At 57.5% G+C, this 55,075-nt stretch carries 62 protein-coding genes (2 of these 62 running past the window's edge); 34 read left to right on the top strand and 28 right to left on the bottom strand.

From position 1 onward, the window contains the following. The 5 genes in view from tusC to HBN79_RS08195 are tightly spaced (at most 45 nt apart) and all read left to right on the top strand, a layout consistent with a single transcriptional unit that may run on beyond the window. On the top strand, positions 1-343 hold the 3' portion of the coding sequence (gene tusC, locus HBN79_RS08215) for a sulfurtransferase complex subunit TusC (protein ID WP_095002024.1). The gene continues 20 nt to the left of window position 1, outside the view; only the last 343 of its 363 coding nucleotides appear in the window; its start codon lies off the left edge, out of view; the stop codon is at positions 341-343. Next, positions 343-630 carry a sulfurtransferase complex subunit TusB gene (gene tusB / locus HBN79_RS08210; protein WP_095002025.1) on the top strand — a complete coding sequence of 96 codons (288 nt, stop codon included), beginning with the start codon at positions 343-345 and terminating at the stop codon, positions 628-630. Before tusC ends, tusB begins: the two co-directional genes overlap by 1 nt. Then, positions 627-962, top strand: coding sequence for a TusE/DsrC/DsvC family sulfur relay protein (locus tag HBN79_RS08205; RefSeq protein WP_095002026.1), 336 nt, complete (start codon positions 627-629; stop codon positions 960-962). Before tusB ends, HBN79_RS08205 begins: the two co-directional genes overlap by 4 nt. Further along, positions 959-1,960, top strand: coding sequence for a glycosyl transferase family protein (locus HBN79_RS08200; protein ID WP_169916535.1), 1,002 nt, complete (start codon positions 959-961; stop codon positions 1,958-1,960). Before HBN79_RS08205 ends, HBN79_RS08200 begins: the two co-directional genes overlap by 4 nt. A gap of 45 nt (positions 1,961-2,005) precedes the next feature. Further along, a complete protein-coding gene (locus HBN79_RS08195) occupies positions 2,006-2,233 on the top strand; it encodes a YheU family protein (RefSeq protein WP_095002028.1) in 228 nt (75 codons plus the stop codon). On the opposite strand, the gene csrA is transcribed toward HBN79_RS08195, so the two are convergent. Together csrA and HBN79_RS08185 are read right to left on the bottom strand one after the other, a co-directional pair. Next, the gene (gene csrA / locus HBN79_RS08190) at positions 2,230-2,433 is read right to left on the bottom strand and encodes a carbon storage regulator CsrA (RefSeq protein WP_095019562.1); all 204 of its coding nucleotides are present in this window, start codon (positions 2,431-2,433) and stop codon (positions 2,230-2,232) included. The genes HBN79_RS08195 and csrA overlap by 4 nt on opposite strands. Before the next feature lie 135 nt (positions 2,434-2,568). Further along, positions 2,569-2,901: a YnfA family protein gene (locus HBN79_RS08185; protein ID WP_095002030.1), complete on the bottom strand. Its 333-nt coding sequence runs from the start codon at positions 2,899-2,901 to the stop codon at positions 2,569-2,571. A 201-nt stretch (positions 2,902-3,102) separates the two neighbouring features. Between HBN79_RS08185 and HBN79_RS08180 the strand changes: the two genes are divergently transcribed. Continuing rightward, positions 3,103-3,261 (top strand): DUF3309 family protein, encoded by a 159-nt coding sequence (locus HBN79_RS08180; protein ID WP_095002031.1) that lies wholly within the window; start codon positions 3,103-3,105, stop codon positions 3,259-3,261. Between the two features lie 48 nt (positions 3,262-3,309). Here the strand turns inward: HBN79_RS08180 and HBN79_RS08175 are convergent, their stop codons facing one another. The 5 genes from HBN79_RS08175 to HBN79_RS08155 all read right to left on the bottom strand — a co-directional run bounded on the left by HBN79_RS08175 (position 3,310) and on the right by HBN79_RS08155 (position 8,229). Beyond that, positions 3,310-5,388, bottom strand: a complete 2,079-nt coding sequence (locus HBN79_RS08175; protein WP_095019563.1) for an LTA synthase family protein — start codon at positions 5,386-5,388, stop codon at positions 3,310-3,312. A gap of 353 nt (positions 5,389-5,741) precedes the next feature. Beyond that, positions 5,742-6,617 (bottom strand): polyamine aminopropyltransferase, encoded by an 876-nt coding sequence (gene speE / locus HBN79_RS08170; protein WP_095002033.1) that lies wholly within the window; start codon positions 6,615-6,617, stop codon positions 5,742-5,744. A gap of 203 nt (positions 6,618-6,820) precedes the next feature. After that, the gene (locus HBN79_RS08165; protein ID WP_016781476.1) at positions 6,821-7,012 is read right to left on the bottom strand and encodes a PLD nuclease N-terminal domain-containing protein; all 192 of its coding nucleotides are present in this window, start codon (positions 7,010-7,012) and stop codon (positions 6,821-6,823) included. Between the two features lie 84 nt (positions 7,013-7,096). Beyond that, positions 7,097-7,627 (bottom strand): hypothetical protein, encoded by a 531-nt coding sequence (locus tag HBN79_RS08160; protein ID WP_095019565.1) that lies wholly within the window; start codon positions 7,625-7,627, stop codon positions 7,097-7,099. Positions 7,628-7,695: 68 nt separating this feature from the next. After that, positions 7,696-8,229, bottom strand: a complete 534-nt coding sequence (locus tag HBN79_RS08155; protein WP_095002035.1) for an ankyrin repeat domain-containing protein — start codon at positions 8,227-8,229, stop codon at positions 7,696-7,698. 292 nt (positions 8,230-8,521) lie between these two features. On the opposite strand from HBN79_RS08155, the gene HBN79_RS08150 reads away from it, so the two are divergent. After that, positions 8,522-8,800 (top strand): DUF3509 domain-containing protein, encoded by a 279-nt coding sequence (locus tag HBN79_RS08150; RefSeq protein ID WP_169916534.1) that lies wholly within the window; start codon positions 8,522-8,524, stop codon positions 8,798-8,800. An 83-nt stretch (positions 8,801-8,883) separates the two neighbouring features. Here HBN79_RS08150 and mtnC read toward each other — a convergent pair whose 3' ends face one another. From mtnC to aroC, 5 genes are all read right to left on the bottom strand, one after another. After that, positions 8,884-9,567, bottom strand: a complete 684-nt coding sequence (mtnC, locus tag HBN79_RS08145; protein ID WP_169916533.1) for an acireductone synthase — start codon at positions 9,565-9,567, stop codon at positions 8,884-8,886. Positions 9,568-9,576: 9 nt separating this feature from the next. After that, a complete protein-coding gene (locus tag HBN79_RS08140; RefSeq protein ID WP_095002038.1) occupies positions 9,577-10,122 on the bottom strand; it encodes an acireductone dioxygenase in 546 nt (181 codons plus the stop codon). Positions 10,123-10,222: 100 nt separating this feature from the next. Next, positions 10,223-10,843 carry a methylthioribulose 1-phosphate dehydratase gene (locus HBN79_RS08135; protein ID WP_095027152.1) on the bottom strand — a complete coding sequence of 207 codons (621 nt, stop codon included), beginning with the start codon at positions 10,841-10,843 and terminating at the stop codon, positions 10,223-10,225. Continuing rightward, a complete protein-coding gene (locus HBN79_RS08130; RefSeq protein ID WP_095039358.1) occupies positions 10,840-11,988 on the bottom strand; it encodes an MFS transporter in 1,149 nt (382 codons plus the stop codon). Before HBN79_RS08130 ends, HBN79_RS08135 begins: the two co-directional genes overlap by 4 nt. A 34-nt stretch (positions 11,989-12,022) precedes the next feature. Continuing rightward, a complete protein-coding gene (gene aroC, locus HBN79_RS08125; protein ID WP_095019567.1) occupies positions 12,023-13,114 on the bottom strand; it encodes a chorismate synthase in 1,092 nt (363 codons plus the stop codon). Positions 13,115-13,306: 192 nt separating this feature from the next. Here aroC and HBN79_RS08120 point away from each other — a divergent pair, with 192 nt between their 5' ends. Further along, entirely contained in the window at positions 13,307-14,311 is a 1,005-nt protein-coding gene (locus tag HBN79_RS08120) for an alpha/beta fold hydrolase (RefSeq protein ID WP_095002042.1), read from the top strand. Between the two features lie 53 nt (positions 14,312-14,364). Then, positions 14,365-15,156 carry a hypothetical protein gene (locus HBN79_RS08115; protein ID WP_095021343.1) on the top strand — a complete coding sequence of 264 codons (792 nt, stop codon included), beginning with the start codon at positions 14,365-14,367 and terminating at the stop codon, positions 15,154-15,156. A gap of 33 nt (positions 15,157-15,189) precedes the next feature. Here HBN79_RS08115 and HBN79_RS08110 read toward each other — a convergent pair whose 3' ends face one another. Together HBN79_RS08110 and prmB are read right to left on the bottom strand one after the other, a co-directional pair. Further along, positions 15,190-17,070, bottom strand: coding sequence for a glycoside hydrolase family 3 protein (locus tag HBN79_RS08110; RefSeq protein WP_095032290.1), 1,881 nt, complete (start codon positions 17,068-17,070; stop codon positions 15,190-15,192). Positions 17,071-17,237: 167 nt separating this feature from the next. Continuing rightward, positions 17,238-18,146, bottom strand: a complete 909-nt coding sequence (prmB, locus tag HBN79_RS08105; protein ID WP_095021341.1) for a 50S ribosomal protein L3 N(5)-glutamine methyltransferase — start codon at positions 18,144-18,146, stop codon at positions 17,238-17,240. A gap of 272 nt (positions 18,147-18,418) precedes the next feature. On the opposite strand from prmB, the gene HBN79_RS08100 reads away from it, so the two are divergent. From HBN79_RS08100 to HBN79_RS08080, 5 genes are all read left to right on the top strand, one after another. After that, positions 18,419-19,009, top strand: a complete 591-nt coding sequence (locus tag HBN79_RS08100) for a cysteine hydrolase family protein (protein WP_095002045.1) — start codon at positions 18,419-18,421, stop codon at positions 19,007-19,009. Positions 19,010-19,155: 146 nt separating this feature from the next. After that, positions 19,156-19,476 carry a hypothetical protein gene (locus tag HBN79_RS08095; RefSeq protein WP_095002046.1) on the top strand — a complete coding sequence of 107 codons (321 nt, stop codon included), beginning with the start codon at positions 19,156-19,158 and terminating at the stop codon, positions 19,474-19,476. Positions 19,477-19,539: 63 nt separating this feature from the next. Beyond that, positions 19,540-20,097 (top strand): Smr/MutS family protein, encoded by a 558-nt coding sequence (locus HBN79_RS08090; RefSeq protein WP_095002047.1) that lies wholly within the window; start codon positions 19,540-19,542, stop codon positions 20,095-20,097. Positions 20,098-20,174: 77 nt separating this feature from the next. Continuing rightward, positions 20,175-20,720, top strand: a complete 546-nt coding sequence (gene folE / locus HBN79_RS08085) for a GTP cyclohydrolase I FolE (RefSeq protein ID WP_003442011.1) — start codon at positions 20,175-20,177, stop codon at positions 20,718-20,720. A 101-nt stretch (positions 20,721-20,821) separates the two neighbouring features. Beyond that, the gene (locus HBN79_RS08080) at positions 20,822-21,193 is read left to right on the top strand and encodes a glutathione S-transferase N-terminal domain-containing protein (RefSeq protein WP_095002048.1); all 372 of its coding nucleotides are present in this window, start codon (positions 20,822-20,824) and stop codon (positions 21,191-21,193) included. A gap of 169 nt (positions 21,194-21,362) precedes the next feature. Here HBN79_RS08080 and HBN79_RS08075 read toward each other — a convergent pair whose 3' ends face one another. Further along, the gene (locus tag HBN79_RS08075; RefSeq protein ID WP_169916532.1) at positions 21,363-21,965 is read right to left on the bottom strand and encodes a glutathione S-transferase family protein; all 603 of its coding nucleotides are present in this window, start codon (positions 21,963-21,965) and stop codon (positions 21,363-21,365) included. Positions 21,966-21,975: 10 nt separating this feature from the next. After that, positions 21,976-23,142, bottom strand: coding sequence for a PLP-dependent aminotransferase family protein (locus HBN79_RS08070; RefSeq protein WP_095019571.1), 1,167 nt, complete (start codon positions 23,140-23,142; stop codon positions 21,976-21,978). Between the two features lie 82 nt (positions 23,143-23,224). On the opposite strand from HBN79_RS08070, the gene HBN79_RS08065 reads away from it, so the two are divergent. The 3 genes from HBN79_RS08065 to HBN79_RS08055 all read left to right on the top strand — a co-directional run bounded on the left by HBN79_RS08065 (position 23,225) and on the right by HBN79_RS08055 (position 25,989). Further along, positions 23,225-23,665, top strand: a complete 441-nt coding sequence (locus HBN79_RS08065; RefSeq protein WP_095002051.1) for a MarR family transcriptional regulator — start codon at positions 23,225-23,227, stop codon at positions 23,663-23,665. 308 nt (positions 23,666-23,973) lie between these two features. Continuing rightward, positions 23,974-25,302 carry an NCS2 family permease gene (locus HBN79_RS08060; RefSeq protein ID WP_346010139.1) on the top strand — a complete coding sequence of 443 codons (1,329 nt, stop codon included), beginning with the start codon at positions 23,974-23,976 and terminating at the stop codon, positions 25,300-25,302. 60 nt (positions 25,303-25,362) lie between these two features. Continuing rightward, positions 25,363-25,989: a LysE family translocator gene (locus HBN79_RS08055; RefSeq protein ID WP_095019573.1), complete on the top strand. Its 627-nt coding sequence runs from the start codon at positions 25,363-25,365 to the stop codon at positions 25,987-25,989. A gap of 236 nt (positions 25,990-26,225) precedes the next feature. On the opposite strand, the gene uraH is transcribed toward HBN79_RS08055, so the two are convergent. Further along, the gene (uraH, locus tag HBN79_RS08050; protein WP_095002054.1) at positions 26,226-26,579 is read right to left on the bottom strand and encodes a hydroxyisourate hydrolase; all 354 of its coding nucleotides are present in this window, start codon (positions 26,577-26,579) and stop codon (positions 26,226-26,228) included. A gap of 373 nt (positions 26,580-26,952) precedes the next feature. On the opposite strand from uraH, the gene puuE reads away from it, so the two are divergent. The 8 genes from puuE (at position 26,953) to HBN79_RS08010 (ending at position 34,947) form a co-directional block, all read left to right on the top strand. After that, positions 26,953-27,882: an allantoinase PuuE gene (gene puuE, locus HBN79_RS08045; protein WP_095002055.1), complete on the top strand. Its 930-nt coding sequence runs from the start codon at positions 26,953-26,955 to the stop codon at positions 27,880-27,882. Beyond that, positions 27,879-28,394, top strand: coding sequence for a 2-oxo-4-hydroxy-4-carboxy-5-ureidoimidazoline decarboxylase (uraD, locus tag HBN79_RS08040; protein ID WP_016781499.1), 516 nt, complete (start codon positions 27,879-27,881; stop codon positions 28,392-28,394). The genes puuE and uraD overlap by 4 nt, the downstream gene beginning before the upstream one ends. Before the next feature lie 61 nt (positions 28,395-28,455). Further along, positions 28,456-29,451, top strand: a complete 996-nt coding sequence (alc, locus tag HBN79_RS08035; protein ID WP_086797829.1) for an allantoicase — start codon at positions 28,456-28,458, stop codon at positions 29,449-29,451. A gap of 121 nt (positions 29,452-29,572) precedes the next feature. Further along, positions 29,573-30,076 carry an ureidoglycolate lyase gene (locus HBN79_RS08030; protein ID WP_016781501.1) on the top strand — a complete coding sequence of 168 codons (504 nt, stop codon included), beginning with the start codon at positions 29,573-29,575 and terminating at the stop codon, positions 30,074-30,076. Positions 30,077-30,124: 48 nt separating this feature from the next. Then, positions 30,125-31,414 carry a urate hydroxylase PuuD gene (locus tag HBN79_RS08025; RefSeq protein WP_095002056.1) on the top strand — a complete coding sequence of 430 codons (1,290 nt, stop codon included), beginning with the start codon at positions 30,125-30,127 and terminating at the stop codon, positions 31,412-31,414. Between the two features lie 84 nt (positions 31,415-31,498). After that, the gene (locus tag HBN79_RS08020) at positions 31,499-32,863 is read left to right on the top strand and encodes a nucleobase:cation symporter-2 family protein (RefSeq protein WP_095002057.1); all 1,365 of its coding nucleotides are present in this window, start codon (positions 31,499-31,501) and stop codon (positions 32,861-32,863) included. A 152-nt stretch (positions 32,864-33,015) separates the two neighbouring features. Further along, a complete protein-coding gene (locus tag HBN79_RS08015; protein WP_095002058.1) occupies positions 33,016-33,801 on the top strand; it encodes an outer membrane protein OmpK in 786 nt (261 codons plus the stop codon). A 360-nt stretch (positions 33,802-34,161) separates the two neighbouring features. Beyond that, on the top strand, positions 34,162-34,947 hold the full coding sequence (locus HBN79_RS08010) for an outer membrane protein OmpK (protein WP_138738217.1): 786 nt from the start codon (positions 34,162-34,164) through the stop codon (positions 34,945-34,947). A gap of 19 nt (positions 34,948-34,966) precedes the next feature. On the opposite strand, the gene HBN79_RS08005 is transcribed toward HBN79_RS08010, so the two are convergent. Continuing rightward, positions 34,967-35,569, bottom strand: a complete 603-nt coding sequence (locus HBN79_RS08005; protein ID WP_169916530.1) for a TetR/AcrR family transcriptional regulator — start codon at positions 35,567-35,569, stop codon at positions 34,967-34,969. A gap of 180 nt (positions 35,570-35,749) precedes the next feature. Between HBN79_RS08005 and HBN79_RS08000 the strand changes: the two genes are divergently transcribed. Then, positions 35,750-36,952: an MFS transporter gene (locus HBN79_RS08000; RefSeq protein ID WP_095019576.1), complete on the top strand. Its 1,203-nt coding sequence runs from the start codon at positions 35,750-35,752 to the stop codon at positions 36,950-36,952. Here the strand turns inward: HBN79_RS08000 and HBN79_RS07995 are convergent. Continuing rightward, entirely contained in the window at positions 36,949-37,890 is a 942-nt protein-coding gene (locus tag HBN79_RS07995; protein WP_169916529.1) for a DUF808 domain-containing protein, read from the bottom strand. The genes HBN79_RS08000 and HBN79_RS07995 overlap by 4 nt on opposite strands. A 132-nt stretch (positions 37,891-38,022) precedes the next feature. On the opposite strand from HBN79_RS07995, the gene HBN79_RS07990 reads away from it, so the two are divergent. Then, positions 38,023-38,631, top strand: a complete 609-nt coding sequence (locus tag HBN79_RS07990) for a TetR/AcrR family transcriptional regulator (RefSeq protein WP_095021338.1) — start codon at positions 38,023-38,025, stop codon at positions 38,629-38,631. On the opposite strand, the gene HBN79_RS07985 is transcribed toward HBN79_RS07990, so the two are convergent. Beyond that, complete coding sequence (locus HBN79_RS07985; RefSeq protein ID WP_169916528.1) at positions 38,591-39,064, bottom strand: transposase; 474 nt, start codon at positions 39,062-39,064, stop codon at positions 38,591-38,593. The genes HBN79_RS07990 and HBN79_RS07985 overlap by 41 nt on opposite strands. Before the next feature lie 178 nt (positions 39,065-39,242). Further along, positions 39,243-39,683, bottom strand: a complete 441-nt coding sequence (locus tag HBN79_RS07980; RefSeq protein WP_095002064.1) for a heme-binding protein — start codon at positions 39,681-39,683, stop codon at positions 39,243-39,245. Positions 39,684-39,950: 267 nt separating this feature from the next. On the opposite strand from HBN79_RS07980, the gene gcl reads away from it, so the two are divergent. From gcl to HBN79_RS07945, 7 genes are all read left to right on the top strand, one after another. Next, positions 39,951-41,726 (top strand): glyoxylate carboligase, encoded by a 1,776-nt coding sequence (gene gcl / locus HBN79_RS07975; RefSeq protein WP_095002065.1) that lies wholly within the window; start codon positions 39,951-39,953, stop codon positions 41,724-41,726. A 55-nt stretch (positions 41,727-41,781) separates the two neighbouring features. Then, complete coding sequence (hyi, locus tag HBN79_RS07970) at positions 41,782-42,564, top strand: hydroxypyruvate isomerase (protein ID WP_095002066.1); 783 nt, start codon at positions 41,782-41,784, stop codon at positions 42,562-42,564. 90 nt (positions 42,565-42,654) lie between these two features. After that, positions 42,655-43,545: a 2-hydroxy-3-oxopropionate reductase gene (locus HBN79_RS07965; RefSeq protein WP_046809691.1), complete on the top strand. Its 891-nt coding sequence runs from the start codon at positions 42,655-42,657 to the stop codon at positions 43,543-43,545. A gap of 143 nt (positions 43,546-43,688) precedes the next feature. Continuing rightward, positions 43,689-44,576 (top strand): urea transporter, encoded by an 888-nt coding sequence (locus HBN79_RS07960; protein WP_169916527.1) that lies wholly within the window; start codon positions 43,689-43,691, stop codon positions 44,574-44,576. 39 nt (positions 44,577-44,615) lie between these two features. Beyond that, positions 44,616-45,437, top strand: coding sequence for an ion transporter (locus tag HBN79_RS07955; RefSeq protein WP_095002068.1), 822 nt, complete (start codon positions 44,616-44,618; stop codon positions 45,435-45,437). 93 nt (positions 45,438-45,530) lie between these two features. After that, a complete protein-coding gene (locus tag HBN79_RS07950) occupies positions 45,531-46,538 on the top strand; it encodes a sulfate ABC transporter substrate-binding protein (RefSeq protein ID WP_095019582.1) in 1,008 nt (335 codons plus the stop codon). A 229-nt stretch (positions 46,539-46,767) separates the two neighbouring features. Continuing rightward, a complete protein-coding gene (locus tag HBN79_RS07945) occupies positions 46,768-48,705 on the top strand; it encodes a DNA topoisomerase III (protein ID WP_169916526.1) in 1,938 nt (645 codons plus the stop codon). A gap of 3 nt (positions 48,706-48,708) precedes the next feature. Here HBN79_RS07945 and HBN79_RS07940 read toward each other — a convergent pair whose 3' ends face one another. The 7 genes from HBN79_RS07940 to HBN79_RS24090 form a co-directional block, all read right to left on the bottom strand. After that, positions 48,709-49,551: a PhzF family phenazine biosynthesis protein gene (locus tag HBN79_RS07940; protein WP_169916525.1), complete on the bottom strand. Its 843-nt coding sequence runs from the start codon at positions 49,549-49,551 to the stop codon at positions 48,709-48,711. Between the two features lie 82 nt (positions 49,552-49,633). Further along, complete coding sequence (locus tag HBN79_RS23865) at positions 49,634-49,765, bottom strand: putative transporter small subunit (protein WP_016781520.1); 132 nt, start codon at positions 49,763-49,765, stop codon at positions 49,634-49,636. After that, positions 49,747-51,414: a sodium:solute symporter family protein gene (locus HBN79_RS07935; protein ID WP_095002072.1), complete on the bottom strand. Its 1,668-nt coding sequence runs from the start codon at positions 51,412-51,414 to the stop codon at positions 49,747-49,749. Before HBN79_RS07935 ends, HBN79_RS23865 begins: the two co-directional genes overlap by 19 nt. 577 nt (positions 51,415-51,991) lie before the next feature. Then, entirely contained in the window at positions 51,992-52,318 is a 327-nt protein-coding gene (locus HBN79_RS07930) for a hypothetical protein (RefSeq protein WP_169916524.1), read from the bottom strand. Further along, positions 52,315-53,259, bottom strand: a complete 945-nt coding sequence (locus HBN79_RS23855) for an RHS repeat-associated core domain-containing protein (RefSeq protein ID WP_217902876.1) — start codon at positions 53,257-53,259, stop codon at positions 52,315-52,317. The genes HBN79_RS07930 and HBN79_RS23855 overlap by 4 nt, the downstream gene beginning before the upstream one ends. Positions 53,260-53,281: 22 nt before the next feature. Continuing rightward, on the bottom strand, positions 53,282-54,301 hold the full coding sequence (locus HBN79_RS07920; protein WP_169916523.1) for an RHS repeat protein: 1,020 nt from the start codon (positions 54,299-54,301) through the stop codon (positions 53,282-53,284). 105 nt (positions 54,302-54,406) lie between these two features. Then, positions 54,407-55,075 carry the 3' portion of an RHS repeat domain-containing protein gene (locus tag HBN79_RS24090; protein ID WP_169916522.1) on the bottom strand. 681 nt of this gene lie beyond the right edge of the window, so 669 of the gene's 1,350 nt are visible here — the last part of the coding sequence; its start codon lies off the right edge, out of view — the gene reads right to left on this strand; it ends in the stop codon at positions 54,407-54,409.

Genomic DNA, 55,075 nt, shown 5'->3' with positions numbered 1-55,075 from the left:
TATCAGCCGTCAGGCACCGTGGTCGGGGCCCGGCGCCAAAGAAGCACTGGATATCGTGCTGGCAGGCGGTGCATTTGATTTGCCGATTGCCCTGCTGTTTATGGATGACGGTATTTTTCAGCTGCTGGCGACTCAAAATGCCGCAGCCATCCAGCAGAAGAATCTAACGGCCAATCTGCAGGCCCTGTCCATGTTCGGCGTTGACGATCTGTTTGCCTGCAACCACAGCCTTGACGAACGCGGCATCTCAACCGAGGGGCTTGCGGCAATTGATGTGCAGCCCTTGTCGACTGAAGCTGTCCGCGCTCTTATTGACCGTTATGACCAAGTGATCACCCTCTGATGTCGACTCTACATGTTGTGAGCCACTCACCATTTTCTGACATACGCCTGAGCAGCTGTCTTCGCGTGTTAGGCAGCGACGATGCCCTTTTGCTCTGTGGCGACGCGGTGTATGCCCTGCAGCTTCAAGGCACTGCTCTCACAGCCCTGACTGGAAAAACCGTATTTATCCTTGAAGAGGACTTGCAGGCACGCAACCTGGAATGTCCGCCATGGGCGGCCTGCGTTGATTACCCGGCTTTCGTCGAGCTGTCGATTCGTTACGACAAGGTCAACAGCTGGCTATGAATACGCTCACCCTCAACGGTAAAAATATCGAGCTGGACAAGGACGGTTATCTGCTCGATCTCAACGACTGGTCCGCTGATGTTGCTCAGGCACTGGCGGCGCAGGCAGGTATTGAGTTGAGCGCCGAACACTGGGAAATCCTCGAGTTGTTGCGCAGCTTTTATCAGGAGTTCGAGCTATCGCCTGCCACTCGCCCTCTGATCAAGTACACGGCACTCAAATTGGGTCCAGAAAAGGGCAATAGCCTGCATCTCAACCGACTGTTTAACGGCACCCCTGCCAAACTCGCCGCCAAGCTGGCGGGCCTGCCCAAACCGACCAATTGCCTATGAACACTCCCGCTGCGCTGACACTTGAAACTCCCGCCGAACACCCTTTTGCGCAATTTGTACGCATCCTGGGCAAAGGCAAACGGGGTGCCCGCAACCTGACTCGGGAAGAAGCCCGCGAAGCCATGGGCATGCTGCTTGACGACAAGGCAGAAGACACGCAACTGGGCGCCTTCCTCATGTTGCTGCGGCATAAAGAAGAAAGCGCAGAGGAAATGGCCGGTTTTACCGAGGCCGTCAGGGAGCGACTGACACCTCCCACGATCAAGGTCGACATTGACTGGCCGACTTACGCCGGTAAAAAACGCCACCTGCCCTGGTACTTGCTGGCAGCCAAGTGCCTGGCACAGCACGGTGTACGCATTTTCATGCATGGCGGCGGCGCCCATACCGCGGGCCGAATGTACAGCGAGCAGCTTCTCGACGCGCTGGCCATTCCACTGTGTCGCAACTGGCAAAGTGTCAACGAGGCCCTGGATGCGGGGAATCCGGCCTTTATGCCGCTGCAGGACTGGGCGCCACAATTGCAACGCATGATCGATCTGCGCAACACCCTCGGGCTGCGCTCGCCGATTCATTCATTGGCTCGCATACTCAACCCGCTGGGTGCGCGCTGCGGCCTGCAAAGCATCTTCCATCCGGGCTATCAAAGCGTGCATCGCGAAGCCAGCGGTTTGCTGGGTGACACCAGTATTGTGGTCAAGGGTGATGGCGGCGAAGTCGAAATCAACCCCGATAGCGCAAGCCATCTTTACGGCACTACAGCTGGTGTTGACTGGGATGAAGAATGGCCAGCACTGTCTTCACAGCGCCATGTCAAACCAGCGTCACTAGACCCTGAACACCTCAAGGCATTGTGGCGTGGAGAAGTCCAGGACAGCTACCCGCAACTGGCCTTGCTGTCGACCATGGCCCTGGCATTGCGCGGTCTGGGCACACCCCGGGCGCAAGCTTTTGAACTGGCTCAGCATTACTGGGACAACCGCAACAAGGCGATTTAAGCCCAAGGCCAACCACCTCAACACGCTTGCTTACGAGAGCCCAAGATGCTTATCCCCTACGACCAGCTTGAACCCGACACCCTCACCCGCCTGATCGAGGACTTTGTGAGTCGCGACGGCACGGACAACGGCGATGACACTCCCCAGGAAACCCGTGTACTGCGGGTTCGACATGCATTGAGCAAAGGCCAGGCAGTAATTTTCTTCGATCTGGAAAGCCAGCAATGCCAACTGATGCCCAGGCACGCGGTACCGAAGGAATTTTTTGATTAAACCTTGGCCGAAGATCCGGTTGCCTGCTGCCCGACGGGCTGGTTTTTTATCCGCTCATAAATTTCCGAGCGATGCACGCTGATATGCCTGGGAGCTTCAATCCCCAGGCGCACGTTGTTGCCGTTAACGGCGATGACAAACAGCGTTATATCTTCCCCGATTGAAAAATGCTCTCCGACGGTTCGACTCAGTATCTGCATGGCTCTCATCCTCAAGGGTGGGGAGCCACAAAGACTGCACGGCATAAAAACCGGCTTCAATACTTACAAGTTAATTCAGTTACAACCTACTGCATACAAGGCTTATTCCTACGTACTCCCTACGGAATTTTCCCTTTACGAGGGGGTAAAACGCGGTCCCAGCAAGATGATGGTCGCGCCAATCACGCACAGTCCTACCCCGAGCCAATCTGAGCCCAGTGGCCGGATACGTTCCACCACTGCCAGCCAGGCAATGGATGTCACGATGTAAATCCCGCCATAGGCCGCATAGGCCCGCCCGGCATAGGCTGCCTCAACCTTGGTCAGCAGCAGGGCAAACAGCACCAGGCTCAGAATGGCGGGCAAAGCCCACCAGGCACTTTTGCCCTGACGAAGCCACATCCAGAACCCGTAGCAGCCTGCAATTTCAAACAGGGCAGCCAAAAAAAACCAAACGTAATTGAGCATGTGCAGTGTTTCCAGGTGGGCAGCGCGCCACCCTACCTGCGCACCTGCCACCGATCAAGGCAGAACTGTTTTTGAGTACGGCATGAAAAAAGTTGAATTATTCATCGAGCAGGAGAGTCGGATTTTATAAGCACTGCCCATCCTTGTTCCTGAAGCGGCGCCCCGTAAAACTGAACGTTGGCGGAACACCACAAAAAGGAAATGCTCATGACCACAATTCTTCTTATCGTCCTGATTTTGCTGTTAATCGGCGGATTACCTGTGTTTCCGCACTCCAAAAGCTGGGGCTATGGCCCCTCAGGGATTATCGGTACCGTACTGGTTGTACTGTTGATATTACTGTTGCTCGGCAAGATTTGACCCAATAAAAAAGAGGCCCTGAGGCCTCTTTTTTATTTAACTGGCTGATTATTTCGGATCAGCCACACCTGCGGTGTTGTCCAGCAGGCTCTTGGTCGCGGTCTGCAGGAAGGATTCGAGCTTTTTCTTCAGCTCGGTCGCTTCAGGCGAGTCAGTGACCACTGTCGCTTCAGGGTTGGCACCCAATTTGTACTGCCAAACCTTGGCCGGCATGTCTTTAGGCTGCACCAGCAAGTGGTCGTCACTGATGATCGCCACGGTCTGGTCACTGCCAGACGGCTTGATCACACCACTGCCCTTGTCACCCTCAGGCAGAGTCAGCAGGTCACGGCCCCAGCATTGCTGACGGAACTCACCACCCAGACGCCCCATGATGGTTGGCACGATGTCGACCTGAGTGCCCACGATATCAGTGCGTGTACCAAACTTCTCCTGGATACCAGGGCCGATCAGCAGCAACGGCACGTTGAAACGCCCCAGGTCCATCTCGGAAATCTGCTGCTCGTTACCGAAACCGTGGTCGCCCACGATCACAAACAGGGTTTCCTTGAAGTAGGGTTCTTTGCGCGCTTTTTCGAAGAACTGCCCCAGCGCCCAGTCGGAATAACGCATCGCCGTCAAATGCTCGTTGAGCGAACCGCGATCGGTTACCGGCTCGACCGGCAATGGCGTAGGCAAGGCATACGGCGTGTGGTTGGACAGGGTTTGCAGCAGCGCATAGAAAGGTTCTTTGCCTTCACGCTTTTTCAGCTCTTCCAGGCCGCGGTTGAACATGTCCTGGTCGGACACACCCCAGGTAGGATCAGAGAACACCGGGTCAACGAAATCGTTACGACCTACAAAAGTGGTCATGCCCTGGTTACTGAAGAAACCAGACTGGTTGTCCCAGGCAAAGTCGCCATTGTAGACATACACGTCATCGAACTTGCGGGCGCTGAGCAGTTCCGGCAAGCCGGACAGCTTGTGGCTGCCTTCCGGGGTCTGCATCAGGTATTCAAAACCCGGCAGGTTCGGGAAGCACGCCATGGTGGCAAACATGCCTTGGTGGGTATGGGTGCCATTGGAGAAGAAGCGCTCGAACAGCAAGCCTTGCTTGGACAGCTCATCGAAGTACGGGGTGATATTGCCCGGACGACCCAGCGCACCCACCGAGTGACCGGCGAAGCTTTCCATCAGGATTACGACGACGTTCTTGATAGGCAGGGTTTTTTCCGCAGGCGGCGTGGTATCGCGACGCACAGGAGCGGTATCAGGATCAACCAGCTTGTCATTTTCAGTCAGCAGCATGTCGCGCACGGTCTGCGTCGCTACGGGCTGCTCAAGGGTAGCCTTCCAGATATTGGTGCGATCGTCACCGAAGCGGCTTTTCGCAGCGGCAATCAATGACAGAGAGCCGTTGAGCCCCAACTGATTGGCGAAGTTGGAGTCGGTTGTGTAGGCATCACCCCAACGCAGCGGAGGACCCTGACGCAATGTGCCACGGGCCAGGACCACACACACCAGCAGCAGCACGACAAATACCGCTGCACGGCCGTACCAGGGCGCCACCGCACGCGAAGTGCCAGCAGCCGCGCGGGTAGCGCTGGAACGGGTCACGCGGTCGGCGCCGCGGAAGGCAAAGTACAAAATGACAGTGCCGACAGCCCAGGACAGCAGGTAACGCACCACCGGGAAGCCATACCAAAGCATGCTCATCACGGTTTTCGGGTCTTCCTTCACATACTGGAAAACCAGACCGTTAAGACGCTGATGGAACTCACGGTAGAAGTCCATCTCCATCAGGCCCAAAAACAGCGCCAGGCTGGATGCTGCAGTCAGCCAGAAACGCAGCACACCGCGCATGGCCATGGCCTTGACACTGAGCACCGCCAGCAGCAGCGGAATACTGAAGTACACGACAATCCGGGCGTCAAAGCGCAGACCGTTGCCGAAGGCTTCAAGGAACGTCGATGCCGGGGTGTCGAGGATCATTTCCCGGTTGTAAACCAGCAATGCCACCCGCAACAGGGTGAACATCACCATCATGATCAAGGCACAGAGCAGCGTAAACGCCAGATGCGATTTGACGGTCGGTTGCAACACACGCGTGGCCGCGTGCTGTTGGCTTGGGGCGTCCGGGTTTGCCATGTCGTTTTAGGACCCATTGGTTCAAGTTGAAGTGGCTTTATCACCGGTGGCTTGCCACGGGTGCATCGCTCTTTAATTACACAGATTTTGACCCGAGACCCACCAGAAACGCCTGAACTGAGGCGTTTACGAGTAGACAGGCAAAATTTTGCGTGCGAATTGTCTTAAAGGTACCGTGAAAATTTCGTGCAGAGCACATCTTGAAACATAAGAAAGGGCGCTCATTCCCTGTGGGAGCGGGCTTGTTAGCGATTGGAGCAACGCGGTCCAACTTTAAACCGCGTCGCCTGCATCGCGGGTAAGCCCGCTCCCACAGTTCTACAACTGACGCCCTGCCTTGCTACTGCACAGCCTCAGTCGTTGCTTGGCTTGTTGATAGCCTGCAAAACATATTGCGGCAAGGCGAAAGCACCGATATGAACTTCCGGATTGTAGTAGCGGGTCACGATACCGCTACCGGCAAAACGTTGACGCAGGGTCTCAAGCGGCAACTTGCGATAGCTCGCATCAGTCGAACCCCAGGCGAAGGTCATGGAGCCGCCGATATAGGTAGGCACGGCAGCCTGGTAGAAATGCCAGTCAGCAAACAGGCTGCGCATGCGCCCGGCGGTGGTCTGCACTTCCTGCAACTGCATAAATGGCGTGCCGTTCTGGGTGACCAGTACACCCCCTTCATTCAGGCAGCGATGGCAAGCCTGGTAGAAGTTCTCGGAGAACAGCACTTCGCCCGGCCCGATCGGGTCGGTGGAATCCGAGATGATCACGTCGAATTTTTCTTCGGTAGTGGCGACAAAACGCATGCCGTCGTCGATCACCAGATTCAGGCGTGGATCGTCGTACGCACCCTTGGAGTGGTTGGGCAGGAACTCTTTGCACATGTCCACCACGGTGCCGTCGATCTCGACCATGGTGATGTGCTCAATGCCAATGTGCTTGGAGACTTCGCGCAACATGCCGCCATCACCACCGCCAATGATCAGCACGCGCTTGACCGCACCGTGGGCCAGGATCGGCACATGGGTAAGCATTTCGTGGTAGATGAATTCGTCCGCTTCGGTGGTCTGGATCACGCCGTCCAGAGCCATTACGCGGCCCATGACCGGGTTTTCGAAGATCACCAGATGCTGGTGATCGGTTCGCACTTCATGGAGCAGCTTGTCCATGCGAAAGCGTTGGCCATAGCCTTCGTAAAGGGTTTCGAGATAGTGGTTGTCAAGCGATTCGGCCATGGGTAGTCCCCTTGAATGCTGGCGGCAACGGACGGTCACCCGCCCATGATCGACAGCCGAACCTCATACCGCTATCGCGACACGGGTCCAACTGCCCAAGAAAGGCGCGCATTCTACGTCGAGGAACATGACAGGTCGAACCTTGACGCCGACAATCTAAGCGGGCAACCACGATTTACCGTCGCTGCCCGCTGGCAAGCAGCTCAAATACGCACATTGCCCCGCGGCCCGGCGATGGCCCAAATCACCAGCCCCAGTACCGGCAGGAACAGAATCAGCAGCACCCAAAGCACTTTCGCGCCCGTCCCGGCGCCGCTTTTGATTACGTTGATGATGGCCCAGATATCCAGGGCCAGAATAATCAGACCGATCAGACCATTAAACGTTGAACCCATGATGACGCTCCCGAGTGAGTACTTGTGCTCATAGGATAGTCACCCGCGGCCAGGGTTCCGTTTTTTATTGCAGCAGCCAGGGTTTCAGACGTGGACGGCAACCTTGAGGGCTTCCAGCGATGGCGCAGCGGCGATGCCGACTTCGGCACACAGTTCCAGCACGCGCGGCACGTCATTGCCGTAAACCAGCACCACCTGGATTTCGTCGTCCAGCGGCTGGCTCAGGTTGACCAGCACATAACCGCCCTGCTCCGGGCTCATGCTGCCCATCTGGATCTGGATGCGGTTGAGCGCGGTCAGCGCTTCGGTCTTGGCCAATTGCTTTGGCTTGATATTGAACGCTACATCAGGACCGAAAGAGGCGACGATCTGGGCAAACAGGTCCATCCAGGTATCGGCCTGGAACAACACCGTTTCCGGCAAGCTGCCCACCACAACCCATTCACCCAGCGGGATCGGGAAGCTGTCGTCGTAGTTGATGTCCGGGTTGGCAAGCAGAAATGCTGCCTGATCGGCGTAGGCTTGAGCCGCCTCGTCCGCGATGGAGGCGATTTCGTCGTCGCCCATGCACCCAGAGCTGATTTTGCTGATGAGTTCAACGAGAGTGGTTTTCATGGGCGAGGCCTGTCACAAGGAAAATTAAGGGCGCGCAGGATATATCAATTGCGCCCTTCAAGGGGCGATCAGCCCAACAGCTTCTCAAGTTGCGCCACGGTTTCGGCTGCGCCCATGGTCCTGGCGGCATCCAGGGCGGTGATGCCATTGGCGTCCTTGGCTTTTGGATCGGCGCCCTTGCTGATCAGGTAATCGATGATTTCCCCACGATTGAACATGGCGGCCATCATCAGCGCTGTACGGCCATCAAATGATGCGCCTTCAACTTGTGCGCCACCTTCAACCAGGGTCTTGACCATTTCCAGGTCGCCCTTGAAGGCAGCACCTGCAATCGGGCTCTGGCCATTGTCATTGCGGATCTCGGGGTCGGCATTGTGCTCAAGCAGCACCTTCACCGCTTCAACGTGGCCGTGATAGCTGGCCAGCATCAACAGGGTATCGCCCTTGTGGTTGCGCAAATTGGCAGGCAAGCCCTTGCTCAGCAAGGCTGCCAGCATTGCAGCATCACCATCCCGTGCCTTGTTGAACACCTGCTCGGCAAAGTCGGCGGCCTCTTCCGGGGTCATCTGGCGGCTCTGGTCTGCTGGCTTGTTCTCTGACATGTAAGGTTCCACCCTGGCTACAAAAAAAACCTAGTTTCCTGAGACGCAGACACGGTGTCACCCCTTTTTTGCTCAATGCACCCATAGGAACAATCAATCAGCTGTCTGAGCCTGATACCGACTGGGCAAAATGCAGGATGCACGATGGCCACTCATGCAAAATGCACGACAAATGATTTTTGCATAAATTATAAGCTGTTGATTTATATGGATTTTTTAAAAAAAGAATAGTGGCACAATCACTGCAATCTCTACTCCATACAAGCATTCAAGCGCTAATGGAGCTGAACATATGAGCCTGATCCAGGAAAAATTCGCATCGTTGTTCTCCAACCACACTGTCACCGTAAAACCCCGCCCGGATGGCGGCGTGCTGCTGACATTGTGTGACAAGGAAGGCAAACAGACCCAGCGCACACTTTCTTACACGCAACTGCATACCGCCGAGGAACTGACCTGGGCCATCAGCGCGATTCGTCGTGACCTGGCAGGCACTGCCAGTGAATTGCCGACCATTTCGCTGCTGCAAAGCCAGCATCGTTTTGCCCTGCCGACCTATCACACCCGCTGAATCCAAGGGTAGTGCAAAGCAGTCCGCGATAGAGAACGGCATGACTGTGGGAGCGAGCAGGCTCACTCCCACAGCAGTGTTATTCAAACTGCGGCAGGATCAATCTCGGCAAAACTGCTCACGGTTTTATGTCCCGCCAGTTCCCCCCCCTCACGGGCCAGGCCGCAGGTCAGCATGCCGGCCGCCTGTGCAGCATCGAGTTCTTCAACGATATCCGACAAAAACAGGATCTTCCCGGCCGGGCAGCCTATGGCCTCGGTAATGTGGCGATAGGATTGCGCCTCACGCTTGGGCCCGGAGGTGGTGTCAAAGTAGCCACTGAACAGTGGCGTCAGGTCACCCGCCTTGGAACAGCCAAAAATCAGCTTTTGCGCCTGTATCGAGCCTGACGAGTAGACATACAGGTCATACCCTTTGGCATGCCACTCGCGCAGCGCTTCGACCGCGTCCGGGTAAACATGGCCCTTAAGCTCACCCGCGGCGTATCCCTGCTTCCAGATCATCCCTTGCAAGGCCTTGAGTGGTGTGGCCTTGCGGTCTTCGGCCAGCCATTGCTGGAGGATCTCGATGACCCGTTCGACATCGGCCTCAGGCTCGCCGCTATCCAGGCGTACTGCGCCCAGCTGCATGGCCACTTCAGGGTCTTCGGCATGCTCGCGCACAAACCCGGGCAGATGTTTGGCCGCATACGGAAACAACACGTCAAATACGAAGCTGACAGCGCTGGTGGTGCCTTCGATATCGGTCAGGATGGCTTTGATCGGCATGGGAGATCCTTAGTCTTCGAGGCGCGGGAAGCGTTCAGCGATGTCTTCGCCGGTAAAGTTGGCAACCCAGCCTTCCGGGTTGTTGAACAGGCGGATGGCGACAAAATGCGGATGCTCACCCATGTCGAACCAGTGCGGCGTGCCTGCGGGTACAGAAATTAGATCATTCTTTTCGCACAACACCGCATACACATAGTCGCCAATATGTAGCGTAAACAACCCACGACCGGCGACGAAAAAACGCACTTCATCTTCGCCATGGCGGTGCTCGTCGAGGAATTTGGCGCGCAATTCGGCTTTTTGCGGGTGATCGCTGTTGAGACTGATCACGTCCACGGTGACATAACCACCCTCGCTCATCAGCCGGTCAATCTGCACGCGATAGGCGTTGATCACTTCATCCTGACTGGCCCCCGGCTGGATCTGCGTGGCGGCCTGCCAGCGGTCAAAGCGCACGCCCTGCTCGGCCAGTGTTGAAGCGATATCATCAAAATGGGTGAGCACCTTGTTGGGGAGTTCCGGGCTCGATACGTGATAAACGGACAAACTGCTCATGGGGCGTGGTTCCTCGGCTTCGGCGCGCATTCGGCTTTTACAGGCCGTTCAGGCAGACCGTTCAAATCAGGGTGTGAGCTTCTTCACGGTGAAGTCAGCGTTAACGATTGAGTATTGCGCGAGCTTTCAGTTCGCATTCAAACAAAAACTCGAAGGCTTCGATCTGGCGCAAGGCGTCGCTCATGCGCGCGCCCCACGTGTAAAGGCCATGCCCGCGAATCAGATAGCCCACACAGTCCGGGTGGGCTTCAAGCCATGGCTGAACCTTGGCCGCCAGCCGCGCGATGTCTTGATCATTGTCAAAAATCGGCACCAGCACCCTGGACTCATGGGTCGAGACGCCACTGAAAGCTTTTTGCAGTTCATAGTCTTCAAATTCAATGCTGTCGCCCGGCGTCAGGCGCGACAGCACCGTGGCATTGACCGAATGGGTGTGCAGCACCGCGCCAATTTCGGGGCGCCAGCTGTACAACTGGGTATGCAGCAGGGTTTCAGCGGAGGGTTTCTTGCCTGGTTCCAGGCTGTTGCCTGCCAGGTCAGTGGCAAGCACATCATCAGGTCCCAGCTGGCCCTTGTGCTTGCCCGACACCGTCAGCAGCGCCTGGCTGGCCGACAGCCGGGTGGAATAGTTGCTGCTGGTAGCCGGTGACCAGCCACGCGCATATAAAAAGCGCCCGGCTTCAATGATTTCCAGGCTCAGGTGTTCACGGGTAAGGCTCATGGCCTGTCCTCTTGCAGTCGGGTGGCAATGATAACGGCTGCAGCCAGCGCTGCGACGCTCGCCATACTAAAGGTGAAAGCGGGGCCCAGGGTGTTCCAGCTGTAACCGGAGTACAGCGCCCCCACGGCGCCACCGATACCGGCCAGCGTGGCGTATAGGGCCTGGCCCTGGCCTTGCTGGCCGGGACCGAAACTGCGTTGCACAAAGGTCATGGCCGAGGCATGAAAACTGCCAAAGGTGGCGGCGTGCAGCAGCTGCGCCAACAGCAACACCCACAGGTGCTCGGCAAAAGACCCCAGCAACAGCCAGCGCAAGGCAGCGAGGATAAAACTGAACATCAGCACCCGGCGCACGGAAAATTTCAGCAGGATACGGCGCATGGCCAAAAACATCAGCACTTCGGCCACCACTCCCAGGGCCCAGAGCAAGCCGATCACACCACGGCTATAGCCGAGGTGTTCCAGATGCAGAGTCAGAAATGTGTAGTACGGGCCGTGGCTCATTTGCATCAGCGCCACACAGGCATAGAACGCCAGCACGCCCGGGCTGAACAGTTGCTTCAAGAACCCGCCTTCCACCTGCTTGCGGCCCAGGCTGGAGGGCTGCGCATTGGGCACCCACAGGCTGCACAGCACAATGCCAGCCATGATCACGAGCAGCGCCACCGGGTAGATATCCAGGCTCAGCCATTCGAACAGGCGACCCAGGATCACCACGGCAAGGATAAAACCGATCGAGCCCCACAAACGAATCTGACTGTAACGTTCAGGCTGCTCACGCAAGTGGGCAAAGGTAATGACTTCAAACTGCGGCAACACCGCATGCCAGAAGAACGCATGCAGCGCCATCACCAGCGCCAGCCAGGCATAGCTCTGGCTGACAAAGATCAGGGCAAAACTGCACAAGGTGCAGAGCGCACCCAGACGCACGATCAGCAGACGCTGACCGCTGTAGTCCCCCAGCCAGCCCCACAGGTTGGGCGCAACGCAGCGCATCAGCATCGGGATGGCCACCAGTTCGCCAATGCGCGCACTGGAAAACCCCAGGTGATTGAAGTACAGCGCCAGAAACGGCGCTGTGGCACCCAGCAAGGCGAAATAGAAAAGATAGAAGCCTGACAGACGCCAGTAAGGAAGTGTCGCCACGGCCGTCAGACCGTGACGCTCAACAATCCTTGCATTACAACTGGCCCAGTACGGGCGTGCTGACGCGTACGTCGGCGTTCTGGCCGCGATGACGCAACAGGTGATCCATCAGCACAATGGCCATCATGGCTTCGGCAATCGGCGTGGCACGGATACCCACGCACGGGTCATGACGACCCTTGGTAATCACGTCCACCGGATTGCCATGCACGTCGATCGAGCGGCCCGGGGTGGTGATGCTCGAGGTTGGCTTGAGCGCCAGGTGGGCAACGATCGGCTGGCCAGACGAAATACCACCCAGGATGCCGCCGGCGTTGTTGCTCAGGAAACCTTCAGGGGTCATCTCGTCGCGATGCTCGGTGCCGCGCTGGGCAACACTGGCAAAACCGGCGCCGATTTCAATACCTTTTACGGCATTAATGCTCATCAGCGCATGGGCCAACTCGGCATCCAGACGGTCGAAAATCGGCTCGCCCAACCCCGGGATCACGCCTTCGGCGACCACGGTGATTTTGGCGCCAACCGAGTCCTGGTCACGGCGCAGTTGATCCATGTAGGCCTCAAGCTCCGGCACTTTGTCCGGGTCAGGGCTGAAAAAGGCGTTTTGTTCAACCGAGTCCCAGGTCTTGAACGGGATTTCAATCGGGCCCAGCTGGCTCATATAACCGCGAATCACGATGCCTTGGGTGGCCAGGTACTTTTTCGCGATGGCACCGGCGGCCACACGCATGGCCGTTTCACGCGCCGAACTGCGCCCGCCGCCGCGGTAATCGCGCTCGCCGTACTTGTGGTGATAGGTGTAATCAGCGTGGGCCGGGCGGAACAGATCCTTGATCGCCGAGTAATCCTTGGACTTCTGGTCAGTGTTACGGATCAGCAGGCCAATGGCGCAGCCGGTGGTGCGGCCTTCAAACACCCCGGAGAGGATTTCAACTTCGTCGGCCTCCTGACGCTGGGTGGTGTGGCGGCTGGTGCCGGGCTTGCGTCGATCCAGGTCACGTTGCAAATCTTCAAGGGACAGCTCCAGCCCTGGCGGGCAGCCATCAACAATGGCGACCAACGCCGGACCATGGCTTTCGCCAGCGGTGGTGACAGTGAACAGCTTGCCGTAGGTATTGCCGGACATGCAGGGCGCTCCGCGAAAATCAGCCGATAAAGTTCAGCCCGGGATCAGTTCAAGTCTTGTTGCAACACAACAGATGTTGAACAGATCCCAGATAACCAAAAGCGCCAGTATACGCAGGCTACCTCTGTAGTTCATCCTCGAACCTTACTCATCCGGGTTTGTCCAACCGGCACACTAGACAATGATGGCGCTATGATGCTGCGAATACTTTTATTAGCACTGACCCTGTTTGGCTTTGGCACCCAGGCCCTGGCGGCCCCGCCCTCCAATGTCTTGCTGCGGCCCATTGAGCTCGATACCGGCTCCGGCACGTTGTATGGCTCGCTGGTTTTGCCCAAGAGCGACAAGCCCGTACCCGTGGTGCTGATTATTGCCGGTTCCGGCCCGACTGACCGCGACGGCAACAACCCTATCGGCGGGCGCAATGACGCCCTGAAAAAACTGGCCTGGCGCCTGGCCCAGAGCAATATTGCCAGCGTCCGCTTCGACAAGCGCGGCATCGCCCAGAGCCAGCCTGCCGGGCCTGACGAGCAAAAGCTCAACTTCGATCAGTATGTGTCCGACGCCGTGGCCTGGGGCGAGAAACTCAAAAGCGACCCGCGCTTTGGCAAGGTGTTTGTGCTCGGGCACAGTGAAGGCGCAATGATCGCCAGCCTGGCAGCCCCACAAATCGGTGCTGCCGGCGTGGTTTCGATTGCCGGTACAGGGCGCCCGGTGGGCGTGCTGTTGCGCGAGCAACTGCAACGCAATCACCTGCCGCCTGCCCTGCTCAAGCGCAGTTTTGAGCTGATCAGCAGCCTGGAAGCCGGCAAGACCGACGACAAGGTGCCCAAGGATCTGCAAGTGATCTTCCGCCCCAGCGTGCAGCCGTACATGATCAGCCTGCTGCGCCATGACCCGGCAGCCGCTTTCGCCGCACTGAAAATGCCGGCCATGATCATTCAGGGCACCCACGACATTCAGGTAGAGGTCAAGGATGCCCGCCTGCTCAAGGCCGCCAAGCCCGATGCCGTACTGACACTGATCAATGGCATGAACCACGTGATGCGCATCGTGCCAATGGACATGAAGCGCCAGGTGCAGTCCTATAACGACCCCAATCAGCGTTTGGCAGGCGAACTGGGCGATCGAACTGTGCGCTTTATCACGAAAGTCAATGCGGGCCAGCCCTACAGTACTGCGCATAACGGCCGATAAACCGGTGTCGGCCGTCTTTGCTTGGCTGACATCCAGCACAGGATCGAGCCGTTATGAGCGACACCCCAACACAACCCGCCGGGCCCGAGGCACCGGAAGTGCCCGAGGCCCCGCCGCTGCCTTGGGCCGATGTGCAGCCCGAGCATTTGCGCATGCTGCGCCTCGCCCCCCTGCCCACTGACCGCAACACCGGGGCACGGCCGTTACGCTTTGTGCAGTTTGGCCACGCCACACGCCACAGCAAAGACCTCAGCCTGCTGCGCATGACCATCACCCTGCCGGGCCAGCGCGTGCGCAGCGAACAGAACCAGCTTGACCTATGGGTCGACCATAGCACCCACCGCGTGCGTTTCAGCCCTGAGCGCGGTTTGCAAGTTGAACCGGCGAACCGCGGGATCGGCCGTTTTCTGCTGGCTCAGGCCGCGTTGTGGGCGCAGAAAAAATGGTCGCACTACCGCGTTGACGGCACCGACCTGGCCAGCCGGGACGCCCTGAATGAAGACAGCCGCCTGCGCCGCGATCATGTTTTGCGGGTGCAGGGCTTTGATGTGGTGTATGCCGACGCCCAGTTTCTCAAGGCACGGATCGAAGACGTGCAAGTGGGCGAGTTGCTGGACAGCTGGAATGGCGAAAAGCTTCAGTTCCTCGACATTCTTGAGACTGCGCAAATGCTCCAGCAAGCCGAACAGAACTTGCAGGAACAAGAGGTAAAACTGCGGGAAAAAGAAGAAAAACTCGGCAGGTACCAGCGCGAAGAAATGGGCCTGCGCTTTACCATCACCTGCCTGGTAGCCTTTTCGGTGTTCCAGGCAGGGTTGTTGATCTGGATTGCGACGCACCGCTGATGGTACCCACCCGCTGCACAGGGTCACTATGGGTTACGGATAGCCAAGACCTGTTCCCCTGGGGTAGCGCAACGCCCCCGGCTGGCTGCCATCGGCCAGGGCAAAAATATCAACCGGCAAACGCCCCACGGGGACGCTCCGCCCCAGCATGACATCCACAGCAGCCGGCAAGGCTGGCCCCAGCAGACCTCGGTCATACCCCCTGGACGAGTAGGTCGCCAATGTGGCGCCGGCGATATCGTCAAATTCCACCACATCGTAGGGCGAGTTCATCGTCAGATGAATAGCCAGCTTGCCGCGGGACGTGGCGTATTCCATGGCACAGCGCAGCCATTGCAAACTGCTCTGCACGGTTGCTCCTGACAACAACTGATCGGCATGCGCATTTCGCACGACAGCACTGACACCGATTGAAGAGGTACCTAGAATCACCGTTTCTGCGGCGTTGATCGCCCGCTTTATCTCAACCCAGCCAACGCCTCTCAGCGCCTTGCCTGTCAACAGGAGCGCAGGATAGCCGGCCTCCTCGAACCTGCGGCGCAAGGCTTCGGCCTGCTCATTCCTCGGGGTCAGGATCAAGATCCGCGCGCACTGGTTCTTCAGAGGCAACGCGGCGCACTGATTACGAATCAATGTAATGGATTGCGCGGTAATACGTTGCTCGAGCGCACGATGTGCCGGGCTGCCAATTATATTCAACTCAGGTCGAGGCCTGGCGCCCTGCTCGGCGGTAATCCCGTTGCGCAACTTCATTCGCACAATCCGCAATACCGACTGATCCAGTTCCTGTCGATCAATATCGCCCGCCTCGACAGCCGCTACCACCTGATCAACCAACCCGGACAGGAGCCCGGCCTGGCGAGCGGTACGAAATTCAATGGGCATCAGGGCGATATCCACATCCGCCTGAAAAGCCTTTATCACGGCGTCGGCCTGACCGAAAAAACCGGCAATGGCCTTCATATCCATCGCATCCGTGATGCTCACGCCCTGAAAGCCAAGCTCACCCCGTAGAATATTGTGCTGAATTTTCCGCGACATGGTCGCAGGTGCAATAATCGGTTCACCGGTGCGCGTCTGAACCAGGGTGCTATCGAGCGCAGGATATTGAATATGGGCGGTCATGACCATTTCTGGCGCTTCACCCGCTTCAATGGCCAAACGATAGGGCGCCAGATCAATTGCCCAGGCATCTTCACGAGACTTGTTCACCACCGGCAGCCCGATATGCGAGTCCGTTTCCGTATCCCCATGCCCCGGGAAATGCTTGTACGCCGCGATCACGCCCTGTGCAGCCATACCTTGCATCATGCGTCGGGCCAACAGGCTGACCGTGCGTACATCATCACCAAAAGCGCGCACATTGATGACGGGGTTGAACGGGTTGCTGTTGACGTCCACCACCGGGGCAAAATTCAAGTTAAACCCCAGAGCCGCAATCTCGGCGGCCAACACCACACCCTGGTCATAAGCCATCCGCTCGTCACCACCGCCGTGCCAGGCCGCAGCCAATGCCATGTTGCCCGGGAAAACCGTGGCCGCCCTGCGCGGCAGGCGAAACACTGACCCCCCCTCCTCGTCCACCCCCAGCAACAGGCCGAGTTCACCCGCGACCGGGGGCACAGCGCGCAGATCATCCAGAAGGGTTCTGCCCTGCTCAAGCGAACTCAAATTGTTACCAAACAAAATCACCCCGCCAATGGCGTTGTTACGCAGGGCATCGCCCATGGCGGAATTGAACCGGGTGGTACTCAGGGTGCACGCTGGCTGGTCGTCAGGACACCAATAACGAAAGGCCACGAGCAACTTCTGCCCGATTTTTTCGCGCAGGGTCAAGCCCTCAAGGAGGCATCGGGCGCGCGTGTCGAGATCAGTGTCGCTGGGAGCCAAAGGAAACCGGGACGCTTGTGTCATGCTTTGATCCTCGTATACAAACCAATACGGGCATCAAGCAGGCAGCCACTTCAGGGAGATGCGTGCCAAAACCGCTTCGCTTGATGCCCAGCCGTTGTCGAATGTATCGAGTTGCGGACGAACAAAAAGCGAAGAGGTATTGCAGCGTTTGTAATGCTCTTGCCTGATCAGATTCGAGAAGCAAACAGCCCCTGATGGGCACGGCACTGTTCGGCGGTCAACATGAATACACCGTGCCCCCCGCGCTCAAAATCAAGCCAGGCGAAGTCGACTTCCGGGTACAGCGACTCAACGTGTATCTGGCTGTTGCCTACCTCAACGATCAGCAAGCCTTTTTCGGTCAGATGATCCGCCGCTTCGGCCAGCATCCGGCGTACCAGGTTCAGGCCGTCGTCACCGCAGGCCAGCCCCAATTCCGGCTCGTGCTGATACTCGGCCGGCATGTCGGCGAAATCTTCGGCATCCACATACGGCGGGTTGGACACAATCAGGTCGAAACGCTGCCCCGGCAAGCCATCAAAGCCGTCGCCCTGCACGGTGTAAACCCGTGCGTCGACACCGTGGCGCTCGATGTTCTGGTTGGCCACTTCAAGGGCCTCGAAGGACAGGTCGGCCAGCACCACTTCAGCGCTCTGGAACTCATAGGCACAGGCAATGCCGATACAGCCCGAACCGGTACACAGGTCAAGAATGCGCGCGGGCTCGGCAGCCAGCCACGGCTCAAAACGTTTTTCGATCAACTCGCCAATCGGCGAACGCGGGATCAGCACGCGCTCATCAACGATAAACGACATGCCGCAGAACCAGGCCTCACCCAACAGATAGGCCGTGGGCACGCGTTCTTCGATACGGCGCTTGAGCAGATGCTGCAGGTTCACCAGCTCATCGTCTTCAAGGCGGCAGTCGAGATAACTATCGGCAATTTCCCACGGCAGGTTCAGCGCACCCAACACCAATTGACGGGCTTCGTCCCAGGCATTGTCGGTACCATGACCAAAGAACAACTCTTCCCCATGAAAGTGGCTAACGGCCCAGCGAATATGGTCGCGCAGAGTGCGCAGGCGGGAAGTGATCAATGGTCTTACTCCTCAAAATCGATTGGCGATTCTAACAGCCAAACTCCGACGCGCCAAAGGTGGCCGGACGACTACACGTGACGGCGTTTCAAAAAGTAAGACCGTGTACAATAAAAAACTGAAATCGCTCCATTTTGTACATTTTATGGCTACAACATATTTGCTTGACATCGCTACAGGCCAGCAACCACAAGGCCTGCACGACTAGTCATTCACATAAACGCTCCGCCAGTGGAGAATGTCGCAAAAGCCCCATTCTAAGGAGCCCCCGAATGCCCGCTTTAAAGACGATGTTTCAACTCACAGGACGTGGCTATGCCGCAGCCAATCTGAGCAACGCCAGCCTGCTGATCATCGATGCGCAAAATGAGTACTTGAGCGGGCCATTGGCCCTTTCCGGCATGGACGCGGCCACCGCCAACATTGCCCGTCTGCTTGAAGCTGCCCGCAAGGCAAAGCGCCCGGTCATCCATATCCGTCACCTGGGCACCGTTGGCGGTATGTTCGACCCTCAGGGCGAGCGTGGCGCCTTCATCAAGGGCCTGGAACCACAGGGTGATGAGCAGATTATCGAGAAGCGCATGCCCAACGCATTCAACGACACCGGGCTGCAAAAGGCCCTGGAAAACCTCGGCTCGCTGGATGTGATCGTCTGCGGCTTCATGAGCCACTCCAGCGTCAGCACTACCGTGCGTGCGGCCAAGGACTACGGCTTGCGCTGCACCCTGGTGGAAGACGCCTGCGCCACCCGCGACCTGCCGACCGCGGACGGCATTATCAGCGCCGAGCAAGTGCAAAAAGCCGAAATGGCCATCATGAACGACAACTTTGCCACCCTGACGTTGACCCAAAACCTGATTTGATCTGAACCGGACGTTGACGGGCGGCCCCTGCAACCGCCCATCCCGGACCAGCTCCAGCCTGCGGGCGCTTTCCTATTTCACTACACTCAGGAACAACCTGACGAAGTCCCTGTCGAAGGGCCGATACCCTTTAAGGAAAGATCGGAATGAAGATCTCCGATGGTTTTGATGCTCGGCGTTTGCGCCCCAAGGCTCATCGCGACTGGCGCTCGCGCCTGGTACTGATGTTTGCAGCGCTGCTGGCACTGCTTGGCATGCTGTTGCTGTTGGCGGGTGCCGCCAGCCTGATTGGCCATCCAACGGCACTGGGCGAGCTCAATGCCAGCCCCGCAGGTGCAACACTGGTGTTGGTGTCCGGCCTGTTGGTGTGCTGGCTAGGGGTATGGATGTGGCGTCGACGCCGGCGCCTGATGCGCAAGCCATTTGGCCTGAACATGGCCCCGCACCTGATGAAAAAACACGACTGACGCATATCCGCCGCCCGATTGTCGTCGACTTGGGTAAACTGGCAGCCCTTCGCGGAGGCTGACATGCAAGACGACGATTTTTCCCTGTTCAAAAACGAGATTCGCGGTGTCAAACCGATCAAGCATGATCGTGCCGACACCGGCAAACCCAAGGCTGACCGTGCGCAGCTGGCCAAGTTGCGCCAGAACGCCATTGTGCGCACCAACGCGACCATCATCGACGGCCTGTCAGACCAGTTTGTGATTGATGTTGGCCCCGAGGACCAGCTGAGCTGGGCCCGTGACGGCGTGCAGGAAAGCCAGATGCGCAAGCTCAAGCTGGGGCAGATCGCCTTTGAAGGCAGCCTTGACCTGCACGGCATGACCGTTGAAAAGGCCCGCGAAACCCTTTGGGAATTCCTCGGTGAAGCCGTGCGCCTTGAAGTACGTTGCGTGCGCGTTACCCACGGCAAGGCCGTGCGTCTGGACGGCAAGCGCCCGATGATCAAAAGCCACGTCAACACCTGGCTGCGCCAGCACTCACAGGTACTGGGCTTCTGCTCCTGCCAGGCCAGGCATGGCGGCGCCGGCGCGGTCTATGTGATGCTCAAGCGCACCATGATGGAGGGGCGTGACGAGTAACAGCGTGTCATCACGCTTGCAGCGTCGTGTCAGCCCCCGTACCCTTACTCTTTGCGAAAAATCCCACAGGTAGATTAATGTCCCTGGAACAAAACTACACCGCGATCCTCGGTCAACTCGGCGAAGACGTTTCCCGTGAAGGCCTGCTGGATACGCCAAAGCGTGCCGCCAAGGCCATGCAGTACCTTTGCCGCGGCTATGAACAAACCCTGGAAGAAGTCACCAACGGTGCCTTGTTCAGCTCAGACAACAGCGAAATGGTGCTGGTCAAGGACATCGAGTTGTACTCGCTGTGCGAACACCACCTGCTGCCGTTTATCGGCAAGGCCCATGTCGCGTACATTCCGAGCGGCAAAGTGCTGGGCCTGTCGAAAGTGGCGCGTATTGTCGATATGTATGCCCGTCGCCTGCAGATCCAGGAAAATCTCAGTCGCCAGATCGCCGACGCCGTGATGCAAGTCACCGGCGCCCTGGGCGTGGCCGTTGTGATCGAGGCCAAGCACATGTGCATGATGATGCGCGGTGTCGAGAAGCAGAACTCGTCGATGATCACTTCGGTGATGCTGGGTGAGTTCCGCGAAAACGCCGCCACGCGCAGCGAGTTTCTCAGCCTGATCAAGTAACTGCGGCACAGAAAAAACCGGCGTTTATCGCCGGTTTTTTTTCGCCTGCACAATTTCAGGTAAGCTGCGTCCCTTATTAATTTGCCCATGAGGCTTTTACTGTGTTTATCAAAGCGCTTCGCGTAGGCCTGGGTCAGCTCATCATCGCTGGCGATTTCGTGACACGTCCAAGCAAAAAGCAGCGCCCTGCCGCCGCTCAGGCGCAGGTCGACCAGGCTGCCAAGGGCCTGACCCTGTTTCAGTTCCACGCCTGCCCTTTCTGTGTAAAAACGCGCCGCACCCTGCGCCGCCTAAATGTGCCAGTGGCCCTGCGTGACGCGAAGAACAACGAGCAGGATCGCCAGACCCTGCTGGAGCAAGGGGGCAAGATCAAAGTACCTTGCCTGCGCATCGAAGAAGGCGGCAAAACCACCTGGATGTATGAGTCCAAAGTGATCATTGACTACCTGAACCAGCGCTTTGCCAACGTTTAAGGCCATCCCCCGGTCTACCCTCCCTGTGGGAGCGAGCCTGCTCGCGAACGACCTTCGCGAGCAGGCTCGCTCCCACAGTTGAAGTTTCCTTCAGACCTCGTCAGCGGCTACAGAATGTGCGCACAAAAAAAACCGGCACTTGGCCGGTTTTTTTAAAGGGGCGATTTGCTCAATCGAGCATTCCCACATGCCGCGCATGGCTGGCCACCCGCGCCAGCCAGGCCTGAATACCCGGGTAGCCGCTCAGGTCAAACCCGCCCTGATGGGCCACATGGGTATAGGCATACAGCGTCACGTCGGCGATCGAGTATTGCTCACCCACCAGATACGGCGTGCGCGTGAGCTGTTGCTCCATCACGTCCAGCGCCTTGTAGCCACGCTTTTGCAGCTTGCGGTATTCCTCAAGGCGCTCTTCGGGTAGCCCCAGGTAAAACTGGATAAAGCGCGCCACCGCAATATAAGGCTCATGACTGTACTGCTCGAAAAACTGCCATTGCAGCACTTGCGTGCGCAAACGCGGTTCGGTCGGCAAAAACTCGCTGCCGTCGGCCAGGTAGTTGAGAATCGCGTTGGACTCCCACAGGCACGTACCGTCTTCCAGCTCCAGCACCGGCACTTTACCGTTGGGGTTTTTCGCCAGAAACTCCGGGGTCTCGGTTTCACCCTTGAGAATGTCCACGGCAAACCACTGATACTCAAGCCCCAGCAAATGCAGCATCAGCTTGATCTTGTAGCAGTTGCCCGAGTTGTAATCGCCATAAACCTTGAGCATTGCGCCTCCTTCAGGCCGCCTGGGCAGCCTGGGCCTGACGAATCACGTTGGCCAGACGCTTGAGGCCCTCATGCAGACGTGCCGGATCGATGTGGCTGAAGTTCAGGCGCAGGCTGCCCACGTTCTGGTCCGGGTTGGCGAAGAACGGCTCGCCAGGCATAAAGGCCACGTTCTGTTCCAGCGCAGGCTTGAGCAAAGTGCGGGTATCGAACGGTTGCTTGAGGGTCAGCCAGAAGAACAAACCGCCCTGGGGCACATGCCAGTCAGCCAGATCCGAGAAATGCTCTTCCAGCGCCAGCTGAAAACCGTCACGGCGCACGCGGTAGAAATCACGCAGTTCGGCCAGGTGATTACTCATTTTCTCGGTGCCGATCCACTGCAAGGCTTGCCACTGGCCAACGCGGTTGGTGTGCAGGTCAGCCGATTGCTTAAGGCGCAGCAAGTGCGGATACAGGTCAGGGCTGGCAATCAGGAAACCGACGCGCAGACCAGGCAACAGGGTCTTGGACACCGTGCCGGTATAGATCCAGCTGGCTTTTTTCAGGCGGCTGACAATCGGTGTGGCGCTGCCGCCGTCGAAGTTCAGCTCGCGGTACGGCTCGTCTTCGATCAGGGTCACGCCGAACTCGTCGAGCAAGGCAGCAACCGCGTCGCGCTTGGTTTCGCTGTAACGCACAGCAGACGGATTCTGGAACGTCGGGATCAAGTAGATGAACGCCGGGCTGTGTTTTTCCAGCTGCACGCGCAACGCAGCCAGATCAGGGCCATCAGCTTGCAGCGGAAACGTCAGGCATTCGGCACCGAACAATTGGAAGATTTGCAGCGCCGCCAGGTAGGTCGGTGCTTCGAGCATGATTTCGGTGCCCTTGTCGATATACAGCTTGGCTGCCAGATCAAGCGCCTGCTGCGAACCGCTCAACACCATCACCTGGCTGGCGTCGCAATCAACCCCCAGTGCGCGAGCCTCTGCAGCAAGTACTTCACGCAGTGCCGGCTCACCTTCGCTCATGCCGTATTGACCCATCGAGGCAGGCATATCGGTCCAGTCGACCTTGGGCAGCATGGCCTCGGCCGGTAGCCCGCCAGCGAAAGACATGACTTCCGGACGTTGGGCCGCAGCCAGAATTTCACGAATCAAGGAGCTTTTCAGGCGGGAAACACGTTCGGAGAAGGCCATACAGATCACCGGTAGCGGAAGTAATTGGAAATAAGTCAAACTGTTTGACCGAAACTACGCCGCGAACCCTAGATACGTCAATATGCTTGACCTTAAAAATCCGACCACTCAGCGCGCCGCCATGGAAGCCTTCTTCTTTGGCTATCAAGCATTTACCGCCAAAGCGGATGAAATGCTGGCACGTCGTGGGCTGAGTCGGGTGCATCAGCGTATTGTTTTTTTTATCGCCCACCACCCCGGTGTCAGCGTCAAGGAACTGCTGACCTTACTGGGCGTGAGCAAGCAGGCCCTGAATACGCCATTACGCCAGTTGATCGAGATGGCCCTGGTGCGCAGCGTCGCGCCCGAGACCGACAAGCGCAAACGCCTGCTGGAACTGACTGCCGACGGTGTGGCCTTCGAAAAGAGCCTGCGCCGCGAACAGGTCAAGCTGCTGCAAAGGGTATTTGCTCAGGCAGGTGAAGACGCGGTGAATGGCTGGCTGGCGGTCAATCATGCCCTGGGACAAAGCCGCCAGCTCTAGAGCAGGGTTCCTGTGGAAGGTGGCTTGTTCTGTGAGCGGGCTTGCCCGCGATGCAGGCGCCGCAGTACTCCAGTTGTACCGCAGCGATCCAATCGCGAGCAAACTCGCTCCCACAGAAAACAGACACCCACCCATCACTTTCTGATCACAATCTGAAAAACATTATTTGCTTTTTTTGTATACAAAAGCATAATTCACTTCGCCTGCGTTTCTGACCCTAAAGTCAGAAAAACATCTCCCGCCACACCCAGTGCCCTTAAAAATAATAAAAGCCTGAGGAAATCACCGTGGACAGCCAAAAGTCAGAAATACCCGTTGTCGAATTTGCACCGCCCGCCTCCCGCAGCTGGCTGGAACGCCTGTTCAAACTGTCACTGCATGGCACCACGGTCAAAACCGAGCTGATTGCAGGGCTGACCACCTTCATCACCATGGCCTACATCATCTTCGTCAATCCCAACATCATGGCCGATGCTGGGATCGATCATGGTGCAGCCTTCGTCGCCACCTGCATTGCCGCTGCTCTCGGCAGCCTGTTGATGGGGCTTTACGCCAACTGGCCAGTAGGCCTGGCGCCAGGTATGGGCCTGAATGCGTTTTTTACTTACACCGTGGTCGGAACCATGGGTTACAGCTGGGAAACAGCATTGGGTGCCGTGTTTGTCTCCGGTGTGCTGTTCCTGATTCTGACCCTGTCGCGGGTGCGTGAATGGCTGCTCAACAGCATTCCCGTCAGCTTGCGGTACGCGATGGGTGCCGGGGTGGGGTTGTTCCTGGGGATTATCGGCCTGAAAACCTCGGGCATTATCGTCGACAGCCCGGCCACCCTGATCAAGCTCGGTTCATTGCGCGACCCTGCCCCGCTGCTGGCAGCGGTGTGCTTTTTGATGATTGCGATTCTGAGCTATCACCGCGTCTTCGGCGCCATCCTGATCAGCATTATCGCCGTGACCCTCGCCGGCTGGGGCCTGGACCTGGTGCATTACAACGGCATCATGTCGGCACCGCCAAGCCTTGCACCGACCTGGATGGCCATGGACCTCAAGGGCGTTTTCGACATCAGCATGATCAGCGTGGTGCTGGCCTTTCTGTTTGTACACATGTTCGATACGGCCGGCACCCTGATGGGCGTGGCCCAGCGTGCCGGCCTGGTGAAGGCCGATGGCAGGATCGAAAACCTGTCCCGGGCCCTCAAGGCCGACAGCGCCTCCAGCGTGTTCGGTGCGGTGGTCGGCGTGCCACCCGTGACCAGCTACGTGGAAAGCGCCGCAGGCGTTGCGGCAGGCGGGCGTACCGGGCTTACTGCCGTCACCGTGGGGGTGTTGTTTGTGGCCGCCATGTTCTTTGCCCCCCTGGCTGGCATGATCCCCGCTTATGCCACAGCAGGCGCTCTGATTTATGTGGCCATGCTGATGATGGGCGGCATGCAGCACATCAACTGGGACGAACCCACTGACTGCATCCCGGCCATAGTGACCGTGATCATGATGCCTTTGACCTTCTCGGTCGCCGACGGGATAGCCCTGGGCTTTATCAGCTTTGTCGCACTCAAGGCAGGCACCGGCAAATACCGGGAAATTTCCGTCAGCCTGTGGGTGCTCTGCGCTATTTTCATCGCCAAGTTTATTTTCCTGTAAACCGGGCGGTATCAATCGGCCCCGCAATGACGCGGGGCCTTTGTTGTTTGGGAGGAAGTGATGAGTCTGGAAACCTGGCTGCTGTTCAGCAGCGCGGCATTGGTGGTAATCCTGATTCCAGGGCCGCTGTCGTTATTGATGATCAGCAACAGTCTGAACTACGGCTTGCGCCGTTCGTACCCGGCTTTTCTGGGAGGTGTATTTGCCTCGATCTGCCTGCTCAGCGCTTCGGCACTGGGTTTGGGCGCCTTGCTGCTGGCCTCGGAAAAACTCTTCAGCGCCCTGAAGATCGTGGGCGCGCTGTACCTGTTTTACCTGGCCTGGCAAAGCTGGAAACAATCGCGTCAGCCGGCCACCGTCACCAATGTGCCCGAAGCCGCACCAATACCGCGCTTTAGCGCCCTGTTTGGGCGCGCGTTCGTGCTGGGGGCCAGCAATCCTAAGGACATTCTGTTCTTTGCTGCCTTTTTGCCGCAGTTTCTCAACCCCGATCTACCGTTCCTCAACCAGTTACTGGTGATGATCGCCACCTGGACCGTGCTCGACCTGCTGTGCAAGCTGGCCTACGGCCTGGGTGCCCACGGTGCGGCGGGGTACCTGCGCAGCGGCAAGGGCCAGAGCTGGTTCAACCGGGTCAGTGCCGGGCTGTTCAGCGTGGCAGGCACGGCGTCGTTGTTGAGCCGCTGATTGCACACAAGCCCGTAGCAGCTGCCGAAGCAACGAGGCTGCGTTCGATTGCGAAGCAATCGTAAGACCTGAGTTCGCGATTTATCTGATGGACAGCGGATTCAGGTTCTACGACGGCTACGCCGCCGAACGCAGCCTCGTTGCTTCGGCAGCTGCTACGGACATGGCATTTAGACAGGCAAAAAAAAGCCCGCAGTGTGAGCGGGCAAATAACCACATGCGCAGATCGAAAACGATTAGCTACCGCGATAGGTCGAGTAGCTGTACGGCGAAATCAGTAGCGGTACATGGTAGTGATCCTGCTCGGCGCTGATCCCGAAACGCAGTACCACCACATCCAGAAACGCCGGCTCCGGCAATTTCACACCCCGTGCGCGGTAGTAATCACCGGCACTGAACTGCACCTGGTAAACCCCGGAACGGTAGGCCTCCCCCTCCAGCAACGGCGCGTCGCAACGGCCATCGCTGTTGGTCAGGGCTGTAGCGACCAACTCCAGCCCCGAACCTTCAACCCGATACAGCTCGACCTTGATCGAGCTGCCCGGGCAGCCGTGTGCGGCATCCAAAACGTGCGTAGTCAAACGTCCCATTGATTGTGCGACCTCCCGAGTCGTGAAAAAAACGGCTGCCGCCCTCTTTTGGCGCACCAAAAGGCTCGGCGAAGAAACGATTAAGACATTTATCAAAAAAATTGTACACAATTAAAAATGACAATCTGCGCATCCCCCGACGCTACGGGGCCTGCACGGCATTAATCGTCAAAGCCGCAGTCCTCAGAGACCTTTCGCCCATAAACTGACCAATCAGGCAGGTTTCTTGCAAGTACTCTTTCTGTACAAATCGTGGTAGAAATAGCAAAAATCAGGGTTACAAATAAAATGTAAAGTTGTATACAATCAGCTCATCGCAGTGACGCCAGGTCTGGCCAATCGACTGTTACCACGAACAATAAGGAAGACTGCAGTGAGCGCTGACTACCCACGCGACCTGATTGGTTACGGTCCAAACCCTCCACACCCGCATTGGCCGGGCAACGCCCGCATCGCCCTGTCTTTTGTTCTCAATTACGAAGAAGGCGGCGAGCGCAACATCCTGCACGGTGACAAGGAGTCTGAAGCCTTCCTGTCGGAAATGGTCTCAGCCCAACCATTGCAGGGCGAGCGCAACATGAGCATGGAGTCGCTGTATGAGTACGGCAGCCGTGCAGGCGTGTGGCGCATCCTCAAGCTGTTTCGCGAGTTCGATATTCCGCTCACGGTGTTTGCCGTGGCAATGGCCGCCCAGCGCCATCCGGATGTGATCCGCGCCATGGTCGAGGCCGGGCACGAGATCTGCAGCCACGGTTATCGCTGGATCGACTACCAGTACATGGATGAAGCACAAGAGCGTGAACACATGCTCGAAGCCATCCGCATCCTCACCGAAATCAGCGGCGAACGCCCGCTGGGTTGGTACACCGGCCGCACCGGTCCCAATACCCGGCGCCTGGTGATGGAAGAAGGCGGCTTTTTGTACGACTGCGATACCTATGACGACGACCTGCCCTACTGGGAACCCAACAATCCCACCGGCAAACCGCATCTGGTGATCCCCTATACCCTGGATACCAATGACATGCGCTTTACCCAGGTGCAGGGCTTCAACACCGGCGAGCAATTTTTCCAGTACCTCAAGGATGCTTTCGATGTGCTGTACGCCGAAGGCGCAGAGTCGCCGAAGATGCTTTCCATCGGCCTGCATTGCCGCCTCATTGGCCGCCCTGCGCGCCTGGCCGCCCTCAAGCGTTTCATTGAGTACGCCAAGGGCCACGAACAGGTCTGGTTCACCCGCCGCGTGGACATTGCCCGCCACTGGCACGCCACCCACCCTTTTGTTGCCGAGACCGCCAAATGAGCGCCTTCAAGACCCTCAAGCCTTCACAACTGAGCCGTGAAGCCTTCGTGGCGGCTTTTGCCGATATCTACGAACACTCGCCCTGGGTTGCCGAAAAGGCCTACGACCTGGGCCTGGACAGCAGCGTCGACCAGATCGAAACCCTGCACCAGCGCATGAGTGACATTTTGTTGAGCGCCGATCACGCCAGCCAGCTGGCATTGATCAACGCTCACCCGGACCTGGCCGGCAAAGCAGCCGTCCAGGGCCAACTGACCGAAGCCAGCACCAATGAACAGGCTGGCGCCGGTATTCACCAATGCACGGCCGAAGAGTTTCAACGCTTCACCGAGCTGAACGAGGCCTACAAAGCCAAGTTCAAGTTTCCCTTCATCATGGCGGTAAAAGGCAGCGACCGGCACCAGATCCTCGCCGCGTTCGAAACCCGCATCCATAACCCGGCAGACGTCGAGTTCAAGTGCGCGTTGGCAGAAATCAACAAGATCGCCCTGTTCCGATTACTCCAGCTCTAAGCCGAACCGGCACCCGCCGATGACGCATCTCCAGCCACTCATTTAAAGGCAGACAAGAAGAATGAAAGCTTACGCCGTACCTTTCGAGAAGTTCGTCAACCTGGCCGATGCCCGCCTGGGCACCAAAATCGTTTCGGTAACCGATGACTGGTTTGCCGACGCCAACCGCATGTTCCAGCCGACCCCGGCCGTATGGAAGGAGGGCGTTTTCGATGACAACGGCAAGTGGATGGACGGCTGGGAGTCCCGCCGCAAGCGCTTCGAAGGCTATGACAGTGCCGTCATCCGTCTTGGCGTTCCGGGCTCGATCAAGGGTGTGGACATCGACACTTCATTCTTCACCGGCAACTTTCCACCATCGGCCTCGCTGGAAGCCTGCTTCCTGGCCTCGGGCGAACCGAATGAAAACACCCAGTGGGTGGAAGTACTGTCGGCCGTCGAGCTGCAGGGCAACAGCCATCACTACCACGAAATCAACAATGACCAGGCCTTCAGCCACCTGCGCTTCAACATTTTCCCGGATGGCGGCGTAGCGCGTCTGCGCGTGTACGGCGTGCCGTTCCGTGACTGGTCGGCAGTAGGCGACAACGAGCAGGTCGATCTGGCCGCAGCTCTCAACGGTGGCCGCGCCCTCGCCTGCTCCGACGAACACTTCGGACGCATGAGCAACATCCTCAACCCTGGCCGCGGCATCAATATGGGCGATGGCTGGGAAACCGCACGTCGTCGTACCCCGGGCAATGACTGGGTCATCGTCGCGCTGGGCCACCCGGGCGAGATCGAAAAAATCATCGTCGACACCCTGCACTTCAAGGGCAACTACCCGGACAGCTGCTCGATCCAGGGCGCGTACGTCAAGGGCGGTACCGACAGCCAGATCGAAACCCAGTCGCTGTTCTGGCGTGAACTGCTGCCGAGCCAAAAAATGGAAATGCACGCTGAACACACCTACAGCGAGCAACTGAAAAACCTCGGCCCGATCACCCACATTCGCCTCAACCTGTTCCCGGATGGTGGTGTAAGCCGCATCCGCGTATTGGGCAAAGTCGCCAAATAAGCGCTGCACCCAGCGCGGGCAAGTTCGCTCCCACATTTGAAATGTATTCATTCTGTGGGAGCGGGGTTACCCGCGATACCGACAAAACTGACACCACAGAAACCCGAATAAGAAGACCACCATGCGCACATTGATGATTGAACCTCTGACCAAAGAAGCCTTCGCCCCTTTCGGTGACGTGATTGAAACCGATGGCAGCGACCACTTCATGATCAATAACGGTTCGACCATGCGCTTTCACCGTCTGGCCGAGGTCGAAACGGCTACGCCAGAGGACAAGGCGATCATCAGCATTTTCCGCGCCGAGGCGCAGGACATGCCATTTACCGTACGCATGCTGGAGCGCCATCCGCTGGGCAGCCAGGCTTTTATACCGCTGCTCGGCAACCCCTTTCTGATCGTGGTCGCGCCCGTTGGCGATGAACCTGTATCGGACCTGGTCCGCGCCTTTGTCAGTAATGGCAGGCAGGGCATCAATTACCATCGCGGCGTCTGGCACCACCCGGTGCTGACGATCGAAAAGCGGGATGACTTCCTGGTGGTTGATCGCAGTGGCAGCGGTAATAACTGCGATGAGCATTTCTTTAAAGAGGATCAGTTGCTGTTCCTCGCCCCCCACCAATAAGAGAAGGTCCAACACTCACAAAAGAGTGACGGGCAAGAGGTAAAGACTGTGGAAGCACATCTAATGGAATGGCTGAATCTGAGCGTGCGCTGGATTCATATGATTACCGGTGTGGCCTGGATTGGCGCGTCGTTTTATTTCGTCTGGCTGGAGAACAACCTTAACCGGGCCAACCCCAAGGATGGCCTTGCTGGCGATCTATGGGCGATTCACGGCGGCGGTATTTACCACCTGGAAAAGTACAAGCTGGCCCCACCCACCATGCCGGAAAACCTGCACTGGTTTAAATGGGAAGCCTATTTCACCTGGATGTCGGGCATCGCCCTGCTCTGTCTGGTGTTCTACTTCAACCCCGCGCTGTACCTGATTGCTCCAGGCAGCAGCATGAGCGGCCCTGAAGCGGTTGCCATCGGTATCGGCTCGCTGATTGCCGGCTGGTTCGTTTACGACTTTCTGTGCGACTCCGCCCTGGGCAAACGCCCGGCGCTGCTCGGTTTCGTCCTGTTTGTGCTACTGGTTGCAGCAGCGTTCGGCCTGAGCAAAGTGTTCAGCGGGCGCGGTGCCTACCTGCACGTGGGCGCCATTATCGGCACCATCATGGTCGGTAACGTATTCCGCACCATCATGCCGGCACAACGTGCCCTGGTAGCCGCGATCAAGGAAGGCCGCAGCCCTGACCCGGCACTGCCGGCCAAAGGCCTGCTGCGTTCGCGACACAACAACTACTTCACCTTGCCGGTGCTGTTCATCATGATCAGCAACCACTTCCCGAGCACCTATGGCAGCCAGTACAACTGGTTGATCCTGGCCGGGATTGCGGTGCTGGCAGTGCTGGTACGTCACTACTTCAACACCCGCCACGACAGCCACAAATATGCCTGGACCCTGCCGGTCGCAGCCCTGGGCATGATTTGCCTGGCTTACGTTACCGGTCCAAAGCCTGTGTCGACAGCGCCAGAAACCGCCAAGGTGATCAAGTACCAACCGCTGCCGGAAACCGCCCTGGGCGGCGTCAAGGCTGCAGATGCTCCGCCAGCGGCACCGGCACAGGCACCCGCGGCAGCGCCAGTGGCCACCGTCGATTTTGAACAAGTCCACAAGGTGATCCAGGAGCGCTGCACGGTCTGTCATTCCGCCACCCCCAGCAGCCCGTTGTTCAGTGCGGCTCCGGCAGGCGTGATGTTCGACACCGCGCAACAGATCCAGCTGATGGCCCCGCGCATTCAGGCTCAGGCCGTTGTCACGCCGATCATGCCGCTGGGCAACATCACGCAAATGACGCAACAGGAGCGCGACCTGGTCGGCGCCTGGATCAATGCAGGGGCACGGACCAACTGACGCACCGCCTTTGCGGTCGCAGCCCCGCTGCGGCCGCAAGAACACACCACTAGCTCACAACAATAAAAATGACCGAGGTGTTGCATGTCCGATTTAACCGAACCGCGCATACCCGCCGTGACCGCCCCGCCCCCGCTGGCGCGGCTACCCATGCTGCAACTGATCCTGGTCGGTTTGCAGCATGTGCTGCTGATGTATGGCGGCGCCGTGGCCGTGCCGCTGATCATCGGACAGGCTGCAGGCCTGAGTCGTGAAGAGATCGCGTTTCTGATCAACGCCGACCTGCTGGTGGCGGGTGTCGCTACCATCGTGCAGTCGATGGGTATCGGCCCCATGGGTATTCGCATGCCGGTCATGATGGGCGCCAGCTTTGCCGCCGTTGGCAGCATGGTGGCAATGGCCGGGATGCCGGGTATCGGCTTGACCGGGATCTTCGGTGCGACCATCGCCGCGGGCTTTTTCGGAATGATCATTGCGCCATTTATGTCCAAGGTGGTGCGCTTCTTTCCTCCCCTGGTCACCGGTACTGTCATTACGTCGATCGGCCTGTCGCTGTTCCCCGTTGCGGTCAACTGGGCCGGTGGCGGCAGTGCTGCGGCGCAATTCGGCTCGCCGGTGTACCTGGCCATCGCGGCTCTGGTGCTGGGCACCATCCTGCTGATCAACCGCTTTATGCGCGGCTTCTGGGTCAATGTGTCGGTCTTGATCGGCATGGCCCTGGGCTATGTGCTGTCAGGCGCCATCGGCATGGTCGACCTCTCCGGGCTGGACAATACGCCGTGGTTCCAGGTTGTCACCCCCTTGCACTTCGGCATGCCGGAGTTTCATTTGGCACCGATTCTTTCGATGTGCCTGGTGGTGGTGATCATTTTTGTCGAGTCCACCGGGATGTTCCTGGCGCTGGGCAAAATCACCGATCAGGAAGTCACCCCGCGCATGCTGCGTCGCGGTTTGCTGTGTGACGCAGGCGCTTCGTTTATCGCCGGTTTTTTCAACACCTTCACCCACTCCTCCTTCGCCCAGAACATTGGCCTGGTGCAAATGACCGGCGTGCGTTGCCGCTCGGTAACCATCATGGCCGGTATCTTCCTGATCACCCTCAGCCTGCTGCCGAAAGCGGCGTACCTGGTGGCCTCGATTCCGCCTGCAGTGTTGGGTGGCGCCGCCATTGCCATGTTCGGCATGGTCGCGGCAACCGGGATCAAGATCCTCCAGGAAGCCGACATCGCCGACCGCCGCAATCAGTTGCTGGTGGCCGTGAGCATCGGCATGGGCCTGATCCCGGTGGTGCGTCCTGAGTTTTTCGCCCACCTGCCACTGTGGATGGACCCCATCACCCACAGCGGTATCGCCATGGCCGCTGTCAGCGCGGTGTGCCTGAACCTGATGTTCAATGTGCTGGGCGGTTCCGAACGCGCAGCCATGAGCGGGCATGTGCACCAGCACTGAGCCCTGACCCTCACCCCAACCCTCTCCCCAAGGGAGAGGGGGCTGATCGGTGGTGTTCCTGAGCGCTCGCACGACCAATCCCCTCTCCCTCCGGGAGAGGGCTAGGGAGAGGGGCTCTCGCTTTACAAAAACAATAAAAAAGGGAGTTACCCATGAAGTGCAAACACTGGGGCGTCACGCTCGCAGGTGGACTTTTGGCTGCCAGCCAGACAATGGCCGGGGACCTGTTTTTATGGCAAACCAACAGCCTGACCTACCTGTACGGCAAGAACTTCGCGATCAACCCGTCGATCCAGCAAACCGTCACTTTCGAACATGCGGACAAATGGAAGTACGGCGACAACTTCCTGTTTGTCGACCGGATTTTCTACAACGGCAAAGAAGACCCCAACAAAGGCCCGCACACCTATTACGGCGAGTTCAGCCCGCGCCTGTCGTTCGGCAAGATCTTCGACCGCAAATTCGAATATGGCCCGATCAAGGATGTGCTGCTGGCCATGACCTATGAATATGGCGAAGGCGACAGCGAGGCCTACCTGATCGGCCCGGGCTTTGATCTGGCGGTACCGGGCTTCAACTACTTCACCCTCAACTTCTATCGCCGCCATACCGAGGGCCCACGCCCTGGCACCGGGGTCTGGCAGATCACTCCGTCGTTTTCCTACACCATCCCCCTGGGCCGCTCCAACGTGTTGATCGACGGCTATATGGACTGGGTGGTGGACAACGACCAGAACTCACGCGGCACCTACCACTCCAATCTGCACTTCAACCCACAGATCAAATATGACCTGGGCAAGGCCCTGAACCTGGGTGAAAAACAGCTCTATGTCGGGATTGAATACAGCTACTGGAAGGACAAGTACGGCATCGAAAGCAGCAGCCGTCTTGATACCAACCAGAACACCGCCAGTGCCCTGATCAAAGTCCACTTCTAAGCTCTAGACTGTGCATGCTCTGTTATTGCCCGCCCTGGGCTTTAACAGAGCGCTTGAGTGCACGCGCCAGAGCCCGTATCCTGCGCGCCCGCTTAAACGCGACGTTTTTCAAAGCTGACTTTAAAGCCAACTTTTGCCTTTATATCAAAGGTTTACGGCCTGCCTGCCGCCCCCCTGCACTCAACTGCCAACGCGCAGTCGAGGGTTTATTCATGGCTATAAAACAGGTATGGCCCCGAACTTGCTAAAAGCACTGAAGCTGACCGTAAAGGCAACTTTTAAAACCATGAACCAAGGCGCCACAACAGAGCGCCACGTTCGCACTACTTGCACAACTTTCTATATTTTGGAGCTAACCGAATGAAGCGCACACTTACCGGCCTGATGCTTGCGGGGAGCATGCTGGGCGGGGCTCCGGCAGTCGCCGGCGACCTGCTGCAATGGCAAACCAACAGCCTGACTTACTTGTACGGCAAGGACTTCCAGGTCAATCCAAAAATTCAGCAGACCATGACCTTCGAGCATGCTGACAGCTGGAAGTACGGTGACAACTTCTTCTTCCTTGACCGTATCTTTTACAACGGCAAGAAAGACGGCAACGTCGGCCCGAACACCTACTACGGTGAATTCACCCCGCGTTTGTCGTTCGGCAAGATCTTCGACCAGAAGTTTGAATTCGGCCCGATCAAGGACGTATTGCTGGCCATGACTTACGAGTTTGGCGAAGGCGATACCGATGCCTACCTGATCGGCCCGGGTTTCGACCTGAACGTGCCGGGCTTTGACTACTTCCAGCTGAACTTCTACCAGCGCTTCCCGGAAGGCAGCCGCGCCGGCAAAGGTGTGTGGCAGATCACCCCGGTGTGGTCCTACACCCTGCCCCTGGGCAACTCCGATGTGCTGATCGACGGCTACATGGACTGGGTGGTCGACAACGACCAGAACTCCCGTGGCACCTACCACGCCAACCTGCACTTCAACCCGCAGGTTAAATATGACCTGGGCAAGGCCCTGAGCTGGAGCGCCAAGCAACTGTATGTCGGTGTGGAATACGACTACTGGAAAAACAAGTACGGCATCGAAGACAGCGGCGCGTTCAAGACCAATCAGAACACCACCAGCCTGCTGATCAAGTACCACTTCTGATGCACGGGCCCGGGCCGCGTCAGCGCGGCTCAGGCACCCGCAGCAAACCGCGCAGCATCAGGTCCAGGCTGTCCAGCGCAGCGGCCAGACGCTGCGGCGGGTTGTCGGCCTCGGCAATCCAGAACGACGCATCCATCAGCCCGCCCTGAATCAGACGCGCCAGCGCCTCGGGACCGGTGCGTTGAATCACCTCGGTGTCCATCAGCCCCTGCAGCATCGACGCCATCGACAGGCAGCACACCGACTGGGTGTTCTGCACATATTGCGAGCCCAGCACCGAAGGCGCATCGCGCAACAGAATGCGCTGTACCTCAACTTGCAGGGCCATCTCCAGATACAGCCGGCATTGATCCTTAAACCCTTGCCACTGGCTGTCCGCCTGCTCAAACACCTGTGCCAGCTGCGCATCCAGCTCGGCATCGATCTGCTGGGCCACGGCCTTGAACAAGCCTTTCTTGTCGCCAAAATGGTGGTACAACGCGCCACGCGTCAGCCCGACCGAAGCCGTCAATTCGTCCATCGATGTCCGGGCATAGCCCACCGTACTGAATGCCAGGCGAGCCGCCTCAAGCAGCTTGCCACGGGTTTCTTCGATCATTTGCGACCGCGCTTTGGGCGCCATGCCTGTCACCTTTATTTTTGGATACGCGACGTATGTTAATTGACATACGCTGTGTATGCGTATATTTCTACATACGCCGCGTATGTGATTACCGGCACTTACACATTCCCGTAGCAGCTGCCCAAGGCTGCGTTCGACAGCTGCTACGAAAGCAATCCCCAACACTGTTCCGGAGCTTGTATGGCCAACCCCTATCGCGAGATTTTCAGCGCCCCCGGCACCAAGGCTTTCAGCGGTGCGGGCCTGATCGCGCGGATGCCGATCTCAATGGTCGGCATCGGCATCATCACCATGCTGGCGCAACTGCAAGGTTCCTATTGGCTGGCCGGTGGCGTAGCCGCCACCTTTGCCCTGGCCACAGCCCTGCTGGCTCCGCAGATTTCACGCTGGGTCGACCGCTACGGCCAGAGCCGCATCCTGCCCGGTGTCACCGCCATTGGCGTCAGCGCCCTGCTGGCCTTGCTGCTGTGCAGTCATTTTGGCGCGCCGGACTGGACGCTGTTTGTGTTCGCCGCCCTGTCGGGCTGCATGCCGAGCATGTCGGCAATGGTGCGGGCACGCTGGACCGAGCTGTATCGCGGCTCGCCCAAACTGCATACGGCGTTCTCGTTCGAGTCGGTACTCGATGAAGTGAGCTTTATTATCGGCCCGCCGATTTCCGTGGGCCTGAGTGTGGCGCTGTTCCCCCAGGCCGGACCACTGGCGGCAGCCATCCTGCTGGCCATCGGCGTCAGCGTGTTTGTGCTGCAACGCAGCACCGAACCACCGGTACACCCGCGTAGCAGCGAGCACCAGGGCACAGTTTTACGCCAGGGCGCCGTGGTGGTTTTGCTGTTGGCCCTGCTTGGGCTGGGCACGATTGTGGGAACGGTGGATGTGGTTAGCGTGGCCTTTGCCCAGCATCAGGGCCAACCGGCTGCCGCAAGCATTGTATTGTCGATGTACGCCTTGGGATCGTGCGCTGCCGGGCTGGTGTTCGGCATGCTCAAGTTGAACATGCCGCTGCCCAGGCTGTTTGTGCTCGGCGCCCTGGCCACATCCATCACCATGGTGCCGCTGCTGTGGGCCGACAGCATCGCCACCCTGGCCGTGGGCATGCTGATCGCCGGGCTGTTTTTTGCCCCCACCCTGATCACCGCCATGGGCCTGGTGGAAAACATTGTCCCACCTGCCAAGCTGACTGAAGGCCTGACCTGGATGATCACCGGTCTGGGCATGGGCGTGGCCCTCGGTGCGGTACTCGGCGGCTGGGTGGTGGACGCGTACGGCGCCCAGGCCGGTTTTAGCGTGTCGCTGGCCGCCGGCGGCGTCATGCTGCTGTTCGCGGTGCTGGGCTATCGATTGCTGCAGGACAGTACCCTGCCCCGTGCCATCGCGGCCTAGGACTTGATGGCCCGCCAGACCTTGCTCGCGACAGACACCACGGCCAACACCACCGCGCCGGCAATAATGCCGGCCACGGCGTCGAGCAGGGTCGGCACAATCACCGACACCACACCCAGCCATTGCGTGCTGCCTTGCGCAACGCCTTCAACCCAATGGTGCAACGGCGGTACACCGTGGGTCAGGATACCGCCGCCGACCATGAACATTGCCGCCGTGCCGATCACGGTCAGACTTTTCATCATGTACGGGGCTGCGCTCAACACACCACGGCCAAAGCTGCGCTGGAACCGCGGCCAGGCGCCGTCGCCGGTCTTCTTGCTCAGGTACAGGCCACCATCGTCGAGTTTGACGATGCCACCCACCACGCCATATACCCCGACTGTCATCACGATGGCGATACCCGACAACACCACCACCTGCTGCATCAGCGGTGAGTCGGAGACGATGCCCAGGGTGATGGCAATGATTTCGGCGGACAGGATAAAGTCCGTACGAACGGCGCCCTTGACCTTATCCTTTTCAAACGCCGCCAGATCGACTTCAGCACCGGCCAGCGACTCCTGCAAGGCCTGGCGCTGGCTCTGGGCATCGGCCTTGCTGTGGGTGAAACTGTGGGCGACCTTTTCGAAACCCTCGAAACACAGATAAGCCCCACCCACCATCAACAGCGGCGTCACCGCCCAGGGCGCAAAGGCACTGATGGCCAGCGCTGCCGGTACCAGAATCGCCTTGTTGCGAAACGAACCCTTGGCCACGGCCCACACCACCGGCAACTCCCGGTCGGCACGCACGCCCGATACCTGCTGGGCGTTGAGCGCAAGGTCATCGCCCAGCACCCCGGCGGTTTTTTTGGCGGCCACTTTGGTCATCAGAGCGACGTCATCGAGCACGGCGGCGATATCATCGAGCAACATCAGCAAGCTACTGCCAGTCATAGAAAAACGTCCTGAGAGATGGAATGGACACAAGCATAGCGCGTGCCGCGCGCAAAGCGGCAATCTTGAGCCACTTGCAAGCCCGGTGCTACCATGCCCGACCGCCCCAGCAGGCAAGGACATATCGGGTTTATGAGCAGTATCCGCGAGCGTAACAAAGAACTGATTTTGCGTGCCGCCAGCGAAGAATTCGCTGACAAGGGTTTCGCCGCCAGCAAAACCAGCGATATCGCGGCCAAGGCCGGCGTGCCCAAGCCCAATGTCTACTACTACTTCAAATCCAAGGAAAACCTCTATCGCGAGGTGCTTGAAAGCATTATCGACCCGATCCTGCGGGCTTCGACGCCGTTCAACGCCGATGGCGAGCCGAATACGGTATTGAGCAATTACATCCGCTCAAAAATCGTGATTTCCCGTGACCTGCCCTTTGCCTCGAAAGTGTTCGCCAGCGAAATCATGCATGGCGCCCCGCACTTGAGTGAAAAACAGGTAGAGCTGTTGAATGCCCAGGCCCAACACAACATCGCCTGCATCCAGACCTGGATCGACCGCGGCCAGATTGCCGCCATCGACCCGCACCACCTGATGTTCAGCATCTGGGCGGCAACCCAGACCTACGCCGACTTCGACTGGCAGATCTCGGCCATCACCGGCAAGACCAAGCTTGAAGACAGCGACTACGAAGCGGCAACCCAAACCATTATCCGGTTGGTGCTGAAGGGCTGCGAACCGGACCGATAAACCACGCTGGGACCTTCGCGAGCAGTCGTGCCCGCAACGGATTGGCGACAACATAACGAGCAACATTCACCAGATCCTCTTCTCGCCTTAATGCCCGGTCATGGAAGCCATTTTGCCAAAGGCTGATTTTGCGATCAGTTGATCGCCTGACAGCCTGGGTACTCAAAGACTTGGTTCGTTGCATCAAGCTACCGAGCGTCCCACGGTGTAATTCGATCAACCAATGAACGTGATCTGGCATGACGACCCAGGCCAACGAGTCTGCAAAACCCTGGTCTTGGGCAGCGCGAAATTGTGCGACGACTAATCGTCCCAAGGTAAAGTCTTTAAAGATGGGCTCTCTGCAGAGCGTGTTGGTGCTCAACAGGTAAATTCGATTTGGCTCGGAACAGCGGCCGATACGCAGGCGGTGTGAAGCAGCTAAAGACGGCATTCCTTTGCCTTTTCATAGATGAGTAATGAAAAGGCTAGCCCTGAAAGAACAATGAGGACGGGGCGTTTTTTAGCTGAATGTGTCTCAACAATGCCTTCGCGAGCAGGCTCGCTCCCACCCTGCGCACAATCTGTGGGAGCGAGCCTGCTCGCGAAGGCGGTCAATCACTCAGCCCAAATCAGACCGCCACCCCCGCATCCGCCCGCAGGCCCAGCGCTTCTACCGCGCTGATCGCGCATTGCTCGTCGATATCCGACGTATCGCCGCTGATACCAACAGCACCGATTACCTGCCCCGCCTCATCACGAATCAATACCCCACCCGGCGCAGGCACCACGTCACTTTGCCCCATGCCATTAAGCGCCGCGAAGAACGCCGGGCGCTGTTGCGCGTCCAGTGCCAGCAGACGCGAGCCCTTGCCTAAGGCAATCGCGCCCCAGGCTTTGCCAATCGCAATGCTGGGGCGCAGCAGGCTGGCGCCGTCTTCGCGCTGCAACGCCAGCAAATGCCCGCCACTGTCGAGCACCACTACCGTCAGCGGCGCAGCACTGATCTGACGCCCGACGCTCAAGGCCTGAGCGGTCAGTTCTAAAGCGACTTTCAAGGTTAAAGCACTCATGGTTGCCATCCTTATCTTGTTATGGAAAGCCTTCGGCGCACCTCGCGAGGCGCACTCAATAACACCAATAAAACACAATACAAATCTATTTTGTATACAATTTTTCAGCAATCAAAAAAACAAAACCCAGCGAACAAGCCTGAATACAAGGCTTGCTTTTGATCAACCATCGAATCGATAAAAGCCATTGACCTGCACAGCGGAGGATGAATACACTCACTCAACAGCCACTTGTATACAATTACAAAACGTAAGAGGCACAAAACAATGAGCAAAATGAGAGCAATTGAAGCCGCCGTTCTGGTGATGCGTCGCGAAGGTGTCGATACCGCATTCGGTATCCCGGGCGCCGCCATCAACCCGCTGTACTCGGCCCTGAAAAAGGTCGGTGGCATCGATCACGTCCTTGCTCGCCACGTCGAAGGCGCCTCGCACATGGCCGAGGGCTATACCCGCACCAAGGCCGGCAATATCGGCGTGTGCATCGGCACCTCGGGGCCTGCCGGTACCGATATGGTGACGGGCCTGTACAGTGCCTCGGCCGACTCGATCCCGATTCTGTGCATCACCGGCCAGGCCCCACGGGCACGGATGCACAAAGAAGACTTCCAGGCGGTGGATATCACCGCCATCGTCAAGCCCGTCACCAAGTGGTCGACCACGGTGATGGAGCCGGGCCAGGTGCCTTACGCCTTCCAGAAAGCCTTTTACGAAATGCGCTCCGGGCGCCCTGGCCCGGTGCTGATCGATCTGCCGTTCGATGTGCAGATGGCCGAAATCGAATTCGACATTGACGCCTATGAACCGCTGCCACTGGCCAAACCAACGGCAAACCGGCTGCAGGCCGAAAAAGCCCTGACCATGCTTGATCAGGCGGAACGCCCGCTGCTGGTCAGCGGTGGCGGCGTGATCAATGCCGACGCCAGCGACCTGCTGGTGGAATTCGCCGAACTGACCGGTATCCCTGTGATTCCGACCCTGATGGGCTGGGGCACCATCGCCGATGACCACCCGCTGATGGTGGGCATGGTCGGCCTGCAAACCTCGCACCGTTATGGCAACGCCACCCTGCTCAAGTCCGATGTGGTATTGGGCATCGGCAACCGCTGGGCCAACCGCCATACCGGTTCGGTGGATGTGTACACCGAAGGCCGCAAGTTCATTCACGTGGATATCGAACCGACCCAGATCGGCCGGGTATTCAACCCGGATCTGGGCATCGTTTCCGACGCCGGTGCCGCGCTCAAGGTATTCCTTGAAGTAGCCCGCGAATGGAAAGCTGCCGGCAAGCTGAAAAACCGCAGCGCCTGGCTGCAGGACTGCCAGCAGCGCAAGGCCACGATGCAACGCAAGACCCACTTCGACAACGTGCCGGTCAAGCCACAACGCGTGTACGAAGAAATGAACCAGGTGTTCGGCAAAGACACCTGCTATGTCAGCACCATCGGTTTGTCACAGATTGCCGGCGCACAATTCCTGCATGTGTACAAGCCTCGCCACTGGATCAACTGCGGCCAGGCCGGCCCTCTGGGCTGGACCATTCCGGCGGCGCTGGGGGTGGTCAAGGCCGACCCGGATCGCAATGTGGTGGCACTGTCCGGCGACTACGACTTCCAGTTCATGATCGAAGAACTGGCCGTGGGCGCTCAGTTCAACCTGCCCTATATCCACGTGGTGGTTAACAACTCCTACCTGGGGCTTATCCGTCAGGCCCAGCGCGGGTTTGAAATGGACTACTGCGTGCAGTTGGCTTTCGACAACCTCAACGCACCGGAGCTTAACGGCTATGGCGTTGACCACGTGGCCGTCGTTCAAGGCCTGGGTTGCAAGGCCTTGCGCGTGTTCGAACCGAGTGAAATCCAGCCTGCCCTGCGCAAGGCCCAGGAGCTGATCAAGGAATTCCGCGTGCCGGTGATGGTGGAAATCATCCTGGAGCGTGTGACCAATATCTCGATGGGCACCGAAATCAACGGCGTAAATGAATTTGAAGACCTGGCGCTGGTGGGTAACGATGCACCGACCGCCATTTCGATGCTGGATTAATTTATAGCCCTCACCCCCTCTCCCGAGGAGAGGGGACAAAAAGCAGGAGTTCACCATGCCGCGTTTTGCCGCCAACCTGTCCATGCTGTTCACCGAGCAGGATTTTCTTGTCCGTTTTCAAGCGGCCGCCAACGCTGGTTTTCATGGCGTTGAATACCTGTTCCCTTACGATTACAACTCGGCCGACATCAAGGCCCAGCTCGATGCCAATAAACTGACCCAGGTGTTGTTCAACCTGCCGGCCGGTGACTGGGCCAAGGGCGAGCGCGGGATTGCCTGCCTGCCGGACCGGGTTGAAGAGTTCCGCGCCGGGGTCGACCTGGCCATCGCTTACGCGCAAGTGCTGGGCAACGACCAGATCAACTGCCTGGCCGGCATCCGCCCCCAGGGCGTGGACGACGCCACGGTCGAAAAAACCTTCGTCGCCAACCTCAAATACGCCGCCGACAAGCTGCAGGCAGTCGGCATCAAGCTGGTGATGGAGTCGATCAACACCCTCGACATCCCCGGCTTTTACCTGAACAACACCCAGCAGGCACTGGCGATCCAGGAAAAGGTCGGCAGCAGCAATCTGTTCCTGCAATACGACATCTACCACATGCAAATCATGGAGGGTGACCTGGCCCGCACCATGCAGACTCATCTGCCGCAGATCAACCATATCCAGCTGGCCGATAACCCTGGTCGCCACGAACCGGGCACCGGCGAAATCAACTACCGCTTTTTGTTCGATCACCTGGACCGCATCGGCTATCAGGGTTGGGTTGGCTGTGAGTACAAGCCGCTGACCAGCACCGAGGCCGGTCTGGCGTGGCTCAAGACCCATAACGCGGTGTAACTCTGTGGGAGCGATCCCATCGCGAGCAAGCCCGCTCCCACATCAGACCACCTACTCTGAATCGCCCTAAGAAAAACAAGAGGATTTGTCATGGCTAAAATCGGATTTATCGGCACGGGCATCATGGGCTCACCCATGGCCAGCAACCTGCAAAAGGCCGGGCACAGCCTGTTTCTGTCGACCCATCACGGTGCTGCACCGGCCGATCTGGTTGCCGCTGGCGCAATCGCCCTGGCCAGCCCGCGAGAAGTGGCCCAGGAAGCCGAATTCATCATCGTCATGGTGCCGGATACCCCTCAGGTTGAGGATGTGCTGTTTCGTGAAGACGGCATCGCCGCGGGCCTGAGCCCGAACAAGGTGGTGATCGACATGAGTTCGATCTCGCCTACGGCCACCAAAGCGTTCGCCGAAAAAATCAACGCCAAGGGTGCTCAGTACCTCGACGCGCCGGTATCCGGCGGTGAAGTTGGCGCCAAGGCCGGCTCACTGAGCATCATGGTCGGCGGTGACGAAAAAACCTTCGCCCGCGCCCTGCCGCTGCTGCAGAGCATGGGCAAGAACATCACCCTGGTGGGCGGCAATGGCGACGGTCAAACCGCCAAGGTAGCCAACCAGATCATCGTCGCCCTGAATATCCAGGCCGTGGCCGAAGCCCTGGTATTTGCCGCGAAAAACGGCGCTGACCCGGCCAAGGTTCGCGAAGCACTGATGGGTGGCTTTGCCTCCTCGAAAATCCTCGAAGTGCACGGCGAGCGCATGATCAAGGGCACTTTTGACCCGGGCTTCCGTATCAGCCTGCATCAAAAAGACCTCAACCTGGCCCTGGCCGGTGCCCGTGAGCTGGGGATCAATCTGCCCAACACCGCCAATGCCCAGCAAGTGTTCAGCACCTGCGCGGCCATCGGTGGCAGCAACTGGGACCACTCGGCGCTGATCAAGGGCCTGGAGCACATGGCCAACTTCTCGATTCGCGACAAGTAAGCCCACCGGTCTGCCCTTTTTGGGGAGACCGCACTACCTGTAGTCGCTGCCGAGGCACGAAGGCTGCGAGTTCTTGATCATGCAGGGAGCCAATCAAGAGCTCGCAGCCTTCGTGCCTCGGCTGCGACTACCAGGTAACAATCATGAGTTCAAACCCCTGCCCCGACTGGGCGACGGCCCTGTGCGCCAGTTTCGGCCAGATCTTCCTCCAGCGTCATCCTCTGTGCGGCGTGCTGTGCCTGCTGGCCATTCTGATCAGTGCCCCCACCCTGCTCGGTGGCGCCTTGCTTGGCGGTATTGCCGGGCTCCTCACCGCGCAACGGCGCGACTATCCCAAGGCCGAACGCCAGGCGGGTCTGTACAGCTACAACGGTATCTTGCTGGGCTTGCAGATAAGCCACCAGCTTGAATGGTCTGCCCTGTTGCCCTTGCTGATCATTGCCAGTGCCGGACTGAGTACGATGCTCGTGCACCAGTGGCTCAAGCGCGCCACCCCCGGGCAAAGCCTGCTGGCCTACACCGCGCCGTTTGTGGGTATTGGCTGGATCCTGCTGCACCTGACCAACCCGCCTGCACAAGCCATGGACCACACCCAGGCCGTCAATGGCCTCACACTGGCACAGGGGCTGTTCAAGGGCATTGCCCAGGTCATGCTGCTGCCACACCCGCTGGCCGGGTTGCTGATTGTGATCGGCCTGTGGCTCAGCAGTTGGCGGGCGGCGCTATGGGCCATCACCGGTTCACTGACCGGTATGCTGTTTGCCTTGTATCAACAGGACAGCGCGGCTGCACTGGACGGCCTGGCCGGCTACAACCCGGCACTCGCCGCATTGGCCCTGAGTCAGCAAGCACGGCGTCCCTGGCTGCCCGTGGCGGGGATTATCGTGACCTTGCTGATCACCCCGGGCTTTATTGCCCTGGGCCTCGCCCCCCTGACCGCACCCTTTATCCTCGGATGCTGGCTGGTGCACGCCAGTGTGCGCATCCTGCACCCTGCACAAGAACAATGCAGGTTGCGCATTGAGCGTTAATACTCGAACCTTCTGACCTTTGGGCATCGAGCAACCTGCATGGATAACAATGACTGGCGCCAGCGCTTGTATGTGATGGTCTTTCAGGCCGATACCCCGGCGGGGCGGCGTTTCGACACCGCCCTGCTGCTGATCATCCTGTGCAGCCTGGTGGTCGTGGTGCTCGACAGCATCAACAGCATTCACCGCGACTACGCCAAACTGCTGGCCTATATCGAGTGGGGTTTCACCTTTGTATTCGCCGTGGAATACGGCCTGCGTCTGTATTGCTCGCCCAAACCTCTGCGTTACGCCTTCAGCTTCTACGGCCTGGTGGATTTGCTGGCCATCGTGCCGGGAATTCTGGCGATCTATTACAGCGACGCGCAGTACCTGTTGATCATCCGCATCATTCGCATGTTGCGGATTTTTCGTATCCTCAAGCTGCGCCCCTACCTGAGCCAGGCCAACTATCTGCTCTCGGCGCTGCGCGGCAGCAAGCAAAAAATCATCGTGTTCCTGGTCAGCGTCTCCACCCTGGTTACGGTGTTCGGCAGTCTGATGTATGTGGTCGAAGGGCCTGCAAACGGCTTTACCAGTATTCCGGTAAGTATCTATTGGGCCATTGTCACCCTGACGACTGTGGGTTTTGGTGACATAGTGCCCAAAACCGTACTGGGGCAAGTGATCTCGGCGATGGTGATGATCACCGGCTACTCGATCATTGCCGTGCCCACCGGCATCTTCACTGCCGAATTGGCCAACGCCATGCGTGGCGAGCAACTCAAGCACGACTGCCCGACCTGCAAAAAGAACACTCACGAACAATCGGCGTCTTTTTGTTCACGGTGCGGCAATGCTCTTTTTACGAAAAAAGCATAACCACAGCACTTTTTAATCTTTTAAGGACTATGCGACAGTCGCTATAGTTACTGGCAATTTGCCCTTATTGCTCCCTATAACAAGGAATGCGCAGTGAAAAAACTCTTTAGTGCCTCAATTCTGGCCGCTGGCCTGGCCCTTGGCAGTGTCGCGAGTGCAGCGACCCCACCGCCACTGCTAAACGTGTCCTACGATGTGATGCGTGATTTCTACAAAGACTACAACGCAGCCTTCCAGAAGCACTGGGCACAAGAGCACAACGGCGAAAAGCTCAACGTACAAATGTCATTTGGTGGTTCCAGCAAACAGGCCCGCTCGGTCATCGATGGCTTGCCGGCGGACGTGATCACCATGAACATGGCCACCGACATCAATGCCCTGGCCGACAACGGCCATCTGGTCCCGGAAAACTGGGTCACCCGCCTGCCGGACAACAGCGCACCGTTTACCTCGGCCACCGTTTTCATCGTGCGCAAGGGCAACCCCAAGGCTCTGAAAGACTGGCCCGACCTGCTCAAGGACGGCGTACAGGTCATCGTACCCAACCCGAAAACTTCGGGTAACGGCCGCTACACCTTCCTGTCGGCCTGGGGCTATGTACTGAAAAACGGCGGTGACGAAACCAAAGCCAAGGACTTTGTGGCCAAGTTGTTCAAGCAGGCTCCAGTGCTTGATACCGGCGGTCGTGCAGCCACCACCACCTTTATGACCAATCAGATCGGCGATGTGCTGGTGACGTTCGAAAACGAGGCGGAAATGATCGCCCGTGAATTTGGTCGCGACCAGTTCGAAGTGATCTACCCGAGCGTATCGGCAGAAGCCGAGCCGCCTGTGACGGTAGTGGACAAAGTGGTCGACAAAAAAGGCACCCGCGCCACGGCCGAAGCCTACCTCAAGTACCTGTGGTCGCCTGAAGGCCAGGAAATCGCTGCTAAAAACTACCTGCGCCCGCGTGACCAGGCAATTCTCGCCAAGTACAACGACCGCTTCCCGAAAGTCGACTTCCTGTCGGTTGAAAAAACCTTCGGCGACTGGCGCGACGTGCAGAAAAAGTACTTCAACGACGGTGGCGTGTTCGACCAGATCTACAACGCGCAATAATCCCCTGTCCGGTTGCAAGCCCGCCTTCCATTGTGGGAGCGGGCTTGCTCGCGAAGGGATGCCCCCGGTACGCCTGACTGCCCCCCTCGCCTGCATCGCAGGCAAGCCAACTCCCCCAGGTTTTGCAGCACCTGCAAAAGCCTGTACATATCAACAGTAAAAAAACTTGCTCTCGCGCCTGTCTCTGCCCATGCTGTGCATCTTCTGCGATGCGTGAATGAGTTGAGCGATGCGGCTGTTTCTGTGTGAAAAACCCTCCCAGGCCAAAGATATTGCCGCCGTGCTCGGTGCCAGCCGCCGCGGTGATGGCTGCTGGGTGGGCGCCAATGCCACCGTCACCTGGTGCATCGGTCACCTGCTCGAAACCGCCCCGCCCGACGCCTACGATGAGCGCTACAAGCGCTGGGTACTGGCTGACCTGCCGATCATTCCGGAAAAATGGAAAATGCGCGTCAAACCCAAGACCGCCAGCCAGTTCAAGGCCGTCAAGCGCCTGCTCGGTGAAGCCACAGAACTGGTCATAGCCACCGACGCCGACCGCGAAGGCGAGATGATTGCCCGCGAACTGGTCGAGCACTGCCGCTACCGCGGCCCCATCCAGCGCCTGTGGCTGTCGGCCCTGGACGACGCCTCGATCCGCAAGGCCCTGGCTGCGCTCAAGCCCGGCAGCGACACCTTCAACCTCTATCACTCGGCCCTCGGCCGCTCGCGGGCCGACTGGTTGATCGGCATGAACATGAGCCGCCTGTTTACCCTGCTCGGCCGCCAGTCGGGCTATCAAGGCGTATTGCCAGTGGGCCGTGTGCAGACCCCTACGCTGCGGCTGGTGGTCGATCGTGATCGCAGCATCAGCGACTTTATCCCCGTGGCCTACTGGGCCATAGACGTACAGCTCAGGCACGACGGGCAGTTATTCACCGCGCAATGGCGGGCCGATCCCGACACCTGCGACGACCAGGACCGCTGCCTCAATCAGGCCCATGCCCAACAGGCCGCAAGTGCAATGCAAAACGCCAGCAGCGCCCGGGTGATCAAGCTGCGCACCGAGCGCATGCGTGAAGTCGCGCCATTGCCGTTCGATCTGGGCACGCTGCAGGAAGTGTGTTCAAAAAAGCTCGGCCTCGGCGCCCAGGAAACCCTCGATATTGCCCAGGCCCTGTACGAAACCTACAAGGTCGTCACCTATCCGCGCAGCGATTGCGGCTACTTGCCACAGAGCCAGCACGGCGAAGCCGCGTCGATTCTCAGCGCCTTGCAGCAGGCCGATCCGTCACTGGCACCACTGGCCAGCCATCTGGACCCGCAGCGCCGTTCACGGGCCTGGAACGACGCAAAAGTCAGCGCCCACCACGGCATCATTCCTACAGCTGCTGCAAAGAATATTGAACGCCTGAGCGGCAAACATCGCGCGGTATATACGCTGATTCGCGCACGCTACCTCGCGCAGTTTCTGCCCAACCATGAATACGACCGCACCCAGGCCGACTTTGATTGTGCAGGGCAAAACCTGCGGGCCGTCGGCAAGCAGATCGTCGAGCCCGGCTGGAAGCGCGCCCTGCCCGAAGCACTGGCCCCGGCCAAAGGTCGCGAAGCCCCTGCTCCACAGCCCCTGCCGTTATTGCGCGAAGGGCTGGACTGCGCGATTGCCGCGGTCAACCTCAAGGACTTGTGGACCCAGCCGCCCAAGCCGTTCACCGAAGGCGACCTGATCAAGGCGATGAAAAACGTCGCCAAGCTGGTGCAGGACCCGCTGCTCAAGCAAAAACTCAAGGACACCACCGGTATCGGCACCGAAGCCACCCGCGCCGGCATCATCCAGGGCTTGCTCGATCGCGGTTACCTGAGCAAAAACGGCAAGGCCCTGGCGGCGACCGCCCCCGCCTTTAGCCTGATCGACGCGGTACCGCGCGCCATTGCCGACCCCGGCACCACGGCCATCTGGGAGCAGGCGCTGGACATGGTGCAAAGCGGCGAAATGACCCTCGACGTATTCGTCGCCAAACAGGCGGCGTGGATGAGCAAACATATCGAACGTTGCAGCGCCATGACCATGACGATCAGCGGTCCGGCCAGCCCGGCCGGTGCGGCGCCAGCCTGGAAGAACAAACGCAAGGCCGCTACGGGCAAGGCCAGACCCAAGCGGGCGGTGAAAGCAAAAGGGGCATGAGGCTCAGAGCGTCAATTGCCCGCTAATACAGGTCACCGCCGGGCCGCCCACCCAGATATCCTCGCCGATCTGCTCGATCGACACCCGCCCTGCCCGCCCCATTGCCGTACCCTGGCTGGCCACATAATGCGCCGGGGCAAGGCCTGCGCCGATCAGCCACTGCGCCAGCCCGGCATTCAGGCTACCGGTCACCGGATCTTCGGGCATGCCCTCGCCGGCACAGAATGCGCGCACTTCAAACTGCGCCTCGTCGCCATCGAGTTCAGGCTGCCAAGGGGCAACCACACCGATCGACAGTCCGAGCAACTGCGAGTAATCGGGCTCTAAAGCCAGCACCTGCTCACGGTCACGCAACATCAACGCCACCCAGCCCGGGCCATTATCGACCCAACGCGCCTGCACCACCGCCTGCTCCTCGATGCCCAGGCCACGGCAGATACGCTGCAGCAAATCCCCCTCAACAGCACCCGTACGCAACAGGGGCGGTGCAGTAAAAGCCAGTTGCCCGGCCTGGCGACGAAGACGGATCAACCCCGCGGCGCACTCCTGCACGATCTCTTGACCACGGGGCACGCCGCCGGCTTCCAGCCAGGCGTGGCAACTGCCCAGCGTAGGGTGGCCAGCAAAAGGCAGCTCGTTGAGAGTGGTAAAAATTCGCAGGCGGTAATCGGCATCAGGGTTTTGCGGCTTGAGCACAAAAGTGGTTTCACTCAGATTGGTCCAGCGCGCAAAGTCGGCCATTTGCGTGTCACTCAGGCTGTCGGCATTCAACACCACGGCCACCGGGTTGCCCTTGAGGGCAACGCTGCTGAAAACGTCAACTTGCTTGAATTCGAATGGGCGCATGACCGGCTCCTGATAGTGATCAGCAAGCACCCTACACAATTTGCGTAGCCGCTGGCGAGGCAGCGGCTACCCCATCAAACATTCAGACCAGATCCGTACCCTCACGCTTGGCCTTGCGCATATCGCGCCACAGGCTGACGCACAGGGTCAACATTACGGCCCCGGCAATGGCCGGCCAGATCAGGACATACAGGGTCAAAGCGAAACTGGACATGGGGTGGCTCCTTTTTCAGTGGCAGGTTCGACGGTGTGGTGGAAGGCCACAACACGTTCGTTGATACAGTCAAAATCAAAGGTTTCATTGGCCAGCAAGCTCACCAGCACACACACCACGGTGCTGACACCGTAAGCGGTCAATGAACTGAGCAACACCGGGTAATCGCGGAGAAAACCGAACGCGAATGGCGCCAGTACCAAGAACGCCAATCCGCCCATCACAAAACCCACGCGCTTGCCAAAAAAGCCGAACGCCATCAGGCCAATCACCACCCCGCCGCCGATCGAGGCACAGAGTTCGAAGAACAGCGCCACCGCACCTTGCATCTGCAACAATTCGAAGCGGGCGACCAAAAACATCACAAACCCGGCAATCGCTGCACTGGTAAAGGCCGCGTTGGTAATCCGCTGCCAATACAGGCTGGCAATAACAGGAAAGACAATCGCGCCCCATAGCGCGCCGACAAAAATCAGCATGGTCAGGATATCGAGTTTCATGCTGGCAAAAATCATCGCCAGCATGGTTGCCAGCACCATGGTCAGGCGCCCGACAAACAACATGGTTTTTGGATTGGGTTTGCCCTTGGCTATGTTCTTGCCATACACGTCAGTCATCACCAGCGCCGACAAGGCGGACAGGTCGGAATCCGCCGTGGACGACAGCGAACCGATCACCATGATGAAAAACAGCCCCACCGCAAACGGCGGCAAGTAGGTCGAGGCCATTTGCGGGATCAGGTTATTGAGGTCGCCATCCTGCGGCTCGATACCTGCCAGCAGGGCCAAAAACCCCAGCATGCCCAGCCCGATCACAATCGAGGCATAACCGATGGTGGCGGTGACGAATGTCGACTTCATCAAGTCTTCACGCACGGCAAACAGCCGCTGGGCGATGGTCTGGTTACCAATGGCGTAGGCCAGCACGGCCACGAAGTAAGGTGCGCCCTGCTCCAGAATCGCGGTTTTCGAATAGAAGCTGGCTTGCTCGGGGGTGATCCTCGGCATGCCCTGGGCGAAGATTTCAGGGCCGCCCAACTGGAAGAAAATAATCGGAATAATCACCACCGCAGCGAAGATCATGGCGAATAGCTGGCCGAAATCAGTAAGCACCGATGAGCGAAACCCTGACCAGATGGTGTAAGTCAGAATCCCGACACCGGCGATAAGCACACCATGGGTAAAGCTCAGCGGCGAAAGCACCGCGACCAGTGCCCCGGCGGCGGTGAAATTGACCATCAGGCTGATCAGACTGCCGACGATATTGGAACCCGCCAGAATCATCTGGCTGGAACGCCCGTGCCGTGCGTGCATGATCTCCGCCAGGGTATGGGCCTTGGGCGCCAGTTGCCGGAAACGCCGGCCAAAGGGGTAGATAAACAGAATCATCAGCGCGCCCCAGAAGCCATAGTGCAAGGCCCCCGAGAGACCAAACTTGTAGCCCGCACTGGCGGCGGCGTAAAAGGAAGCGGCCCAGATCCAGGTGGCCGTCATGCTGGCGGCCGACATGCCAAAGCCGATGGAGTTATTGGAGACCATATAGCCGTCGACGTTTTCGTCCTTGCGGCCCACGCGCAACGACACCAAAAAGGTCAGGCCATAAAAACAGAACAGAAGCAGCAACACGGTGAGGGTGGAAAGTTGGAACATTCCTTTCTCCTTTCTTATGCGCACACAGTCGTTACAGACGCAACGAAAGGCCGAAATCGGCAGGTGCAACAACCCGGATTTCCTGACAGGCAGGCGATAGCGGACAGCGGTCCGTGGGTTGTCAAAGTGATGGCTGGCAAGTGACGGAACGCAAGAGGCGTTCCAGGTCAAAAGGCAAAGCGTGCGCTAGCACGTTGAGCCGGTGCTTGCAGCAATGGCCGGCAAGGTGCCGGGAGATAAGTCCGGTATCAGTGGCACAAAGCCCTGACACGAACGGATCAGAAGTATACAGATTCTGGGGGGATTTTGCTGGAAGTGGTAGCTAATAAAAAATTATTTAAATACGAAAAATCGAGGAAGCCCAAGACTTGCTGCAAGGTTCGCTAATTGGGCCATGAAAAGGATTTTGGGATAAGTCGAAGGCGGTTGTTAACTCGCCTTCCGCTCTCCCCGTCTTATATCCACCACATACTATTTGAAGCAATGCCAGATTGAAAATCTGCTAACCAGAAAGGTTGATATTGGCCCAATCGGCTGCTGGCGGGTTAAATATAACTATTACTAGCATCATAGCCTGTCACAAACCAGCCAGATGCCTTTTAAAAACACCCTCATACCAAAATGCTTTTTCGTCATTTAACCATTCGTCAAATTCAGGAAGTCGAATATCCATGATTTGGGACATCTCAACTCCATAGCGGTAAAACAAAGCTAAAAGCTCTATAAGACTTGACTCGTCTACCCGAGACTTATCAACTTGAATATAAAGTATGCGGCCTCGTCCGAAATATTCAGTAACGCATTCAATTTTATCAAGCCAGCCAAAAAAGGCTGCCTCATCTAATTTTGAATAGTATTTTACCGCTGTGGCTTGCAGCTCAAATTTATTAACGTCGGAATTCACTTGATTTTTTCCTCTGGATAGATGTTTTCATAGCCTCCTCCACGAGCGTCTTGCACGTCCCAATGAGCTCCACCATGTGCCGTTTCACCCAAACCTGTTGGAACCCAAGTCCTTCCTTTAGAATCTTTCCAACCACTGCTTCGACCGTCACGGGTTTTCCCCCACTCCTCGCCAGTTTTTGGATCTTTGAAACCCTCTGCAGCTCCGGGTTTGCCTGGGGCTTTAGCACCGTATTTATCATAGGCATCAGTAGGTGGTTTAGCAAACATTGGTTGGGTGAGCAGACCAAACACAAAGCTTGTTGCAGAGGCTGCACCTATAGAACTGTAGCTAATAGAGTTTCCTTCAACGCGCGGCAGACTCATAGCCGTAACAGTAGAACTTGGTAGTTCAATCGCCGCATTAGCATTCCACTGAGCACCAGGATCACCTGAAACGGCGGCATTCGGGTTATCTACACTGGAAGAAATTGCACTTCCAGTTATGACACCTATCACAGCGGCTATCGAGTTTGAGGCAATAGCCATAAGAGGCTGATTGCCATCAGGATCCACATATTTATAAGGATTGTTATTTGCGAAGGCATAACGATTGAAGCTGTGTACATTATCAGTAGTAAAGCCCAGAGGATCCACCCCAATAAATCTGCCAAGGTGGAGATCATAATACCTCTCCCCCATGTAAGATAGACCAGTGACGATATCGAACTCTTTCCCTTGAAAACCTAAAGCGTCATTACTGCCGTTTGAAGCCTCATTCAACCTCTCTCCATATGGCTTGTAGTTTTCTTTCCAAAGCAAAGTACCAGCCGAATCTGTAGCCGCAACTGGCGAACCTGAAAGATCGTTATGATAGTATGTGACACTCCCCGCAAATGACAAATTTGAAGCTGCAACAAACATCGCAACAACGAATGCAAATTGAAACTTAATTCTAAGCATTTATTTGCGCCTTTCTGGCAATTCACGGACTTACTTTTTGCGCTATACGATAATTTCCCAGATAAATAAATTCAGTTAATTTGTCTCCACTCAAGTTTATTATTGGCTTATCAACCCCATCATACATCTCATAGGTTTTAACACCCGAACGCGACACCGATGAGCGACGCCCCAACCCATCGTAACTATATTCAATTTTTTTTGATGGATCATCACAATTGACACAGATGAGATTAGATACCCAATCAAATATATATGAGAACTCTTGACTATCCACCACATTCCCATATGCATCATATTTATAATTAGAAGCACGCATACCGGTAGTACTGACTAACTTATTGCTACTATCGTATGAATAATAAAGAGTCGATTGACCAAACACTTGACTGACAATATTTCCGACTCCGTCGTAACAGATTTTTCCTGAGCCCCAATACGCATCTGCACCAACCAATCTGCCAAGCTTGTCGTAGCGATCGAAACGGCCATCTATAGCATCTTCAATCTTCAGGAGGTTCCCTACGCTGTCATATGTATAAGCCGTACTGAAATAGGCTTCTGAATTTGCTGATTTTTGAGTTTTAAAACTGGACATCCACAGACGACTATTCTGTCCATAACTGCTTGTCACTCCATTGGCATATCGAATACTCTTCAACTGTCCAGACGACCAGTATTGAACATCATTTACGAATCCTGCAATGCTAGTTGTCCGCCCGAGGACATCTACAGTGTAACTCTGAACTCGCCCAGAGACTGGATATGTTACCTCAGTTATATTTCCGTTCTCGTCATAGCCATATTGCACCCGAAATGACTTTCTATCTAAAGTCAATGTATCGATCAAAAGACGCCCTACAGCATCGTACGACATTACTCGACGTCCACCAGGCGATATGGAGGAGACAAGTCTATTTTGTTTATTATAGGCCATCATAATGGGACCAACTGCCTCAGGATACGATATAGAAATCAATCTTCCTTGCCCGTTATATGCATAGTTAGTCACACCCGAAGCACCGACTTTCCTTGTAGTCATTCGCCCAGCCAAATCACGCCCATAAGTAGTCAGCCCGACTTCAGGATTATAAGTTGATGCTAAATACCCATTGGAGTTATAACTATAACTTCTGGTGATACCGCCTTATGAAACTGATACCACCTGATCTCGACCATCCCGTGCAATCGATATATTAGCAGCGCTCTCTGGCAAAGATATTCCAATAAGGTGTATTTCCCTCGAATCACCGTACCCCCGATATTTATAACCAGTCGCATTACCTAGTTCATCAGTGACTATACGAGTGCCAGCACCGTAGACAGTACTTTTTGACGTTTTATCTGCATGAGTAAGACGAACTACTCTTCCTAGCGCGTCGTATTGATATTTTGTTCCAGTGCTCGCATCAGGGTCTGATTCAAAAGTGAGCCGTCCATAACCATCATATTGCCGAGTTATAGTAATACCTCCTTTTGTCTCGCTCATGACCCGACCAAAACCGTCGAGCAAGCTAGTGACAACCAAAGGACCTCGCCTCTGAACCATGCTGCTTGGCGTGTATGATGTATATGTCGCGGCACCGACAGGAGGTATAACAGAAGTTACCCTACTGATAGCATCATAAGTAAATCTGGTAGTAAAACCTTCGCCATCAGTTTCGGATATTATATTCCCGACATCATCTACGATTCGTGAAACACTTATTGAATCAGGTTGCACTTCATTCTGAGGAGTACCAAGCTTGTAGTTTGTATATGTATAGATAGCATTTTCAGGAAGTGTCTCACTTGATACATTTCCAAGAGAATCATA

Source organism: Pseudomonas sp. WS 5051 (assembly GCF_012985715.1).
GTDB classification, from domain to species: Bacteria; Pseudomonadota; Gammaproteobacteria; order Pseudomonadales; family Pseudomonadaceae; genus Aquipseudomonas; species Aquipseudomonas bubulae.
The sequence above is the reverse complement of the archived record's forward strand: the minus strand, read 5'-3'. Positions and strand labels throughout refer to the sequence as shown.

What these genes read in the sequence shown, in the direction of transcription:
- tusB (WP_095002025.1), top strand. Translation starts at nt 343, where the DNA reads ATGTCGACTCTACATGTTGTGAGCCACTCACCATTTTCTGACATACGC.
- HBN79_RS08205 (WP_095002026.1), top strand. Translation starts at nt 627, where the DNA reads ATGAATACGCTCACCCTCAACGGTAAAAATATCGAGCTGGACAAGGAC.
- HBN79_RS08200 (WP_169916535.1), top strand. Translation starts at nt 959, where the DNA reads ATGAACACTCCCGCTGCGCTGACACTTGAAACTCCCGCCGAACACCCT.
- HBN79_RS08195 (WP_095002028.1), top strand. Translation starts at nt 2,006, where the DNA reads ATGCTTATCCCCTACGACCAGCTTGAACCCGACACCCTCACCCGCCTG.
- csrA (WP_095019562.1), bottom strand. Translation starts at nt 2,433, where the DNA reads ATGCAGATACTGAGTCGAACCGTCGGAGAGCATTTTTCAATCGGGGAA.
- HBN79_RS08185 (WP_095002030.1), bottom strand. Translation starts at nt 2,901, where the DNA reads ATGCTCAATTACGTTTGGTTTTTTTTGGCTGCCCTGTTTGAAATTGCA.
- HBN79_RS08180 (WP_095002031.1), top strand. Translation starts at nt 3,103, where the DNA reads ATGCTCATGACCACAATTCTTCTTATCGTCCTGATTTTGCTGTTAATC.
- HBN79_RS08175 (WP_095019563.1), bottom strand. Translation starts at nt 5,388, where the DNA reads ATGGCAAACCCGGACGCCCCAAGCCAACAGCACGCGGCCACGCGTGTG.
- speE (WP_095002033.1), bottom strand. Translation starts at nt 6,617, where the DNA reads ATGGCCGAATCGCTTGACAACCACTATCTCGAAACCCTTTACGAAGGC.
- HBN79_RS08165 (WP_016781476.1), bottom strand. Translation starts at nt 7,012, where the DNA reads ATGGGTTCAACGTTTAATGGTCTGATCGGTCTGATTATTCTGGCCCTG.
- HBN79_RS08160 (WP_095019565.1), bottom strand. Translation starts at nt 7,627, where the DNA reads ATGAAAACCACTCTCGTTGAACTCATCAGCAAAATCAGCTCTGGGTGC.
- HBN79_RS08155 (WP_095002035.1), bottom strand. Translation starts at nt 8,229, where the DNA reads ATGTCAGAGAACAAGCCAGCAGACCAGAGCCGCCAGATGACCCCGGAA.
- HBN79_RS08150 (WP_169916534.1), top strand. Translation starts at nt 8,522, where the DNA reads ATGAGCCTGATCCAGGAAAAATTCGCATCGTTGTTCTCCAACCACACT.
- mtnC (WP_169916533.1), bottom strand. Translation starts at nt 9,567, where the DNA reads ATGCCGATCAAAGCCATCCTGACCGATATCGAAGGCACCACCAGCGCT.
- HBN79_RS08140 (WP_095002038.1), bottom strand. Translation starts at nt 10,122, where the DNA reads ATGAGCAGTTTGTCCGTTTATCACGTATCGAGCCCGGAACTCCCCAAC.
- HBN79_RS08135 (WP_095027152.1), bottom strand. Translation starts at nt 10,843, where the DNA reads ATGAGCCTTACCCGTGAACACCTGAGCCTGGAAATCATTGAAGCCGGG.
- aroC (WP_095019567.1), bottom strand. Translation starts at nt 13,114, where the DNA reads ATGTCCGGCAATACCTACGGCAAGCTGTTCACTGTCACCACCGCTGGC.
- HBN79_RS08120 (WP_095002042.1), top strand. Translation starts at nt 13,307, where the DNA reads ATGATGCTGCGAATACTTTTATTAGCACTGACCCTGTTTGGCTTTGGC.
- HBN79_RS08115 (WP_095021343.1), top strand. Translation starts at nt 14,365, where the DNA reads ATGAGCGACACCCCAACACAACCCGCCGGGCCCGAGGCACCGGAAGTG.
- HBN79_RS08110 (WP_095032290.1), bottom strand. Translation starts at nt 17,070, where the DNA reads ATGACACAAGCGTCCCGGTTTCCTTTGGCTCCCAGCGACACTGATCTC.
- HBN79_RS08100 (WP_095002045.1), top strand. Translation starts at nt 18,419, where the DNA reads ATGCCCGCTTTAAAGACGATGTTTCAACTCACAGGACGTGGCTATGCC.
- HBN79_RS08095 (WP_095002046.1), top strand. Translation starts at nt 19,156, where the DNA reads ATGAAGATCTCCGATGGTTTTGATGCTCGGCGTTTGCGCCCCAAGGCT.
- HBN79_RS08090 (WP_095002047.1), top strand. Translation starts at nt 19,540, where the DNA reads ATGCAAGACGACGATTTTTCCCTGTTCAAAAACGAGATTCGCGGTGTC.
- folE (WP_003442011.1), top strand. Translation starts at nt 20,175, where the DNA reads ATGTCCCTGGAACAAAACTACACCGCGATCCTCGGTCAACTCGGCGAA.
- HBN79_RS08075 (WP_169916532.1), bottom strand. Translation starts at nt 21,965, where the DNA reads ATGCTCAAGGTTTATGGCGATTACAACTCGGGCAACTGCTACAAGATC.
- HBN79_RS08070 (WP_095019571.1), bottom strand. Translation starts at nt 23,142, where the DNA reads ATGGCCTTCTCCGAACGTGTTTCCCGCCTGAAAAGCTCCTTGATTCGT.
- HBN79_RS08065 (WP_095002051.1), top strand. Translation starts at nt 23,225, where the DNA reads ATGCTTGACCTTAAAAATCCGACCACTCAGCGCGCCGCCATGGAAGCC.
- HBN79_RS08055 (WP_095019573.1), top strand. Translation starts at nt 25,363, where the DNA reads ATGAGTCTGGAAACCTGGCTGCTGTTCAGCAGCGCGGCATTGGTGGTA.
- uraH (WP_095002054.1), bottom strand. Translation starts at nt 26,579, where the DNA reads ATGGGACGTTTGACTACGCACGTTTTGGATGCCGCACACGGCTGCCCG.
- uraD (WP_016781499.1), top strand. Translation starts at nt 27,879, where the DNA reads ATGAGCGCCTTCAAGACCCTCAAGCCTTCACAACTGAGCCGTGAAGCC.
- alc (WP_086797829.1), top strand. Translation starts at nt 28,456, where the DNA reads ATGAAAGCTTACGCCGTACCTTTCGAGAAGTTCGTCAACCTGGCCGAT.
- HBN79_RS08030 (WP_016781501.1), top strand. Translation starts at nt 29,573, where the DNA reads ATGCGCACATTGATGATTGAACCTCTGACCAAAGAAGCCTTCGCCCCT.
- HBN79_RS08020 (WP_095002057.1), top strand. Translation starts at nt 31,499, where the DNA reads ATGTCCGATTTAACCGAACCGCGCATACCCGCCGTGACCGCCCCGCCC.
- HBN79_RS08015 (WP_095002058.1), top strand. Translation starts at nt 33,016, where the DNA reads ATGAAGTGCAAACACTGGGGCGTCACGCTCGCAGGTGGACTTTTGGCT.
- HBN79_RS08010 (WP_138738217.1), top strand. Translation starts at nt 34,162, where the DNA reads ATGAAGCGCACACTTACCGGCCTGATGCTTGCGGGGAGCATGCTGGGC.
- HBN79_RS08005 (WP_169916530.1), bottom strand. Translation starts at nt 35,569, where the DNA reads ATGGCGCCCAAAGCGCGGTCGCAAATGATCGAAGAAACCCGTGGCAAG.
- HBN79_RS08000 (WP_095019576.1), top strand. Translation starts at nt 35,750, where the DNA reads ATGGCCAACCCCTATCGCGAGATTTTCAGCGCCCCCGGCACCAAGGCT.
- HBN79_RS07995 (WP_169916529.1), bottom strand. Translation starts at nt 37,890, where the DNA reads ATGACTGGCAGTAGCTTGCTGATGTTGCTCGATGATATCGCCGCCGTG.
- HBN79_RS07990 (WP_095021338.1), top strand. Translation starts at nt 38,023, where the DNA reads ATGAGCAGTATCCGCGAGCGTAACAAAGAACTGATTTTGCGTGCCGCC.
- HBN79_RS07985 (WP_169916528.1), bottom strand. Translation starts at nt 39,064, where the DNA reads ATGCCGTCTTTAGCTGCTTCACACCGCCTGCGTATCGGCCGCTGTTCC.
- HBN79_RS07980 (WP_095002064.1), bottom strand. Translation starts at nt 39,683, where the DNA reads ATGAGTGCTTTAACCTTGAAAGTCGCTTTAGAACTGACCGCTCAGGCC.
- gcl (WP_095002065.1), top strand. Translation starts at nt 39,951, where the DNA reads ATGAGCAAAATGAGAGCAATTGAAGCCGCCGTTCTGGTGATGCGTCGC.
- hyi (WP_095002066.1), top strand. Translation starts at nt 41,782, where the DNA reads ATGCCGCGTTTTGCCGCCAACCTGTCCATGCTGTTCACCGAGCAGGAT.
- HBN79_RS07965 (WP_046809691.1), top strand. Translation starts at nt 42,655, where the DNA reads ATGGCTAAAATCGGATTTATCGGCACGGGCATCATGGGCTCACCCATG.
- HBN79_RS07960 (WP_169916527.1), top strand. Translation starts at nt 43,689, where the DNA reads ATGAGTTCAAACCCCTGCCCCGACTGGGCGACGGCCCTGTGCGCCAGT.
- HBN79_RS07955 (WP_095002068.1), top strand. Translation starts at nt 44,616, where the DNA reads ATGGATAACAATGACTGGCGCCAGCGCTTGTATGTGATGGTCTTTCAG.
- HBN79_RS07945 (WP_169916526.1), top strand. Translation starts at nt 46,768, where the DNA reads ATGCGGCTGTTTCTGTGTGAAAAACCCTCCCAGGCCAAAGATATTGCC.
- HBN79_RS07940 (WP_169916525.1), bottom strand. Translation starts at nt 49,551, where the DNA reads ATGCGCCCATTCGAATTCAAGCAAGTTGACGTTTTCAGCAGCGTTGCC.
- HBN79_RS23865 (WP_016781520.1), bottom strand. Translation starts at nt 49,765, where the DNA reads ATGTCCAGTTTCGCTTTGACCCTGTATGTCCTGATCTGGCCGGCCATT.
- HBN79_RS07935 (WP_095002072.1), bottom strand. Translation starts at nt 51,414, where the DNA reads ATGTTCCAACTTTCCACCCTCACCGTGTTGCTGCTTCTGTTCTGTTTT.
- HBN79_RS23855 (WP_217902876.1), bottom strand. Translation starts at nt 53,259, where the DNA reads ATGCTTAGAATTAAGTTTCAATTTGCATTCGTTGTTGCGATGTTTGTT.
- HBN79_RS07920 (WP_169916523.1), bottom strand. Translation starts at nt 54,301, where the DNA reads ATGACTACAAGGAAAGTCGGTGCTTCGGGTGTGACTAACTATGCATAT.